Here is a 57,671-nt window from a genome sequence, read left to right on the forward strand (position 1 = left end):
TTTGTTCGTCAGAAAGCTGCAATTCAGTTTAATCCGATGGTAGATATCGGTAGACGAAAAATGAATGAAATTTGGCGTGATTATTCTTCTACATATGCACATACTAAAAAGAGCTGCTGAGATTATTCTCAACAGCTCTTTTCTCTACTCATCTGAGTTATTAAATTTCGCTAATGCGTAAATTCCTTCTTCATCATCTAATTCAAGTTGCAATCTCGCTGCGAATGGATTGACATTATATTCTCTGTCAAGCAATAAGCGTAAAGCTTCGATTAAGTTTGCTTGAATTAAAATTTGCTGGCGACCATTTACCTCTACTTCCGCAGAGAAACCGTAGTCATCATCATACATAAGTTCAACTAATACTTCTTCTGGACCCACTTGTCTTTTTTCAGCGATATATATACAAAGCGCATTTATAAGCTCTTGTTCAGAAATTTTTATTGTTTCCATGCTACTTCATCTGCCTTCTTCTTACGTTGGTCTTTGAAGTATTTAAATGCACGAACTGCTAACATTACGATACCAGCCATTACTAACATATTTACCATAAACGCTAATACAGAACCAAGAGCTCCCATATTTGCAAATAAGCTACCCATTAGTAAACCACCAAGACCACCTAGTAATAAACCTTTCATAAAGCTTCCTTTATTACTTTTTGGTGCTGTATTTGTTGCTTTCGTTTTTGAATCTGGAGTCGTTTTTTGAGAATTTACATTTGAGTCTTTTTTGTTTAAATCAACTTTTGACTTTTGACCTGAACTTGGTGTAAATGATTTTTTACCAGATTTGTAACTTTTCGCTGCCGCATGATCTACGAACATAAAGCTGCTAGCCCCAAAGATAACCATGAATGCTGTCATTACTGCTACAAGTTTTTTCAACATATTATATCCATTCTCCTTTTATATAGATATATGTGAAATCTATCTTTCTAGTAAATTCAGAATGATAGATTTGTTTTTAAGAACATTTTAAAGGTTCTTATGAACTTATTATATGAACTTTTGTCGAAATATGCAAGTATTATTTACTTCCGACAGTTTGGTGACAAAGGAAAAATTAAGCAAAACAGAATTGACTTTAAATGAAACAAAACATATTATAAGTTCATAAGAACTTTTTATTATTTTGGAGGTGAAAAGATGGAAACATTTCATCTCACACGAAACGAAATGGCTACCCTTCTTCTATCACTAAGAGGATGGAATACGAAAAAGCCTCTCGGTATTTTACAAGAAGCTTGGGCAAAGTCACATAAAAAAGATATTGAAAGCGGACAAAGCGTTACAGCTTTTATTACTACCGCACTTTCACCTATTTTTGAAAAGCTGATTAAAATTGACGATACTGATGTCGGTTTTTCTTTAAATGAAATAGTTGCGCTTGGCAATCAGATTGAAAACACAAGTTTCTCTGTAACTGCTATGCAAAACTGGGTGAAACGAGATATAAAAGAAATGATTGGCTCTCCTCAAAAGGGGAAAAAATATTCAATTGAACAAGCAGCCTTACTATTTATTGTCGAAGATTTAAAAACAGCACTTGATTTTGAATCCATTCGTAAGCTATTACGCCTTATTGTAAATGACCCAGCCGATCGAAGTGATGATTTAATCAATCCTGTTCATTTATATGTAGCATACTCTTCTCTATTTGAAGAACTCAATCAAGGGAATTGCTTACAATTAAATGCAACAGATACCGTTCATACAATTGAAAACATCGTAAAAGAAAAAGCTGATAAAATCGCAAGCAAGTTCGATCAAATTAATAACGAACAACGCGAAGCAATTCGTAACGCTATTATTATTGCGACCCTTTCTGTACATACCGCATATGTACAAATGTTAGCAAAACGTTACGTAACAGCAACTTTATTTTTACAGAACTTAGATGTGAAGCCTTAAAAAACAAGCATCCCCCCGTCATATACGTAGTACAGGGGGATGCTTGTTTTCAATCAATATAAAATACAAAAATCATTTTACATCTAAGTTTCATTCTACAATAGCTCTTGATTATGTAAAAATCATGACTAACCTAACATTCAACAATGTTCATTTCTTTTTATTAAATTCCCATCAGATTTTCTCAATAAACTTAATTACTTCATCTTTATAATTATATTTGTCATTAATTTCTTGTAATAATTCAATATCATGCGTATGAGTTTTTCCTGTCTCTAACAGCTCACGATATAAATCAATATAAGGAAGATTTTTATTTATGGCATTTTTATATTCCTTTTCTACATCGTAAAAAACCTTTTTAAACCTCACATCAGTAATCCCTGCCTCATCAATTTCAAGAATTGCATACTGAGCACGTAAGTCAGAGTTTAGCTTATTCCACTTGTAAAAAGGTTGTCCAACTGTTCCTGGGTTAATAATTAATTGATCATTGCTACTATAGCGCAATAATTGATGGTGGGTATGAGCGTAAATCGCAATATCATACTCACGATCAAATAACCGATCAAACTGTCCCTGATTATTAGTGGGCCACAAATCTCCCCCGTAATTTTTATTTTGTAGATTATGACTAATACTGATTGATAAATCATTAACCTGTTTTGTTATATGTAATGGTAAATTTTTAACATGCTTAATATAGTTTTCATCCAAGTTTTCACATTGATACTGAACTAATCTAGAAACATAAATATCAGTTGCGTTATCAATATCAATATTTTTATTAAGAACGTCAAGAAAACTATCTTCCCAGTTTCCTTGTACATAAGTATCAACGTTAATACTTTCTAATATTTCAAATAAATCATTCGATCCAGGACCAGGCATAATTAAATCTCCTAAAAACCAATAATCAGTCACACCTTCTTTCATAGAATCTTCGATAACTGCTTTTAAAGCAGTTGCATTTCCATGTACATCTGCCAGTACAGCAATTTTATGTTTCATGTATTTTATTCCCTCCTCTAAATTTACGTTTCCATCTCATTCATTTTTTATTTTCGAACCAAATCAAATTGAATAGGCATATTCTTTTTTAGGCAATTTTACTATCTCTTGAATGAAATTTGATTTCTCTAAAATGTCCTCTAACTGCCCCTCACTATAGACGTAAATACCACCTACATATGAACTGTACGCCTTTTTCTCAGTTATTACTGCTAAGGTGCTATTTTCCTTTTTAAAATCACCCTCTAGTCCTTTTTCAAAAGATAAACTTTTGGCTTCTGAAAAATAAAGGTGAATTAACGTCGCTAATTGTACGTCCTCTGATTTTGCAAAGTACTTTATTTCATTTAAAATCATTTCATCTTGTAACGGAAGAAAGTCTTCTACTTCTAACTTCTCTCCTTTATGAAAGAAGTTTTGAAGTTCAGGAGTATAGAACGAAAGATTTTTCTCCTCTATCATTTTTAAAATTGTTTGCAGCAATATGTCTTTTCCTATCACAAACGGGTGGCCAAATCCATTATTGTAAAGCTCTTCTTTCATTTTCATTAATTGTTCGATGAAGGGGATTCCTGATTCTTCAATAACAAGTTTATCGTCAATTAAACGCATGTTAGCAATCAATTCTTCTATCTGTAAACCTTCTAATTCAAGCGATGAGTAATATAAATCTCTATTCCAAAAATCTAATTGATCCATTCCTAATGAATTAAATAAGAGCTCATCTATAATTGGAAAAACTCCATCTTCTGTTAAAGCTTTCGTTACATCATCTAATAATCTATGTGTTTGATTTAAAATCGTACGTATTTCTTCGTCCTCTTGAATGATTCGTACCGTCCACTCACCATGATCTTCACCCGATATTTGCTGAAAACAATGTGAATATGGCCCATGTCCAACATCGTGTAGAAGGGCTACAGTAGATACTAGCTTTCGTTCATATTTCGATAAATGTATGTCACCAATCTCAGTAAGATGTTCTATCACTTTATTTACTAGCACATATACACCTATCGAATGTTCTTCCCTCGTATGCATTGCGTTCTCATGTAAAAAATAAGTATGTCCTTGTTGTTTAATATTCGCCAACCTTTGAAATGCTTTTGTATCTATCAATCGAAGGATATCTCTATCACGAATAGAGATTGGTCCATAAATCGGATCTGTAATATACATACGTTCTCCTCCTATTTTTGTAAATGAAAGACCTATACCATTATACTTAATTTTCAGTCTATTATCATTGATATATGAGAAATTTTTAATAATCTTTTCATTAACTCTTCATGAAAACGCGGCTTATATCTTTTACTATAATAATTATGAGAGACATAAAAGAATTGAAATAGCAATCCCCTATGTAAATAAGGTATAATCTACATATAGTGAACCTTTTACGTCATTAAATAAAAGGTTCTTATACTCAAAAATTCATAAACTAGAAGGTGCAACAATGTTAAGTAGTTTTATTCATTCAGTATTAACGTTTTTTGAAGGATTAGGTTATTGGGGCATTATGCTTGGACTTATGATTGAAATTATCCCAAGTGAAATTGTCCTTGCTTATGCAGGATACTTAGTATTCAATGGAAGTATCTCATTTATAGGCGCTGTTGTATTCGGTACAATTGGCGGTGTTATTGCTCAAATCTTTATTTATTGGCTTGGACGATACGGCGGACGCCCTATATTAGAACGTTACGGAAAATATATTTTCATACATAAAAAACAAATAGATGCTGCAGAAGATTGGTTTAATCGTTACGGAACTGGCGTCATTTTTACAGCACGCTTCATTCCAGTAGTGCGTCATGCGATTTCAATTCCTGCTGGTATTACAAAAATGCCATTACTACGTTTCACTACATTAACAGCACTTGCGATTATCCCTTGGTCTATTATTTTCATTTATTTAGGTGAAAAACTAGGTGAAAATTGGGAGAATATAAATGATATTGCTGGTCCGTATGTGAAATCATTCGCAATTGGTGGCGTCGTACTTATACTTTTATACTTCGTTATAAAAAAATGGACAAAAAAGCGTAAAAATCTCGCTTAAGAATATAATAAAAACCGCTATAAATTCATTCGGAATTATAGCGGTTTTTTATTTATATATGAATTAATCTTCAGGAATTATATAATACCTTTCCATCTACATTTACATGGATAAGCAACCATTTGATCATTTCTTTCGTATATTATCTCAAAAAGGAGTGATTCCCCTATGCATTGGCAGCAAAAAATACCGTACTTAATCGGACGCCCTATCGGCATTTCCTTCATAAATGGGCAAGGAACTTCTGGTGTATTATGTTCAGCGCATGATGGTCAATTATATGTGTATGAATACCTTTATCAAGCTCAGTTTGCAATGAAACATTATGATTATAGACAGATTCAAGATATACATGCATTCCCAAATTGTCCTCACCAAAATCCTCTATACTAAAAAAATCGGAACGGCTCATAGCCATTCCGATTTCTATACTTTATTTCTCAGAATAAAATTTCTGCACTGCTTCATCAAAATAAATCCAACCTTTCCAGCCCAAATGAATCGTATCTTTTAAGAAATACTTATCATATTCATGACCAGAGAAATCAATTACTGGATATCCTGCTTTCTCAACCTGTTCTCGAACTTTTTTATAATACACTTCACGGCGTTCTTTCGGGAAGCCAGTATAATCATACCAAGGCCCATTTACAGGTACAGAAATAAAGAGTGGTTTGACATTTTTCTCTTTAAATAACTCTAAAATAATTTGTAAATCATCGTATTCTGGTGATTCATCATATGTTTCATTTGCTCTAAAGTTTTTTAAACCTTTTAGTTTTTTCTTCAGATTATTCTTATGATAATACGGATTTTCAATTCCGAATGTATTTGTAGTAGACTCAGCTTTCCCTTCTTGTTCTGCGTGTTTACGTGCGTCTTCCCAAGAAATTGAACGAAGTCCGATATTTGTTTTCTCCTTCATCGGTTCGATTTTAAATAAAGAGTTAAATATATCTCTATGATCTAAAATATTTCGATGCATATAAGCAAGTGGTTTAACTAAACCTGCTTTTATGTTATGTTTCGTATCATTATATACAATACCTTCTAATGAATTTTTTAATATATCATCTTCTTGAACAACTTTATAATCTAATAGCCGTTTCGCGATTTGCTTTTTCATTTCTGGATTTATCTTATCATTAAAAATAAAATGATATGCTTGTTGTTTGGAGAAATTATTAGTGAAATCCCCTTGTGAGACACCAGTCTTTGTAAACCATTGTGGTGAAAGAACAAAGACTACTTTTTTACCTTCTAATTCATCCATAGTAGATGTCATATTTAAAATATGAGCTAAACTTTGTGTACCGCCAGTTCCAATTAAAAACGGTGTAAAACCAGCTGGATTTACTTTGAAATAATTAGACGGATGATATGCATCCATTCGTAAAAATTCTGATGAACCGTACATCGGTAAATACTGTGAATTCTCTAACATTTTTTGCTGTAAGAAAACACTTTGTAATTTCTCTTTTTGTAAAGAAGTTGCCGCATCTTCTACCTTCTTATCACTAATAAGCGATACTAAACTTTTCGATGGGATTAGAATGATAATGAAAAAAAGCACACATGCTAAAATTATAGGACCAAAAGCATGCTTCATTTTCATCTTCTGTCCCTCTTTCTATCGTTATTAAATTGTAACCCTTGTTTTTGACACGTCATCTTTTCTCTCCTTTGTCTCTATACATGTTCCATTCTATTTATCTATTATATACATGTATGTATTTCCTTCCTTGTTCTATTAAGCCCTATATAAATAGCGCAAGAAAATGTTTCCATAGAAACATGTTAATTATACAAGATTCTACATAAATTTCACACTGGAATTTTAGTAATAATTTTATTTTTTAACAATAAAAAAACATATGAAATGTCTAGAATTCTTCGGATGATGTATGAAGTTCAAAATATGATAATAAACGCCCGCTATGATTAACTTCATGAGTATATATAAACCCGAGCTTTCGTAAAAGTTTTTTCGAGCTCTCATTTGCTACTTTAACTCTAGCAATTATTCTTGTTACATTCAAAGTCTCTATTGCATATTTAATGGAAGCCTCTGCTGCTTCTAATGCATACCCATTCCTCCAATGTTCTGGGTCAAGGAGATACATAATTTCTATTTCACCTGTTTCCTCTACCGTTCTTAAACCACAATGTCCTAAAAGCTTTCCTGTTTCACTATTAAATAACAACCATACCCCGAAGTCATACTGTTCCCAATGTAAGATAAGTTGCCCAATATAATCATTTGTTTCTTCCTTCGACATTCCTCTTGATTTAGCCAACCATTTGCCAACAGTATCTTTTTTTAATATGTTATAAAACTGATTAATATCTTCTACAATTGGTTTCCTCATAAATAATCTTTTTGTATAAATTACTTTCTCTTCTTCAAACATAGACATCATTTCCCCTCCAAATACTGTTTACAGACTAATAAATTATACCATGAACTATTTTTCTAACTTTAAATAAGAAAAACAGACTATCACATACATGAAGTCTGTTTCTCCATTCTTTTATTTTTGTACATCTGCCCATTTTAAACTTGTAGCTGGACCAAATTGATGTACATATAAATCTTTCACATATGGTTTTTGTAAGTAAGATAATCCGCGCTGGAATACCGGTGCAATTACTGCATCATCAAGTAGCATTTTTTCAGCTTCTTGCATTGCTTTCCAGCGAGCCTTTTCATCATTACCTAATTCTGTTTTAATCTTCTTAATTAACGCATCATATTCTGGGTTTGCATATTCTGTATTATTGACGCTACTTCCAGAAAGGAATACTTCTAAGTAAGTCATTGGATCTGGATAATCTGGTAACCAGCGTGATAACGACATTTCATATTCTTTCTTCTTCTCAAGTGCTAATTTTTGCGTATGTGGTTGTAATTTCACATTCACTTTTAATCCTGGTAAGTTTTTCTCAAGCTGCTCTTTAATGTACTCTCCAACTTTTTTAAAGTTTTCCAAGTCATAATTTAATAGTTCTAACGTCACTTCATCTGTACCTGTTTCTTGCTTTGCCTTTTCCCAATATTCTTTCGCTTTTTTTACATCAGTTTTATTAAACTCACCTGCCGTACTTCTAAAATCTTTTTTATCTGGTCCCTTTAAAAATCCTTTTGGTACGTAATAGTTTGCTGCAACCGATCCATCATTTAAAAATGAATCTGCGAGTCCCTTCTTATCAAAAACTGTACTTAGCGCAAGACGTGCATTTTTATTTTTAAGAATCGGTACATTTTCATTAAATCGGAAGAAGTACATAACTGGATCTGTATATTGTTTTAGCTCTTTATTATTTTTATATTTATCTACGAATTCTGTAGAAATAACAGCTCTATCAACTTTATCTGTTTCATATAAATTTACCGCAGTTGAAATTTCTTTTACAATTTGATAGTTTACTTCATCTAACTTCACTTCTTTTTTATCCCAATACTTATCGTTTTTCTTCATTGTAAAGCTAGCTTCATGCTTCCACTCTGATAATGTAAACGGTCCATTATATACCGCTTTATTTGCTTCTAATCCATATTTATCACCTTGCTCTTTCGCATATTTTTCGTTAATTGGATAGAAGGATGGTAAAATTAATAATTTCGTAAAATACGGTACAGGATGTTCTAGCTCTACGACGAATGTTTTATCATCCTTCGCTTTTACTCCTAATTCATCTAGACCTAGTTGTTTTTTATTTATCTTCTCAGCATTTTTTACATCGTACGCAATGTATGCATATTGAGAAGCAGTATCTGGATTTATCAATTGCTTCCAAGCGTATACGTAATCATGAGCGGTTACTGGCTCTCCGTTAGACCATTTCGCATCACGTAATTGGAATGTATATGTTTTTCCATCTTTACTCACTTCATATTTTTGTGCGCCGGCTTCAATTACTTCATCATTTTTCGATAGACGGAATAGTCCTTCCATTACGTTATTCAAAACGTTAAACGAGACTGCATCTGTTACTTTCCCTGAATTTAACGACGGAATTTCACCTGTTTCTAGTAACTGTAATACTTTCTTCTCATCTTTCGGCTTTGTTGCAGTTTTTTCTTTTGCGCAACCAACTAAAAATGAAGAAACTAATAGAGTACTAACTAATGAGTAACGAATAACTTTTTTCATTTAAAAACCCCCTTCTATTTTTAAGGTAAGTAACGACGAGCACCAGCGTATTCTTCTATATATCCTGGTGTATTTAGCGGTATAATCTCTACCGACCTTTCAGCTCTTGGTGAGTGAATCATATTGCCATCACCAATATACATTGCAACGTGATGGACACTACCTTTCCCTTGATCATGTGCAAAGAAAATTAAATCTCCTTTTTGTAGATTTTCTTTATCAACTGCAACCCCTGCTCTTGATTGCGGTCCAGAATCTCGCGGAATTGTAATGCCGTGCGATTTATAGATCGTATGTGTGAAGCCAGAGCAATCAAATCCAAAACCACTTGTACCAGCCCATATATACGGTAAGCCTAAAAACATTTTCCCTGTGTTAATTAAATCATTGGCCGCTGGAGTTGGAATATCAGTTTGAGATCGGTAAACTGTTCCATCATTTTTTCGTAGCCATGCTTTCTGACCATTTGGCAACAATACACGGTATGAAATTGTGTCTTCACTTAATAGCGGCAGTCTTGTATTATAACTGACTTCAAGTGATTTATGTTTTTCAGAAGGATTTATATATAAAATCGCTGTTGGTTTAGTTATTAAGACAAAAGGTTCATTTGTTTTATCTGCAAATTCTTGATTATATGTTAATTGTTTTTCAGGCATCCAGCCCGGATAACCTTCTTCATTTCGTGGTGTTGGCTGTCCATGCACTAATACCTTCACCCATTCGCCTTTCTTATCAATAACAGTTACTTCTTGACCGAGTAAAGCTTGTGTTTCTAATTTATTTGCATTTGTTAACCATAGTTTCTCGTCAAGTGTCATTGATTTCGTCCATTTCCATAGATCCACTGGATTTGTTGCACTCGGTGTATCGATTGGTCTTAATGAATCAGGTGCTGTCCATAACGTTGCAGCAGATACATCTATAAATGCTTTATTATCCTTCTTTTCTTCAGCATTTGCCGATGTAAACGATGAAAATATAAATAAAGTTGTTAAAAATGCAGTTCCTACTTTTTTCATATATATCCCCCTTAAAAGATAGTTTACTTGTCTCTTCTCCTAAGATTTACTATTCACTGTCGATTGAAGGTTTACTTTTGATCCAGAATAAGTCATTCCTTCTGGCTCTTCCATTAACCAAAGCGGTGCATCAAGATCAAAATAATGAATATTAGGATGCGCTGCCGCTAAATGCGCAACAGCACTAACGGAAAGTGAAGACTCCATCATGCTGCCCACCATACACTTCACACCAGCTGTTTCTGCGATATCAGCAATACGCCATGCTTCACGTATGCCACCACATTTCATTAATTTAATATTAATAAAATCTGCATATCTTCCTTGAACGAGCTTTAATGCGTCACTTGCTGAAAATATACTTTCATCGGCCATAATTGGCGTTTGCACACGATCTTTGACGTACTTTAACCCATCCCAATCTTTCGCGTGTACTGGTTGTTCAATAAATTCTATATTTAAATTACGATTTTCCATCTCTTGAATGATAGAAACCGCTTCTTTTGGACTCCAACCTTGATTCGCATCTAAACGTAATGTCGTATTTCTTGGTACCACATTTCGAATTGCCTCAATACGTTCCAAATCTAAATGCGCCTCTTTACCCACTTTAATCTTTAATGTTTGAAATCCTTTTTCTATATGTTTCTTCGCTTCTTTTGCCATTAATACAGGCTCATCCACACTCACTGTAATATCGGTATGAATTTCTTTCTTCCCGCCTAACAATGCATATAACGGCACATTTTGATATTGGCAATATACATCATATAAAGCGATATCTACCGCTGCTTTCGCACTTGAATTTCCAATACAACTCATTTGAATGCGCTGTAGTAACTGCTGAAATTGAATGATATTTTGACCAATTAAACATGAACGCATCGGCCCTAAAATCGCTTCTTCCATTCCGCTGGTGAAATCCCCCGTAATAACTGGCGTTGCGGCTGCAGCCCCCTTACCAATCACTCCTTCGTCTGTATGAATATAAACATCTATACTTTCAATTTCGGTTACAGTACGAAGCGCGGTTTTAAACGGTGTATGCAGTTTTACACGTCTACGATTTACTTTTACATCTGTAATTTTCATTTTGTTCATCCTTTCGTTCTCCAATGAAGTGAAATTTTAATCCACCGGAGGTTTATACCCACGGATTATTGGGTAAACCTATTGGGCATTTACTCTTCTATCTCTCTACTTTGTTTTCGTTTACTTTTAATGTAGGACGATAATGTGAAATAAAAAAATCCAGCCATAAGAATGATTCTTACGGCTGGATTTTGTCTATGATTGAGTAGACAAAGCAGCAATCTGATTATATTTTTTCTGTGCATCTTTTAGCGCTACAAGTAACGCTTTTTGAGAAGAACCGAAATATCGGTTCTTTACTTCCATTACTAACGCCGGGTCATTTATATTTTTATGTAGAAATAAATATTTAACAAATTGAGATGTTAATGCAATTGTCGCTGAGCAGTCTGCATCTACAATTTCCCCTGTATCCTTAACAAGTATAAATGCTACGAAATAGCTTTTAAACTTTTCAGTAATGGGATTATTTTGAGGTGCTTTCGCATCCCCTACGATATAAATTGTATTTGAAGCGTACACAGCTATCTTCCTTTCTTATACAAGGATAACGGGTTTCTTAATAGTCGTATGAGCGAGGAACTCAACGTTGATTAAAAAATGTATCCGCTTACCTTGTATTATAATATAATTGACAGAATTTTAACAACATTTATTTTAGTGCATATTCCATATTTATGAAAATAGCTTAAACTCTTTATTTCTACAATATGTGATTGTTCCTTGTACCATGACATTCATACATAAAAAACTGCACCCCCAATTGTTAGACGGTGTCTAACAATTGGGGGTGCAGTTCAATGGCTAACTGTTTTTATTACTTTGGCATCACAAATATAGTTTCATTTGACTTAGAAAATTGATACTCTTTTCTCGCTAACTTCAAAATTTCTTCCTCATCGTCTGTTAAATTTTCTATGTTAGTCTTTAAAGAATCTTTATCTTTCTTTAAAGATACTAATTGCTTCTTTTGATCCGTAATCGTATCTTTCTTTTTATCAATTACTTCTTGTTGTTTCGTTAAAATATATTGAACGTACAGAGTAGTTGCCGCAATAAAAAGGACCATTAAAATAAGTCGCCTTAACTTCTTTTTATTTATCCTACGCTTGTCACTAGGTTGTGATAATTGCTCTGGTATATTAGGAACATTTACTCGTTTGAGTTTCCTCATTCAAATCCCCCTAACCCATATTTTTCACTACCATCGGCACGTTTTCTTACTAAATTAAATTCTATTCTTATAAAATAAACTCCTTCACAAAAATATCCCATAAATTAACCAATTAAAGATAGCATTCGACGACATTTCCATATTTACACCGTTTTTTTTTATACATGCTGCTATAAAATAGTAGTTTCTGTAATTCTTTTTCTACTATTGTAGAAGAGTTTTTTCACAAAAAAAATTCCTTGCCCACATATCCATGTTATAACATGCTTACAAGGAGGAGAAATATGCATTACCGCACATTAGGTAAAACTGGAATAACTGTTTCTGAAATAGGTTTTGGCGCATGGGCAATCGGTGGTGATGAATGGGGACCTGTTAACGATAAACAATCTATAACCGCTATAAAAAAAGCAATTGAGTGTGGTGTGAATTTTATTGATACTGCGGATGTGTATGGTTTAGGACATAGCGAAAAGTTGGTGGCTACCGCGATTAAAGGACATCGCAATGATATTATCCTATCAACGAAAGGTGGTTTAATCGGGCATCACTACGACCCTAATGGAGTTCCTGTATATGATACTCCCGAAAAAATCATCGCCGTATTCGAAACAAGTTTACAACGTCTTCAAACAGATTATATTGATCTTTATTTTTGTCATATTTGGTGGCATAATCGTAGGGAAACAGAAGCATTTCTACGTGCATTTGACATATTAAAACGTGATGGCAAAGTAAGAGCAGTCGGTGTTTCGACTCATGATTTACAATACATTCATCATTTCAATAACAACAACGAAATTGATATCGTACAGCTTGATTACAATATATTAAATCGAAAACCAGAAAAAGATATATTACCATTTTTACAAGAGAAAAATTTAGGAGCTGTTATTCGTGGTCCATTAAAAATGGGCATTTTAACTGGAAAATTCACAAATAAAACAATTTTTCCGGATGGAGATTTACGCAAAGATTGGCCAAATGAAACTTGGTTTCAAGAAGACTTACAAACTGTAGAGAAACTTCGGTTGCTCTCAAATAAAAATCAGACCTTAGGGCAACTTGCACTTCGCTATGTACTCTCTCATCCGGCAGTAAGTGTTGTAATTCCTGGTGCCAAAACAGGAATACAAGCACAAGAAAATGCAAATGCATCTGTTCGCCCTATGTTGAGTGATGAAGAGCTTAACTATATTCATTCAATATAAAAAGCCCAATTCGGGCTTTTTAATTTGGGAAACTAATATCATACTCCATTCGCTTCGCTGTGTCCTCCGCAACATGCACACCTAACAAGTTTTTCACAATATGAAATGCCATATTAATTCCAGCTGAAATTCCGGCAGATGTTATAATATGTCCTTCATCTACAAACTTTACATTTTCTATAACTTCAACATTTTGAAACTCATTTTTAAACTTTTCAATACTAGCCCAATGTGTTGTTGCTTTTAAACCTTCCAGTAAACCTGCTTTCGCCAGTAATAGCGCTCCTGTACAAACTGAAGTCATCAGCTTTACTTCTTTCATTTGTTGGCGAATCCATTTTATTACTATTTCATTTTTTATTTCATATTCTCTAGCACCTAGCCCGCCCGGAATTATTAAAATATCCACTGGTGGTAAATTTTCAATACTATAATCTGGCTGTACCTTCAATCCGTTCCTTGCTGTAATCATTTCCCCATTCTCGCTAACTGTATAAACAGTAAATGGTTTTTCCTCATTCACCTCAGTTACAGAAAAAACTTCAAATGGCCCTGCAAAGTCTAACACTTCTACTTCATTAAATAAAAATATACCAACACTCCATTTATTCATCATAAGTTCACTTCCTGTTTCAAATGATGTAATAGGTGATCATACCCTTTTTCTAATGCAATATCATACGCTGTTTTCCCATCATTTTTCTTTATCATCTTATTAGCTCCATTTTTAAGGAGTAACATAATTATTTCTTCATTTCCTAATAATGCCGCTTCGTGAAGTCCTGTCCAGCCACCACTTTGCATAATATTTACATCTAATCCTTTTTCAATTAAGAAAGCAACATGTTCACTTTGCTTGTTCGCAATTGCTGCTTGCAAAGGCGTATTTTCATTTTCGTTTTTCGCTCTACTATGTATATCTGCACCACTTTCTAAAAGAAAACTCGCTATTTCTTTCTGTCCAAAATAAGCTGCTAAATGAAGTGGTGTCCATCCATCTTCACTACATTCGTTAACAATACTTGGACTCGCCTTTATAAACTTCACTACTTTTTCCTTATTACCACTTATAACAGCTTGTGCTATTGATTGTAAATGCTCCATAATAATCTCCCATTCTTCAAAATATTTAAGCATCTCCTTCTACATGTTCTATTCATTATTATATTTTCCTTTTAAAACCTTAAGTTTACATAATAATATTATATATCACTTTTTTGTGCTTAATGCTGAATAGCAATAATGTTAAAAATACTGCCTTTAAACAATGAAGACCATGATTTCATTAGAGTGACTGAAAAAGCAAGCAAAAAACTATACACATAGTTTTCATCATATTTGTTCAGTTGCATGAACTAAAACAGGTAATGTTTATTCTGCTATTTATGCTTTCAACATATCAAATAATATTATTCCAATAAAAAACAATCCATTTTAAAAATGGATTGTTTTTTTATTTCTGTTTTATGCGGTTTATTTTATTTTTGTGTTTTCAATGATAGAATAATTATATTTACAAAAATGAAACGCTACTATCTTAGCCCCTCTTATAGTAAGTTTTTCGTTCGAAAACAAAAATACAATTTCACCTTACAATTGAAAAAACATATGTAAAAGTTTCTAAAACAGCTGCCTTATCATACTAATCTATAGCAATTCTGTCTTCTTCCCTTACCTGTTTCCTTTAACACATACGATTTTAAAACTAGCGCCGTTAATGAATCTGTTAATGTTTTATATGATAAATTTGATAATGCCAATAGATCGTTCGTATATAACATTCTATGCTTCTCTAATAATAATAGTACTAATCGTTCAGACGGTTTTAATGCCTCGTCACTTTCTAGTATAAAGTCTATATTTTTCATTTCTCTAATTACTACTCCTTATATAAAAAAATACTTTAGGTGCTAATTTAATATGAAAATAATACATAACAAAATTATAGATATATTAAAATAGTACCATCTAAAAACACTATTATACTATAACATAGAAGTAGTGTTTCCCCAAATAGGAAATGCTTTTTTATATCGCTGTAAGATTCTTGCAAATGTACATAATATTTTGTGCCATTACCCGCCAAGTTTTCTTCTAATTTCGCTGCTCATCCTGATGTATTTGTAATCAATGAAGTTCTTCTAAATTTATAAACAAATAAAAAACGGTTCGTCTATCATGCCCTAAACATGAATGACAACCGTTTTCTAGTTTCTTCTTAATTAACATGCTCTATCTTAAATATTTCTTGCAATATGCGGCTTACTGTAATGACTTGTTCCACCGCCACCTACAACTACTTTACCGCCTTTTTCGAAAATTAATAATTTACTTGAACCATCTGCAAGAAGCACTATTACTTCAGCATTATTACTTGTTGCTATATAAATTACATAACCACTCTTTGATATACAAGTTTCCCAATTCGCATCAAATTCTGATCTTACTACACGATTTGAATACACTTGATTTTCAATTCTATCTTGTTCTACGTTTTCCAAATTTATTCTCCCCTCTTCCCTGCATAGTTATATATATTAAAATAGCACCATCTAAAATAGTGACCGATTTTAACATAAATAGTATATGTAATTAGTAGGAGAATGCTTGGACAATAGAAACGAAATAGACTTCGGGAATTTTACAATTGAAACTTCTCTTTAATCATTTCCGCTACTTCTTTTGCACTCAAATACGTGTTATTAATTTTTATATACTCTTCTTTTTCAATTTCACCATGAAGAGAGTTTAATCTATGCATTTTCATCGTTTCTTTCAAATTATTTTCAGACCACTCAATATCTCTTTTTTTCGGTTTATGTTCTAATCTATTCGGGCTTTTATTTCGTTCTAATCTTTCATCTAATTCCGCTTCCAGCTCTACAAAATACACTGTCCCACCTTTTGATTCAAAAATATTTTCTACATGATGTATATAATCCCAATCCTCTTGGAGGTCAAATGCCCATATATACGTAAAAATCATTCCAGATAAATCACTTTTAGATACTTCTTCAAATATTTCATTACGAAATAAACTTACTAGTCTTTTTGCTTCTTTCGTACTGTAATCAAAAATTGGACTTACTAAATCAATTGTCATGTGGTTATGAAAAAGTTTTAAACCGGTTAATGTTGCTAATTCTTGCCCCACTGTCATTTTTCCAACTGCTTGTGGGCCAAATATTAATATAAGTTTCATTTATTTCCCCCAATCTTTCTCTATAAACCATTACATAAAATAAAAAATAAGACAGCCGATTTTAAAACGATTGCCTTATTTTTTATTCATAGTTTTAGTTCTATTCTTTTCGCACAGCTTCAAAAGTAATCGTTTGATTTGCATTTGACGGTTCTTTTTCATAAACATATTCAGCAGAGCAAGTAATGTTTGAGAAACCTATATTTTCTAAAAGAAGTTTAAACTCTTCTATTCCATACCAGCGCAGCGCAAAGCGTTGTAGTTCTGTTTGTACTAACTGTCCTTTACTCCACTTTTCATATTTCAAATATGATACAGTAACTTGGTCCAGCCAATCTATTTCAATTGATTTATTTTCTAATGTGATTCCGTCTCCACTCGGCAAAGAGAAAGTCGATGTATGAATTTCTCCAGTCTTCCAGTCATGCGGAAGCATAATATCTACGATTAATTGTCCATCTGGATTAAGATGTTCATAAAAACATTTCAATGCATTTATAGAATCCACACGATTTTCAATTAAACAAAAAGATCCAGTAGGAATGATAATTGCGTCATATTTATGCGGAAGTGAAAATTGTTGCAAGCTTCCTTCATACAAATTAGGATGTAAGCCTCTCTCTTTACAGCGCTTACGGCAAGAATCTAGCATTTCAGGTGAATAATCTATCCCATCCACTTTAAAACCAGCCTCTAGAAGCGGAATGATGACACGCCCTGAACCTACTGCAGCTTCGAGGATTCTTCCTCTACAACCTTTTAAACGTTCTTTGTAATACTCAATATCACCATTTAAAGAATAACCGACTGGTTTTGTGTAATCATACAGTTCCGTACAAAGTGTACTATAAAAGCTAAACATTTATTTTCTCCTCCGTTTTTACGTACGGAAGATTTCAATTCAACTAATCTTCCTGTACCTCTAATTTTAATGAGATTTCGAAAGAGCTGACTATCATAATATATCACTCACTTTCCATAGAATATAATGATATTGTATTACATACCCTTCCAATTTGAAATATAAAAATTAAAAATTCAGACTACAAATTAAAGAGCTTACTTTAGTAAGCTCTTTAGAAAAAATATTTATTTCACAATCGGCAATGTCACTTCACTTAATTTCACTGTAAGTTTCGTGCCAGCTTTCGGTCTAATTGTATAATCATAATCACTTGCAATTAAAACAACTCCGATTTGATGCCCCACTTTAAATACATAATCATCTGGCTGCATGTCCCATGTAAATGTATAATCTTTACCCGGTTGAATCGCTGTTGAATTTTCTATACTCTTTACGTTTTGTGGGTCCATCCAGCCTCTCGTTACGACTTCCGGCTTCGCTCCTCCATAGTCAACAAGTAATGCTGTTAAATTTGATACAGATCGATCAATATTTCCTGTAATTGAAATCTTTGGTGTACCACTTATACGCGTATCTTTTTGCAGTACAGGCATTGTATATACTAATCGATTTGCTACTTCTAATTCTGGATTTGCTACTAATTGGTTTGATTTTATTTGTGCATCATCTAAGAATGAGAAAACTTTATTAGCCGATCCCATACTTAGTGGCAAATTGACTGATTTATTGCTTAAATACATACGGATTTTTGAAGGTACAGCTGCTGGATCTGGCCAATTTTTTATCTTTTGCCACGTTTTATTTTCTCTTTGCACATCAACCATTGGTTCATCCATAATTCCATTTTCAATTCCGTACAACCAATAATCTAACCATTTATTTTGTGTTTGCTGCCAGTTATTACTTGATGTCCCACCATGACCACCTTGGTGTAGCCACATTTTACGCGGAACATTATTTTCTCCAAGTGCTTCCCACCATTGCGCGAACTGTTTCGTTTTAACATTCCAATCGTTTAAACCATGAACAACAAATACACTCGCTTTTACATTTTTAGCATCTTTTACATAGTTACGTTTATCCCAAAAATCATTATAATTACCAGTTTTTCGGTCTTGTCCAGCCGTTAACTCTTTTATAACTTGTCCGCAAACTTCAGGGTTTTCCCTTGTCAGTACTGCTTCTGCCATATTATCTGTATCTTCTCCTTGATATCCGCCTGGAGCAATGACTGCACCATTTGCACGATAATAATCATACCAACTACTAATTGCTGCGATTGGAATAATTGTTTTTAAACCTTCAACTCCAGTAGTCGCAACAGCATTTGGTAATGTACCATTATAAGAAACTCCAGTCATACCTACATTGCCTGTAGACCAATTTGCCTGAACTTCCTCACCCTGTTCTGTAAATGCTTTCGCGCGACCGTTTACCCAATCAATAACAGATTTTGTCCCAAGTATCTCTTGTTCATCTCCAGTTGTAGGGCATCCATCTGATTTTCCAGTACCGATACTTTCGCCTAAAATAACTGCATAACCTCTTGGCACGTAATAGTTCCCATACGAACCAAGATTAATCGCTCCATGCGGTTTTCCTTCATACGCATACAATTCTTCATCTACATTATATACAGGAACATCTTTTAATCCAGATCGATATGGACTCATTTCATAAATAACAGGAACTTTCACATTCGGATCTGTCTTTGGACGCATAACTTTTATCGATACTCTGTCTTTCTTACCGTCTCGATCACTATCAACTTCTGTCTCTACATATAAATTTTCGATAATAGCTTCATCGAGAGAATAAATCGGTTTTGTCATCCCATTTTCTAATTCAATTTTCGTATTTTTAGTCTCTTCCTTCTTCTCTGCATGCACATCCATAGTAAAGCTAGGTATAATTGTTGCAGATAGCATTGCTGACAGTGTAATTGCCATTTTCTTTTTAATCAAAATATTCCCTCCCCTTATTCGTTCTCTTTTACTATATAACAAAATAACTGAAAATTCAGTTTTATTTTTATATAAAAGTTGAGAAACTCAAAGATTTCTTATTAAGTAAAATTTAATGGAGGTGTGAAATTATTTTCCCACTTCCTCCTTCTTTATAACGTGAAACTTTAATCAGCCCTCACCAATTGGGCGTTTACGATCAGCAGGGCCACTTCTTTGCTTTCGCTGAATTTTGAGGTGGGGTCTTACTGCCCGGCAAATAGCGGGATAAATAGAGAAAAAGACAACCGATATTTCTATCGCTTGCCTTACATTCCATTTATTATTTTTCTAACTCTTTAAAGGTATCTTTCAAGTCTTTATCAGATACCTTTATATCTGCATTTTTAAGCAGTTCTCTAGTAACTTGTTGATGGAATTGAGGATCTTGTATACGTTGCTGTTCTAATTCTTTACGAATATTCTCTTTCTCTTCCTCATACGGTTTAAGCTCTTTTTTATCCGTTAGCTTAATAATATGATATCCGAAAGAAGATTTAACAGGTTCACTCAATTGACCAACTTCTAACTTATACGCAGCATCCTCAAATTCTTTCACCATCATACCAGGTCCAAATTCAGATAGTTCCCCACCTTTTTCTTTAGAACCTGGATCCTCTGAATATTGTTTAGCCAATGCCGCGAAATCTTCGCCACTATTTAATTTTTCTTTAATTTCTTTTGCTGTCTTTTCATCTTTTACTAAAATATGGCTAACCTGAAGCTTTGGCTTATAATGATCTTTAATATCTTTTTCCGTTACGGTTGCTTTAATAGCTTTTTCAAAAGCAAAAGTAAGCTTTAATTTCTCTTTCAACTGATCTTCATTTTTCACACCATTGGATTCCATATATGTATTAAAATTATCGCCCATCTTGTCTTTTAATTCTTTTAGTTGTTTCGTTACCTCTTCATCCGTAACTTTATATTTATCATGTAATACTTTTTCTACTACCATTTCAGATAAATTCTGTTTACCGTAGTTTTCTTTTAATTTTTTGTTAAAATCACTTTCTGAAATGCTTCCTGATTTTGTCGTTACAATATTATCTGATGAACCACATGCAGATAAAGATAACGTCATACCCATTAAAATGCTACCAATTACTAATTTCTTTCTTTTCAAATCTGAATACCTCACTTCATTAAATTCAAATATAACTATGTAAATATAACGTTTTCCTGTGAACTTCACGTGAATTTAATGAAAGTAGAACATTTGCTAATTCTCCATTTAATACATCAATTTCGAAAATTATGGTGATTCATCCTATATCGCTAATCTCTAAAGCTGCAAAAAGGACTAATATTTTCATTAGTCCTTTTTCACATTTATATAAAATTGAATTTCTCCATCTATAGAGGAAACTCCATATTCAAAACCATGCCTTTCTAAAATACTTTTCACTATCGCTAGTCCTAATCCTGTACCTGATTTTTCTTTACTACGAGAAGATTCTAGTACGTAAAAAGGCTCCCAGATTTTCTCGATATCCTTAATTTTATCCGTAGGAATGCCATTTTTTATTTGGAAATATATACTTTTATTTCTATCTTCTAATGTAATTATTATGTTTTGATTTGCTGTATATTTTATCGCATTAGAAATTAAATTTTGAAACACCATTCTCATTTTATTTAAATCTGCATAAACGATTGTATTGCCCGCATTACAATTTACTTGCAAGTTAATTTCTTTCGAATCCAGTTCAATCTGATGCTTATCTAATATACTCTGAACCAGTGGTTCAATGGGGAATTCTTCTTTTTGTAAAATATCTCTTTCTAGTTTAGAAAATCGTAATAGTTCTTCAATTAAGTTTGATATTTGATCTGTTTGTTTAATAATTGTATCTACATAAGTCCCATCATCTAATCCATCTTTAATCCCCATAGAGTATGCTTTTACTAATGCGATCGGTGTCTTTAATTCATGCGTTACATCACCCATAAATCGTTTTAAATGTTCATTACGATCAGTTAAGTCTTGATGTGCTTCATGTAGTTTTTCACTCATGATATTAATACTATTGGCCAACTCTCCTATTTCATCATTCGTTTTCACTTTCGTTCTTTTAAACTGCAAATGTGAAATATCCTGAGCCACATCACTTAACTCTTTCAGTGGTGTCGTTATTATTTTTGAAAGTATCCACACAAGTAAAATAATAAGAAGGAGCGAGAAACATAGGATATATAAGTAAAATGTATTTAACGTATTTATAATTTCATTTGAATTCGCAATGGAAGTCCCAATTAAAATTATCGTATCATCTTTCGCAATATATTTAGCAAAAAAACTCGCTTTTACCTTTCCTTGATCGTACAGTTTATTCGATTGCCCTTCCGTCTTCACTTTCATAACTTCGTCTTTCGTAATCCAAAGCTTATTTAACGTTACTTTCTTTTTCGTAAGTTGCATGCGTAACGCGTCGTTCATAGCATCTTCTGACTGATTAATTGGCGTATACACAATTGTAACGTTATTTTCACTTTCAATTGTATGAATAACATCTTCTAAATCATTGACTGGCGCATTTTGTATTTGAGTTGTAAATTCATTTAAGTTTTCACGTGTTTTATAAATATTATATTTCGGCAGGAGAAAGTTAATTAATAATAAAGAAATTGTAAATATAAGAATAACGGTTAAAGAAATGCTGAGAAATAGCTTTTTCCCAAGTTTATTCACTTTGTTCCTCCAAACTATAACCCAGCCCACGATGCGTCTTAATAATATTTTCTCCAATTTTTTTACGCAGCCTTCTTACATGTGTATCAACCGTTCTCTCTTCTCCAAAATAGTCAAATCCCCATACAATGTCTAACAATTTTTTACGAGTTAAAATAGTTCCTTTATGATTTAAAAAGCATTTTATTAATTCGAGCTCTGTTTTTGTAATTTCTAACTCTATATCATTTTTATATACTTTATTTTTGGCAAAATTTATCTTTACATCTTGTACTTGAATAATATCATCATGCTGAATAAGTTTTTTCGCTCGCGTAATTAGTACTCCTGGATGAAATGGTTTTTTTACGTACTCATCTGCCCCACTTTGAAGCGCTGCTAATTCATCTTCACTTTCACTTTTCGCCGTAAGCATTAATACTTTTACGCTTGAATTCTTTTTTATTTCCTGACAGACAGTAATACCACTATGTTTCGGCATCATCCAATCCAAAATAGCTAAATCAATTTTTTCATCATAAAATATTTGAAGTGCTTCCTCTCCGTCTTTCGCTAATAATACTTCAAAGCCTTCTTTTTCAAAATAAGCTTTTAAAATCCTTAACATATCTTGTTCGTCATCTGCAATTAAAACTTTCATATTTTTTCCTCCATTGCTTTTAAACAAAAACCAATTGTATCATACAACATCCTTGTTACATGAATGTGACAGAAAAATATTTAAAGCTTTTGAGGGGATAGTAATGGTGAGGTGTTGTACTATGATAAAAAAAATCGGGGTCATTTCTCTTCTTCTATTTCTATTATCAACAAATGCGTTCGCAAATACAAATCAACAAATTGAAGTATTTGATTGTCAAAAAGAAATGGTCATTCAAAAACAATCTTTAGATCCAGTAATCCAAAAAGAAGCAGTTCAATACGCTAAAGCAATAACTGGTCCATTTAAAAACTTAAATGTCGTTCCAAAAAATGGCTATATGATAAAAATCCCTTTATCTAAGCCGGTTTCTATTACTAATCAATGGTTACACACTACAATAGACGAAGTACTTATACTGCTCCCACTAAATGAAAAGCCTTATATTATGCTTTATGATGATGAAAATAATCCGCATTTTTATTATGTAAAAGGTAAACCAGGATTATTATTGAAACACATGAAGGTTAAGTTATAATGTAAGAAAGATCCCACAAATATGATTTGCGGGATCTTTCTTTATCAATTAACAATTTGATTTTCATTTAAAAAATGAATAACCTGTCTTTTATGATGGTTATCATGATCTACAAATTCTTTAATAATATATATAAGAGAATATGGCGTTCCGGTATGAGGACAATGTGATACTCCATTGGCCGTTAAAGGTTTCTTTAGATTTCCAGCAGATAGTAATCTAAGTTCTTTTACGAGTAACTCTCTTTTAGCTTTTGCTTCTTCAAGAAGTTTCATCTTAGATATACCGGATTTGGCATAACTAGATGCTAGTTTATTATATGTATCAAAATCAGGGAACTCCATTCCCTTCCCATCTCTCACTGATGATAATGTCTCACGTAATAGATAGTCATCCCAGTTCATAATATGAGATATTATTTCGCCAATAGTCCATTTCCCCTCTGATATTGGTGCCACCCACAATTCCTCTTTCATACCTTTCAATGTATTTATCCAAATTGAATATTCATTGAAATCATTAATAATTTTATTTTCTCCCATCATCCAATTCTCCATTCTAATATTAGATTCTTATAAATTATAACATCAATCCACATGAAACAGAACAAAAGTTCTACTGGAGAAGTAAACAATAATTCACTATATCCTTTTATATAAGTTCAAATAATGGCTCACTCCCATATATTTTGTCCCTTTCAGAAATCCACTCGAAGTATAAAATTTGTCACCCTGTACTGTATCTGTATTTAAAACAACAATATTAAAATGTTTTTTCGCATCGTTTATAATTCTCGCTAATAATAACCTCCCTAATCCTTTCCTTCGGTATTTTTTTGCAATATAAAATCTCCTTATCCTACCAATCTTATTGTTTATTGTATATGGATCCTCATTTAACCCTCCTATTCCAATTAACTTTTCCCCTTGAAAAATCCCATATAAGCATTCACCAGTTTTATTAAACGTGTTTATTTTATTTTCATATTCACTTATTAGTTTTATTAGGAAATAAAATCCTTCGTCTTTGCTTTCCTGAACAAGATAATCGTGTTCGTATATCATTAAATCTTCAATTTGTTGAATATGTATATCTTTCAAGTAAATCTCCCCTTACTATGAAAATACATAAAAATGCTCTAGAATTTTTGATTCTGAGCATTTTTATGATTGTTATCTTATTCAATTCGTAGTATGTGTATTCTTCACTTTAGATATAAATCGATAATATAGTTGTTTAATTCTTATTTAACTAAAGCATCTGTTTGTTTAAGTGTATACATTCACATTTATATTTTCTCTCAAATATACTATCAGTTTATATATTCCCCATTCTTCTCTAACAGGTTCAAGATAAATTGTAATTTGTTAATCAATATGTTTGTGTAACCACTGTTCAAATATTTTTAACTGTTCTTCAGTATGAAGGTAATGTTCACCCGTCTCCATAACTTCTAATTCACAACAATGTTTTTTTGTAAAATAGTTAATAGTTTCAAATTCGCACAGTTCATCCTTAGCTCCGTACATAATATATGTATCTGTATTCCATGTACTAATAGGATGCTCTTTTACATAGCATAAATAATCCCAATATAACTTTTGACCAATAGGTGTCTCTATAGTCATTTCTTTTTGTAAAAGCTCCGGTGTTACATTAAACCATTTCATCATATTTTCTATAATTCGTTCCATATTAACTACTGGTGATAAAAATAATGCCTTTTCTATCACATCATTTTGAAAAGCTAAAAGGCTAAAATATGCTCCCATACTACATGCAAACACGTTTATTTCTTTCCAATGTTCTTTTGCGTAGTTCATAATTATAGATAATTCATTAACACAAAACTGTACTTTACAAGGAGTGTTATCATTCTTTCTTTCTCCATGCTCAGGTAAATCAAAGCTTAATACTTGATAACCTTTTCGATCGGCTTCTTCAGCTAATATTTGAATAACTGCATCTTCCTTATTTGACATATTTCCATGTACTGCAATAAAAATTTTTTCACTCTTATCTCCCCACAAAACCGCAGGAATATTACTAATTTTAAAATTATTTTTAAGCATATTCCCCTCCATAAAATAAGACATATAGGACTCGAAAAAAATGCACACACTTTATTTATCTCTGTACAGCAGGCAGTATCCGCTTTAAATCTATTAAATCATCTATTACTATATCAGCCTGAGCAAGTTCATCTTCTTGCGCAAAATCAAAATTGCATCCAATTGCCAGTAAACCGTTGTCTTTCGCTGCATTTATATCAGATAGCCGGTCACCAACTACGGCTGCCTCTTTTATATCATATTTGTTCATAATACTTTTAACTAAGTCACCTTTATTTAGCGATTGTATTTGTTCGATACTAAACGTTTCAGTCACCCACTTGTCTAAAGCATAATAAGTTACGATTGCTCGTAAATATTCTTTCAAACCATTACTAGCAATGTAAATGGAACAATTATTTTCTTTTATATATGTAAATATTTCTTTTACATTTGGATATAAAGCGCCTTTTCCGCTTTTTATGTTTTCAATTAGTCTATCTAAAAAATATGCATCTGTTTGTTCTCTTATTTCAATAGAATGTTCCGGTAATAAAGCTTCCCAAACTTTCGGTAGCGGCACACCCATAATTTCACGGTATTTTTCAATCGGTGTTACCGTATCCCATAATTGAAGTGATCTTAAGTGATCAAAAGTATCATCTAACGATAATTCTAAAATTTTATCTGTTTGAAATAATGTTCCATCCATATCAAAAATTAATGCTTGTAACATTCTTATCTCTCCTTTTGGACTATAGTTTTACCAGATATATTTTTAAGAATCTCAATAATAATTTCTGAGCAATAATTTGCAGCAGTTTTCGCGAAATCATCATAAGAAACTTGAGCTTCATCATCTGCACTGTCAGAAATACATCGTATAACAAGAAACGGTATATCATTTATGTAGGCAACATGTCCAATTGCTGCACCTTCCATTTCTGTACAATGAGGTGCGTATTCGTCTATTAATTTTGCCTTTAACTTTGAATCTTCAACAAAACATTCACCACTTACAATTCTTCCTTCGTGAGCTTGAATATTTGAACTATTACTGTTACATGCTTTACGTGCTAACTCTATCAATTCCTTACTTGCAATAAACTCCTCTTGAAACGGGAATAATTTTTTCATTTGATTTTTACTTACATCATGATGGGTAACATTAGTTGAAATAACTACATCACCAACTTTTACATCTGGATGTAATCCACCAGCAACGCCCGTATTGATGATAGAGTCTACATTAAATTTATGAATTAATGTTTGCGCACATGCAGCTGCATTTACTTTCCCTACACCAGAACGTGCAATAATTACTTCTGTTCCCATGAATTCTCCAATATAAAATGGCATTCCCGCTATTGTCTGTTCTTCTTGTATTACTAGCTTTTCTAAAAGTAAATCTATTTCAATTTGCATTGCTCCGATAATGCCGATTCTGTTCATGTATGTAGTCCCCTTTATTAATTAATCCCTTTAATCCTCTCTGACATAACCGACAATAAAAATTTCGGAAGTACAAGTTGTCTCTTTAATCTTTTCGGCTGTGAGAGTAACCTATACAGCCATTCAGTTCCAGTATCCCTCATTATTTTCGGTGCTCTTTTTACAGTACCAGATATTATATCAATCATTCCTCCGATACCAATAGATAGCGGAACGTTTAATGTTTGTATGTTTTCATAAATGAACTCTTCTTGTTTTGGTGAACCTAGTCCTACAAGTAATAAATGCGGCTTGAATTGCTTAATTTTCATTTTTATTTCTTCTATTTCTTCACCATTTACAAATCCATGCTGTCCTTTAAATTGTGCTCCTGGGAACTGCTCATTTAATTTTTCTAATGCCTTTTTATTACTTTCTGGCGCAGCTCCAAAAAGAAAGACACGATATTCATTGTCGTTACAATATTTTATTAAATCGTGAGTTAAATCCGCCCCAGTAACACGTTCTTTCAAAGTTCTTTTTAATATTTTCGAGCCAATTATGACACCAATCCCATCCGCTGTTATTAAATCCGCAGATAGTAACATCTTTTTAAACTCCTTTGATTTTTCCGTATTTTCCTTTGCAGACATAACAATTTCAGGATTTGCAGTTACTACAAACCTTGGTTTCTCTTGTTGTTCATGTAGCCAACCTTTTAATAAACTTATAGCTTTTGCATATTCTAAAGTTAAAAAAGGTATACCTTTTATAAATTGCTGATCCACTGTACTCTCCCCTTACATAAGCTGCAAATATTCATCAATGTCTTTAGAAATTTGAATAAAAGCTTTATTCCAAAATTCATAATTTCTTATATCTATTTCAAAATGTTTTTTCATAAGCTCCTCTACTGGAGCCTTTCCTGTTTCTCGTAAGAACTCTTTATATTTCAAATGAAAAGTACTTTTACCTTCTTGAGCTATTTCTAACAAGCTAAAACTTACTAAATATCCAAACGTGTATGGATAATTGTAAAAAGGAACATCTGCTATATAAAATTGAATATATTTCATCCATACAAACGGCTGGTATTCACTTAAAGCATTTCCATAAGCTTCTTTTTGTGCAATTATAGATAATTTCTCAATTTCATCAGCACTTAAAGGACCCTCTTTACATTTTTCATAAAATGTTTTTTCAAACTGATACGATGCTCGTATTGCCATTACATAATTAAAACTATTTCTTATTTTCCAGCTAAGTAATGACTTTTTCATATCTTTACTATCCGTTGTTTCAATTAGATAATTTAAGAGTACCGTTTCAAAGAAAATAGATGCTGATTCAGCCGTACTCATTGGCAAATAATCATCTAAAAAAGATGTAGATTGTTCAAAACTCATATTATAAAAATGCCAAGCATGTCCTAATTCATGAGCGAGCACTCTTACACTATTTATACTCCCATCATAACGAATGGAAATTCGCGATTCTTTCTCACTGAAAAATGAAGCACAAAACCCGCCTGGTGGTTTATTCTCTCTCGGTTCAGCATCTACCCAACCACTTTCTATCGCATTACGTGCAAATTCTGCTAATTCTTCATCAATATTCTTCCATGCATCATAAACGTTTTGTATTGCTACTGAAAAAGGAATCATGACCTCATTACTTTCCTTTACCGTCATAAGTGCATGCCATGTAATTGAAGCTTTCCCTTTCTTATACACGTTTAAAGCACTTACTAATTTATCAAGGTTTTCTTCTGTCGCATTCCACATTTGGAATAATACAGTTTCTGAAATGCCATTCGCATGAAAAGATTGTGTTAAAATCTCTCTATCTTCTATTTCATTACTCTTTGCATTACGCAATCTCCCTACTTGATTTAATACAGTAGCAAAGATTTCTTTTTCCTTATGTAAAGCACATGTTAATGACTCGAATACTTCTAATCTTTCCTTTTCATTATCACTATTCATTGCAATAGTATTTGCTTGTCCAAAGGATAATAGTTTATTATTGTGCTCTATTTCTATCCTATCCCGTAATTGTATGTACATATTTTCCCACGCATTAAGTTCATCTTTTATTAACTTAGTATTATCTGAAGTTTCCACTTCGTTATGTTTTATTACTTGCTGTAATTCACTTTTTAGTTCCTTCACTTTCACGGTCAATTTAGTAAGGTCAGATGGAACACTTTCTTCAACCGATCGACAGTACAAATAGTATTCTGCTTTTTCAATAGCTTGTATAAGCTTTGAAAGAATCTCTACATCTTTTGTTACAAAATATTGCTCTTTCAACTCCAAAATCGGAAATAGAATATCCTCATTCAAATACAAGCGATTTAAATCCCATCTAGCACTTTCTTGCATTTTTATAGCCGCCTCCTATTTTTACAAATAGTTACAGATATTTCTCCCCACACAATTATATATGAAATGGCAAAATTTTGATATCTTCAAATATTTAAATTCCTATAAATATATTCTTATTTATACTCTTTTCTTCTACCATTAAGTATCATTACACATATAAAAAATACTCCCTCTACAAGATTGCATTTGATATAGGAAAACTTCAAAGATTTTATCTTCATCAATACCATATCGACCGATTATCACAGATTAAAAAATAAAAAAGGATTGATCAAAAGATCAATCCTTTACTCTACTTCATTTAAGAAAAATAACGTTATAACGCCAGGTCCTGTATGTGCACCGATTGCTGCACCAATTGTATTTACGATAAATACTTCACAGCCAAATCTTTCCGTAATTAATGATTTTAATGCTTCCGCTGTTTCTAAATCGTCACCGTGAGTCATACCGATTGTTTGACCTTTAAGGTCTTTACCACGTTCTTCCATAATATCAACAATACGGCTTAATACTTTCTTTTTCCCTCGTACCTTTTCAAGTGGTACAAGTTTTCCTTCTTCCACGTTTAAGATCGGTTTAATGTTTAGTAAACCACCGATAAATCCTGCGACTTTGCTTAAACGTCCACCTCTCACTAAGTACTGTAAGTCAGCTACAGTGAAGATATGTTCCATATGGCTCATTAGAAAATCAACACGCTTTAAAATATCTTCTTTTGATGCGCCGTCTTTTGCCATTTTAGCAGCTTCTAAAACGACAAGACCTTGACCAAGCGAAGCACATTTCGTATCAATAATTTCTAAATCTAAGTTAGCATATGTTTCTTTTACTTCCTCTTTAATGACAACTGATGATTGATATGTACCAGACAGTTCAGATGAAAAAGCTAAATATATACAAGGATTACCTTCTTTTGCATAAGAAACAAATTTTTCTTGGAACGTTTCAAGTGAAGGCAATGACGTTCTATAAACAGCGCCTTCTCTCATTTTTTGCAATAATGTAACTGACTCTAATGTTACTCCATCTAAATACTCTGTTTCTGCTTCATCATATACACGGAGTGGAATTAAATCAATATCATATGCTTGCAGCAATTCTACTGGTAAATCCGCCGCACTATCCGTAATGATTTTAACACCCATTTTTAAACCTCTATTCTGTTATAAATATAAAATAATAAAATAAAAATAGTACTTTTAAATTATATACGTAAAACTTAAATGAAGAAAGGAAAACACTTTATATTGTATGCACTATTCTTCAAAACTTGAACTATTAATGAAAATGATTCTATTTTAAACACCTTTTTCTTATTATTTTTCTAAAACACGAATAATTTTATAAGTATTTTGTATCATTATATTTTAATTCTTTATCTTAATATAATCTTTTCAAATTCATACTGTTTAAAATGTAAAAGCCAAATCCAATAAAGGAAATGGCTTTTACATTTTCATAAAATAACCAAACTTTATTTTCCATCAAATTGTTTGTTTACATTCATACTTTGGTGATGTTGAATATTAGTCCAGTTATGATAAATATTTATAGCCTGTACTATAATTAAAACAGTGAATATTCACCTGTAAGAATCACTAGATAAAAACAAGTTAAACATTTTATAAAATATTTAATTTTACTAGTAAAGCTAATAAAATTTGGAGAAGAATTTGAACATTTACTGCTATGTCTGTATCCGTAGTCGTAACTGTAACATTTCTAGAATTTCTAATAACAGTTTCTTGTTTATTAATTTGTTTAATAGATGATTTTTGAAACAATTCTTGTGCTACACGGTCAGCTTTTTCACTATCTGCTATAGAAATACTTATTATAACCACGATAGCTGCTTGTAATGCTGCTTGAATAGATAAAGCAGCTTTTGTATCTGTAGTAGTAACTTCTACATCTGCTGAATCTACAATTGTAATAGATTCTTCAGAAATTTGATACGTTTTACTTTCTTGCGCAGCTGCTTCTGAAACGCTAGCATTTTTAAAAGATGGATGAGGATTTGAGGAATCTAATGCACTCCACTTTTTATTTTCATCTGAATGACATGTTTTGTCCATGCGTTCACCCCCTTTCAATCTAAATAATTATTAACTTGTGATTGTATTTCAGAAACAATACTTTTAATTTGCTGCTTTTTTTCTGGTGATAAATTTTTTAGTTTTTCTTCATTTATCCCATGCCTATTAAAAATATCTGAGAGTAAAAGGTCTATAATTATATTCTTTTGATCCTTATCAAACTTAAAGGAAGAAAATTTATTTAAATCATCCATTTACAATATTCACTCCAATCAATTTTCTATAAAAATTTTAAATATCTACGAGCATTATATGTAATGAAATAAAAATTGCTTGGACAAGTAACTTAATCTTCTATTTTCACTTCTTTTTGCTAATAAAATCAAAAGCTGACTTCTAATAAGAAGACAGCTTTCCTTCACTTCACATAAATATAAGTTTCATTACTGTTAAATCATGTATTTTATCTTTATTTGTAGTTTTCCACACTTGCTTTACCATTAATCTTGAATATTAATTCAGTCATAATAAAAAGTCCAAGCTTGTACCACGTATTACAACAAAAAACATTTACTTAGAGTGAAAACTTATAGCTAAATATCAATAGGATAGACACTTTATAAAATGTTTAGTTTAACTAATAAAGCTAATAAAATTTGAAGAAGAATTTGAATATTCACTGCAATATCTGTATCAGTAGTTGTTACGGTTACGTTTCTAGAATTTTTAATAAATGTTTTTTGTCTATTAATTTGTTTAATAGCTGATTTTTGAAATAATTCTTGTGTTATTTTATCTGCCTTTTCACTATCTGCTATAGAAATACTTACTACAACTACGATAGCTGCTTGTAATGCCGCTTGGATAGATAGCGCAGCTTTTGTATCTGTAGTAGTAACTTGTACATCTGCTGAATCAACTATTTCAATATATTCCTCAGAAATTTGATCGATTTCATCTGTTTGTATAGCTTCCTCTAAAAAATTTGCATTTTTACTAAACGAATAATCATTTAATGATTCGCAATCTTCTTTTTTTGGCTCACAATCCTCTTTTTTTGGCTCAGGAACTCGTTTTTTCGGCTCAAACTCCCGGTTTAATGGATCCCGATTTTTCTTTCGTCTACAAACTTCACATTCACACATAAAATCACCCCTTTTAGTCTTAAAAATTAGCAATATTAAAATATTGACTAACTAATAGCATTTTATGTATTTTTTTAAAATTTGTTTGGACAAGTAACTTAATCTTCTACTTCTTTTTCTAATAAAAAAAGCTGCCTTCTAATAAGAAGACAACTTTCTTTGTGACTACTCTAGAATAGATTTCATACAATATAATTGTTCCTTCCTTATAACCTGAGTTCGTCACTTTAGTTATAAAAATGTGGGTATATCCTATACCTTTTTTAGGGACCATCCATAATTTATTTCATAAAAAGTGCTTTGTTTTACTGAAAGGTGGTTGCGGAAACAACCGCCTTTTTATTCGGAACAAAATAAAACTTTTATATAAAAGACCCATACTTAAATACACTAAACTTCATATAATATATTGCATCCTTTCTTTTTAGAATAAGTAGTCGTTTACTGAAGGGCACTTTTCGAAGTGCTCTTATCTTTAATCCCCCTCTTTTTCAGGAAGAGTTTTTTTACTAAATCCTAATATGATTTGTATCACTAAGGCTAGGGATTACGACATTTCCTTAATAACTTCAATGAATATAGTAGCTACTAATTAAAATACCCCTATGATCTTCTCTACACTTAAACCATCGTGCGTTACCGAACGCATGAATTAATTTTTATTTTGACTATGTAACACTAAATTCACAAGATTATTATCCTATGTTTGGTGAAGCCATCAATTCAATGCCAGCAACCCCACACTTTTAACTAATAACTTAAACAAATAGGCTACCTCAAGGTTCCTTTGATATAGTATCTTATGTTCTATATAATGAAGAGAGCGCTAGTATTCCGAAGGAGGATATATATGAGTATTCAATTGGCCACATCTAACGATTTAAAATGGATTAATAGTCAATATGACTCAATAGGATTTGTACGAAGTGATTTAAAGAGAGATAAAGTTGCAATTATTACATATAACAACGAGTATGCAGGTGTTGGCCGATTAGTCCAAATAGATGAAGATACTTTAGAAATGGGTGGGATTTTTATTCTGCCTCAATTTAGAGGGCTTCAATTAGCTGGTGAGCTTGTTTCATTTTTAGTAGAAACTGCGAAAAAATCACAAATACAAAATGTATATTGTCTTCCTTTTGAGGAATTAGAAAACTTTTATAAGAAATATGGATATACTGAAGTCGATACTACGACAGAAGCAGTCCATCCAATTATTCTAAAAAAATATAATTGGTGTTTGGAGAACTACGATAAACACGTTCTACTATTTAAATTGTAAATGTAATAAAGTGAAACTTTAATCAGTGGGAGTTTTAATCAAAGCCCTCACCAATCGGGCTTTGATTAAAACTCTATGTTCCGTCAATACTATAGATAAGATGATTGTACTTCTCCATTTCCCCTTGGAGAGGAGCAGTTGGCTTTTGCTAGCTGCTCTTTTATTTTTTCAAAAAGTCACATAAATATCTTTAATTCCAAACATTCAAAAGATAAAATATGATATGATTGTTATGAAGATATTTACCAACTAATAAATGCGCCCTAGACTTACGTACTAGGGCGCATTTATTTTTTAGTATGTAACCCTTCACTCATCTATTATCCACAAAATAAGTATCATATGCCTTATCAAATTCATATCCTAACTTTTCTGCTAGTTTAGCAGATGTAGTATTCGCTGCGTCCCAGTTTGGATACTTTCCATTTTCTAAGCAATCCAATATAAGAGCTGCACTTACTACAGTTGCCAAGCCCTCTCTTCTATGATTGTGATCAGTCGCAACTTCAATTTCAATCCCATCATTATAAATACTATACGAGGATGCACCGCATACAACTTCTCCGTTATATAAAATGCTATAACCTATACCACGGTTTATATAATCTTCTACCGAATGAAATTGACTTGTGAAATCTTCAGATATCTTATGTAATGTAGGGCTATTTGCGATATGCTCGTCTATTCTTCTTAACTCATATTCTTTTGGAAGTGCTGATATAAAAGATTTTAATTTTGAACGATTAAAAACTTCTGGATTTCGTTTGAATTTATAACGTAAAAACTTATCTATTTTTCTTTCATGGAATGTTTCTAAGCGTTGTTTCCACTCTTCACTATTTACGATAACTAAAATTCTTTCTGGAATATTACGTAATAACTCTTCTGTTTCTTTCGTATTTGGGTCTCCAGCGTAAAATGTAAAAATCCCTACCGTAACTTGTGCTACTTTTGGATTTTCAAGATCATTTACCCAAGCAGTACCCATATGCCCTTGTAAATAAGAAAGTAAAACAACGTTATTGAAATCCTCAAACATAGAAACTAGTTTTTTTCTTGTATGTATATTCGCTTCATATATCATTTACATTCCCGCCTTCTTTAGAATCAACTACTCTTAACATTTTCATGAGCGCTCCATAATTCGTATTCATATACATACCCACCTGTTCATCATAAAAGCAATTGACTATTAAATTAAAACTTCGAATATTTATAAAATATCAGTAAACATAAAATGATTATAACATCTACTAACTATGAAATGATCAACATATAAAATAAGTCAACAATAAATATATTTCTTACCCGTTAACAAACGGTTTGAAGGACCAACATAATTAATTATGTAACAACCCTCAACAATAGTTTGAGGGTGCATTTAAATACATATGTTATAACTCATTTTTATAAATAAAAGATTCCGTCTCACCGTTCTTATATACTTTAGTCAATTTAACAACTGATTTGTACGTGTTAACGTCATCCTCTATCATTTTTTTCATCTCTTCTATTTCGGCATCACCAGTTCCGCCCTCTATTTTTAAACAGTTCGAAATGGAAAGGTATCCGCTTGATGCCAATATAAAAATAAAAATCGTATCAGGAAAATTAATAAATAATAATCCGTAGTTTAAAGGGTCTCCAGCTGGATGTGATAAAAGTAATCGAAAACCTACCAGTTCAGGTACTTGAACAAAATCTCTAGAAACTCTCGCCTCACCTACTATAGTAATTTGCTTTACTACATTCCCGAGATCATCTGTAAATTCAGTACATCTAGGTGGATTAATTGTTGTTGCTTGGAAAGACACATTTAATTCAGGATTGTTAAAATCGAAAAAGATTGTACTCCCCTCCGTTAAACAATGCGGGCAAACATTTCCTAGCAAGCTAAAGTCCTCTTCAATATATTTAACTTTTGTTTTGCAACTACATACTTTCCCTATTCGAATTGCATCAATCTTTGAACAATCGACAAATATAACCTCATTGTCTTCTTGTACGAATGATACGATACCTGTTTTCTTATTAAATGAAAGAAAATAAGATACAGCAATTTCGTTTCCTGCTATTATGATACTTTCAACTTTTGTATACGGTTCTAGACTCTGTAAAAACTCACATATACTATTTTGGCAACACCCACAATCACGTTTCGGTTCACACCCCACTTACACTCCATCCCTTCTCTATATAGAATTGCTACTATATATATATGAGAAGAAAATAAGAAAAGCTTGGACAATATAACGTTAACGTAGTAATATCGTTACCTACTCGTACATTTATATGGAAATCACACCATTTTTGAGTAAGGACACATAATTTTTACTATAAATACATATAACAATTTCATCTTTCATAAAAAAAACGTTATAATAAGGTGTAGCCTCTACGATTACGTTATAAAGGAGATTAAAACAATGGCTAAAATTAAAGTATACCAAGCAAAAGAGGAAAATATGGAAGCAGTAAAAAACATCATTGATGTTGAGGAACAAAACCCAACTGCTGAAAACTTACAAAATCTATACGCATGTGTATTAGATACTGAAGATATGGCATTGCCTGAATCATACATTGAAGAAGATATCTTAATTGATTCTATTGAAGTTATGGTTAACGCTTCTCAAAGCAAAGTAAGAGACTTAGGTGCTTACGATGTAATCGAAGTTCAAAACAAAGGTAAGAAAACACAAATTTTACTATTAGCAGACGAAGAATACGAAATTATCGAAGGCTAATCTAAATCTGTACATACGAAAAAGCTCCTTTCCAATTAGAAAGGAGCTTTTTCATTACGCTTTTGATGTTTCACTCTTTTTATTCGTTTGTTGTTTCTTAATTACCATGCGCTCATTTCCCATAAAGAAAATGAATATGAATGCTAATCCAGCTGGTACCAATGCCCACATGAATGTTTGAACAATTGAACTAGAAAGAGCGTCAATAATCTTATCTAATATTTGCGGAGGGATTTGAGATCTTGCCGATTCTGATAGAATAGCTCTTGAATCCCCTAAAGCGTTTGTATTCATTCCCCCGCTCATCCCTTTAAATGCTTCTTCTAATTGATCTTGGAAACCTGTTCTTTGGATCATTCCGAAGATTGTAATGCCTAGTGTCATTCCTAACGAACGAATGAAGTTACTCGTTGAAGTCGCAGACCCGCGCTGTTCCATACCGAAGTTGTGAATAGCTGCCATACTTAGTACAGAGAATGAGAAACCGACTCCAAATCCGATAATAATCATATAAACTGTTAATAATACACGACTTGTTTCTGGTGTTAACGTGCTTAATAAGAATAGTCCAATTAGCATAATAACCGCAGAAATAATCATAATGTTTCGGTAGCTAAGTTTAGTTGTTAAAAATCCGCCTAACTGCGCTGTTACGACTGATCCTAACATCATCGGTAAAAGTAATAATCCTGAGTTTGTTGCGGTACCACCGTATACACCTTGAATAAATAACGGAATGTACACAGTTGCTGACATAAATGCAGCACCGTAACATAAAGCAATAATTGTACTCATTCCGAATAAGCGCTGCTTAAACATCTCAAATGAAATAATTGGTTCTTCTACTTTTCGTTCAATAAAAATGAATGCGATGATTAAAATGGCGAATCCACCAAATAAGCTTAAAATAAAGCTAGAATCCCAATCATATTTTTGTCCACCTAGTTCTAAAGCAAACATTAAACAAATTACTGCACCAACTAAAGTAATTGCACCAAACCAATCAATCTTTTGCTTTCTATGAACGCGTGATTCTTTATAAAAGAATGTAATAAAAATAAGTGCTAAAATGCCAAGTGGTAAGTTAATATAAAATACCCAGTGCCAGCTAATGTAATCGGTAATATATGCGCCAAGTAATGGCCCGAAAATACTAGATAATCCAAATACCGCTCCGAATAAGCCACCCATTTTCCCGCGTTTTTCAGGTGGGAAAATATCAAAAACGATAGTAAACGCAATTGGCACTAATGCCCCGCCGCCAATACCTTGAATGGCACGATAAATACCTAACTGTGTAATATTTTCAGCAGTACCACAAAGTGCCGAACCAATCATAAAGACAATTAAACCGAAAATAAAGAATCTCTTTCTACCATACATATCTGATAGCTTACCGAAAATCGGCATGCCTGCCATTTCTGCGACCATATAGGCAGAAACGACCCATACAAAGTTTTCGAGGCCTCCTAAGTCACCAACGATTGTTCCCATCGCCGTTACGACAATGGTATTATCCATCGATGCCATTAAAATACCTAGCAATAAGCCCGCCACAACAAAGCCGAGCTTATTATTCTTCTCAACCATATCTCTTGCTCTCCCTCATACTACTTATATTTGTTTATGTTCTTTTACGACTGCATTACCTTTTTGATTAAAACTAGTATGATATTCTACAACACTAATTTCACATCCAGGACCAATTGTGACGTTGTTGCCTCTTACAACTTCAGCAATCGTATGTTCTAAATAGATATCATCTCCTTCAACAATTGAAGTTTGGAGGTTTCCAGCATGACTAGTAAAAGGAATAAATCTCGTTTTTTTTACGAACAGTAATCTTTTTGCCACCAATTTCTCTTACCTTACTGCCTTCATAACGAAGTGAGATTTGAATATTTTCAGCATTAAGTAATCCAGCACTTTCAAGACCACCAGTTAATGATAAATCTTCTATTTCAATATCTCCCTTCACATTTAAAGCACCTTTTACATCTACGAAATCACCTGAAAACTTTCCTGCAATATCTATCATACCTCTAACTTTTGTTTTTTCAATATGAGCATCACCATGAATTTGTGTATTACCATATACTTTTACATATTCCGCATCTACATTTCCTTGTACTTCGTTATCTCCATACACGACATAATTTTTCACTTTCACATTACCACGTACATCACTCGTTCCGTACGTTTTAAACTCATTGCAACTCATATCATTCGTAATTGTTCCTTCACCGCGAATCTTCACTTTATTATAATCTCCGCCTGCTGAATTACCAGAACCATTTACTGTGAGACTATGTGGATGTTCCATATTGATTTCTCCCTTCCGTTAAACTTGCTTAATTTCTTTTACATTTGCATTTTTATCAACAGTAAGAACACCGGTATATTCAATCAGTTCAATCTCACAGTTTGCTCCTACTGTAACATTGTTTCCTCTTACCGTTCTTATGTGAGCATAATCAATATCGATATTGTCACCTTCTAATAGTTCAGCTTCTAACTGCAAGCCAAATACTGTTTTAAATAGCCTACTAAATGTACCTGATCTATGTCTTACTTTAATCGTTTGACCACCAATTTCTTTCGCTCGACATGTACCGTGAATATTTATATTAATTTCATCTGCGCTTAATAAACCACCGATTGTAAATTGTCCTTCTGAAGAAAAAGTATCCACTTCACAATTACCGTCAATTGTAGCTTGACCATTGACTTTAAATTCTTCACCAGTAACATTTCCACCTATCGTACCTTTTCCTGCAATTTTCAAACTGTTTGCTTTTACATTTTGCGTAATTGTTGCTTTTCCATCAATTCGCATCGTTTCAGCATGAACTGTGCCATCAACTTTACCAGATCCGCTAATTCGTGTACTGCTACTTTTCAAATCGCCAGTAACTGCACCGTAACCGTTACATTCAAATTGTTCACATTCAACATTTCCATTCACAGTTCCTTTTCCGTTTAATTGCACTTTATGAAACTCGCCACCATTCGATGAACCGTAACCATTTATAATCAAATTATCTGTACGCATACTTTCTCCTCCACTACAACAATTTAGTTTTTAATGCTTCGGTATATTTCATAATCGCTTCGCGTAAAACGATTTTGGTGCCTTTTTCAAAAATTAAATCGTCCACGTTTGAAACTAATAAACATGTAGAAATACCTAACTTTCGGACAATGATTAAGTCACAAGTTTTATGTTTCATTGCTTCATAATTTTCACGTAAAACTTGCAAGACCATTTTTCCTTCTTCTAAACTAATCTCTCCTGATTGTAGTAATTCTTCTAACATGTACACATAAAGAATGTCTACAAATTGAAACTCTGCTGTTTTATTCGTTTGTTCTATGAAAAATTGTAAAACTGGTTCTGATGCAATCCCCTTGCGTAAAATCTCTTCCTTTGTTAAAAGAATTTCTCTCACACTCGGTGAAAACATGTTCGCTAGTTCATCAAGTGATAAATCCTCTTTCATCGTTTGGATTTTATCGATACGCTCTAATATCTTTTCTTTGGGAAAAAATGTCTCTTGACCTGTAAACGTTGATTTTCGTACAAACCAATCTTCCGGAATTAAATTTTTTCTTTTCCACCTATATAACTGTCCGTATGAAATACCAGTTAGTTCTAATAAATCTTTTTTTGAAATTAAATCTGTACTCAACTGTATAACACTCCTTCCTGATAACAATGTAACATAACACTGTTACGATGTAAATAGACTTTTATCACAAGTAGCGTAACAATGTGTAAAACAAACCTATTCTCACATACAAAAAGGCTCTTACACATCTTATGAAAATGTGCAAAAGCCCTTATATATCAAGATTTAAACCAAATATTATAAAAATCAATCCAACCTTGTGAATTAATCATTATATTTTGAACTTTTTCATGTGTACTTACCTCTTGTTTATTACGATATAAAGGAATAATATGAATTTGACGTAACAAAGTATCCTCGATATCGCGTAACAGTGTAACTCTTTTCTCTAATTCTTCTTGTCTAAAATAAGGAGACAACTTTTCATGAAAGTCCATGCTGCTTTGTCCATGAATAAAACTATTTTTTGTAAGAAACATATATAATAAACTATCTTCTATTCGTTCACTTATTGTGGCACTATCATGCATCATATCGGCCTTTTGTATCGTACTTACTTCCAATAGCTCTTCTATCTCAAGAAAATTATTTTCTACACGAATCCCGTACTTCGCACACTCTTTTTGTATCCATTGTGCATCTTCAACATGATCTCGTCCTGTAAATGTGTAGAGTTGTAGCACTTCACTATGATAAGTACTCCTTTTAATTAAACTTTCGATATCTTCGTCAATATCTACTATGCTTTCATTTGCTAATATTAGTTTCTTTGCCACTTCTCCACGTTCTCCACCGAGTTCTTGAACGATTGTATAACCATGAATGATTTGATATAACGCTTTCCGAAATAACGCATCTTGCATTGGTCCTTCTTTCGTAAGATTACATGTTATATATGTCACGTTCGACTCAAGCCGAGACAATTCTTTATTATATTTTTCTTTATCTTTATACTGCGCCTTTACTAAAACATCGTATGTACTTACACCTTGTTCTACATTCCACAACTCAATACGATCTAAAAAAGGTCTTTCACGAAAATATAAAGGATGTCCTTCTAAAATGAACAGATTTTCATTACTTTTATATAATTGAAAAGGCCCTGTTCCAATTAACCCTCCTGCTTCATCTTCATTCACGATAGAACACTGTTCTGCACTTAGCATATGTAAAAACATTCGATTTTCCGTATGTAATTGAATTTCGAAAACGTAGTCATCCACTGAACGGATATTTTCAACGTGTTGTAACATCCATGCGTGTGCATTATTTTCCAGCTTCATAAATCGATTCAACGAGTATATAACATCATGTGCAGTAAGTTGTTTTCCATTATGAAAGTGAACTCCTTTTCGTAAGTAAAACGTCCATATTTTTTCAGCATCATTATATTCCCAGTGAAATGCAAGTCTTGGCTCTATAATGTTTGTATTACCGTCTACATACACGAGTGTGTCGAATATATGTTTTACCATATGGCATTCTGAACGCATTGTAGCGTATACAGGATCTAATGTGATATCTAAATTCATTTGTACTTGCAACCGGAGTACATCTCTTCTCCCTTCAGATGTCATTTCAACCTTATGACCAAATATTGAATCCACCCAGGAGTGATATTCTCCCTTTACCGATGGAAAATGTGAGCTATAGCGTTCCACAAATATGCTTCCGCTTTTCACATCCCCTTTTTTCGTTATTTCTTTTCCTCTATCTAAAATTAAAGACATCGGGTGCTTTTGAAATATTAACTTAGAACGATTTCCTCTGCCGCGACCTGGAAACCACTTAATCCAATTTAACTCATCTAATTTTTTTATAATTAATTTACTATTACGCTCTGTACAAAATAGTGTTCTAGATATATTTTGCACTGTTACTTCCAATCGTTCTCCCTCTTTTTTCCCTTTTCCATAAGCAATCCATAGTTCAATGTATTGATCTAAAATAAACATCATACTCCCCCTAAAAGGTGAAAAATACCCCCTATTGTTTCTACCCTTTTTCCAACTCTCCTTTCATCTTATCATTTCAATATAGAAAGGAGGAATTAATATTGAATTATCTCTTACTTCGTTACAATAAACCTATTTTTATTAGACTGTGCGGTGAATTATTAACCCGAACGACTGAATCTATGTTAGCTCTCATTATGATTATTTACGTCAATAAAATGTTAAACGGCAATGTAATAATAACTATGCTAATTTTCGGACTGCAGCCACTTTCAGACATTTTATTTACACTTATTGCTGGAGGAATTACTGATAAATATGGCCGAAAAAAGATTATGTTACTCGGATTATTACTACAAGGTGTTGCAATCGGTAGTTTCGTTTTCGCTCAATCCGTTTTTATATTTGCACTGTTATATGTCATTAATGGTATTGGCCGTTCCTTATACATTCCAGCTCAGCGTGCACAAATTGCTGATTTAACAAAACAAGAGCAGCAAGCAGAGATTTTTGCTCTCCTACAAACGATGGGAGCAATCGGATCCGTAGTCGGCCCTTTAATCGGTGCAAGTTTTTATAATACTCACCCAGAATATTTATTTATCGTGCAAAGTGTAACTCTTACGATATATGCTGTTGTTGTTTGGACCCAGCTCCCAGAAACTGTTCCACCTATAAGTAAGTCGAAACAAACAGTTGAGGCAAGTTCACCAAAGCAATTTGTTTTTAAACATTACGCCATATTCGGTCTTATGGTTTCTACACTTCCTATTAGCTTTTTTTATGCACAAACTGAGACGAATTATCGTATTTTTGCAGAACATGTATTTCCTAATCTCGTATTCATACTCGCATTTATTTCAACATGCAAAGCCATTTTGGAAATCATTCTACAAATCTTCCTCGTAAAATGGTCTGAACGATTTTCTATGGCGAAAATCATCCTTATTTCTTACGCCTGCTATACAATAGCTGCAGTTGGCTTTAGTTATTCAACTACGATATTGTCGTTATTCTTCACCTTACTCTTTTTAGTCATTGGAGAAAGTATTGCTCTAAACCATTTATTACGATTCGTTTCAGAAATTGCACCTCATGATAAACGTGGTTTATATTTTTCAATTTACGGTATACACTGGGATATATCTCGAACGTGTGGACCAGTTATTGGTGCAGTTATATTAAGTAAGTTAAATGGAAGTATGCTGTTTTATATTTGTGCTAGCTTCTTATTAGTTGGAGGTATTGTTCAAGCGCTATTTGTTCAAAGTTTGGAACGTAAAAAAATCGTGAACCATCCTACACATAATTTATAGGTTACTACTTTTTCAGTAGATCAACATTTCTTATTGGATAAATGCTAAAAAATAAAAGTGAAGTATTTCGCATATGAAAGTATGTTTTATATGACAGGAGACGTTCCTTGTTTACAACTAAAAACACCTCACTTCAAGAAAGTGAGGTGTTTTTGAAATCACTTAATTTCTTATCCTGCCATTTTATTAATACTATCCTCTGGCGAAAATACGGAAATATGATCGACCTTACCAGTCGATTTTGGAATGACAAATTTCAATTCATACTGGTTATTTACTTTGTATACATATATTTTATCTTCACCATTCTCTTTAACTGAAGATGGTTTTCCTAATGCTTTTTCAATTTCTTGTAATGTAATCAATTTTAGTTCTGCATGATATGAGCGTACATCAAAAACTTGTGACCCTTTATTAAATCCGAAAACAACATTTTTATTTGTAAAAGTTGCGTACATTCCATTCCCTGCATATTCGGTTTTATTTGCTTTCCCCCACGCTTTTTCAATTTCTTCAATATCCCCTGTATGGGCTCCAAATGGCACATTAGGTACCTTTCCTTCTTTTGCTAGTTCAAACAAATCTTTAACGTGGTTAATTGATTTTTGATTAAGTGTTCTATCTTTCGAATCTTGCTCAGCTGATGGTTTTGTTGTTTTTTCATTACTTGGTTTTGCTTCAAGATTTTTCTTTTCTTCTGAAGAATTGCTTTGTTCATTTTTATGATTTTCCGAGGCTAGATTTGCTTCCTTTTTTTCGTCTGTCCCTTTACATGCTGCTAATGCAAATGTGCATGTAAAAGCAAGAAATAACATAACTATTTTGAAATATACTTTCATCATTTTTACCCCCTATTGTATTTTATTCATTTCGATAATCAACCGGATGCGAAGTATAGTATTAATTAAGGACTTCTAATTCTAAATCGTCACTTTCCCATAATTTTAAAAAACTTGGAATTATATTGTTAATCATCGTATTCATCTCCTTCTTTAAACCTTCTCTTCTCGATGATAATATCCTCTATCTATAACTTAAAACATGCTGTCACAACAGCTCCTTGAAACAAAAAAACCAGTAGGAAGTGATTACTCTTTTCCTACTGGTTGAAATGAAATTAAACGGTAAATCTTAGCTTCTTAAAAAATGTAGCGATAGTGTTTTTTACTGTTTCAAAATTATAAGCAAACGTGTTATCTCCACTTAATGATGAAATACATGTTAAACCTGCAGCTTTAATAAAAGCTTTTACATCTACAAGCATAGAATTAGCCTCCAAGAATTTAATTACAATCATTATAACAGGTGTTTTACGACGCTAACATGAAAGTAATAAATAAATTTCTATTATTAATTTATCCCGCTATTTGCCGGGCAGTAAGATCCCACCTCAAAATTCAGCGGAAACAAAGAAGTTAGGTGGGGGCCCTGCTGCCCGTAAAAGCTAAATTAGTGAGGGCTGATAATCAGTGGGAATGAACAAAACCCCCACTGATTAAAATTTCACCTTATTTAGCTTACAGTACACCATTTCAATGTCATATAAAAAAGCTGCCCAAAAAGAGCAGCTTCAAATATGTATATTACACTTCAATTGATTTACCATCTTCAACAATATGATAAAGTAAATGCGCTAAATGATGAATTGGACCGTATTCTTCCTCTTCCTCATCTGTTTCGCCTTGGAATTCAAGATCGTTTAAGTATAGTGCTAAAAATTGATAGTATAGTTTTAAATCAAATCCGTAGCATGCAGTTGGTTCCTCATGATCCCCTTCATATTGTAACATTAAGTATTGATCATTTCCTTCTGCATCTTCTGCATCAAAGAATACGAAGAAGCCAACGTTTGTATCTAAATCAAATAAATGACGAGTACCTTTTTCAGTTGCTTTATTGAAGTCCTCTTCACTTAATTTATGTACTGTTGTCGCTTTTGCATTATCTTCTTGATGGAAATTTACTGTAAATGATTTCAATGCTGACACCTCCTGATTGTATAATACTAGCATAACATATAAAAAGGACTGCTTACAAATGTAAACAGTCCTTACATTCATTTTCGCATTGCTCGTAATAAGAAGCTTACGATGAAAATTAAAATGATCGCACCGATTAAAGCTGGAATAATTGCATATCCGCCAATGACTGGACCAAAACTACCAAGTAATTTCGAACCAACCCAAGAACCGATAATACCAGCAATAATATTACCAATTACACCACCAGGTACGTCCTTTCCAGTAATTAAGCTCGCAAGCCATCCTAATATACCACCGACGATTAAAGACCAAATCATATAATAACCTCCTTTACATTTCACCAATCAAAATATAATTAGAAACAATTGCTTACCATTAGTTATGTGACATTTTTCATAAGTTATTCATGTTGTTCAACTTTAAGATTTTTGAGAATAATACACACAGATTAAACCTTTTTTTGAACTAACGATTTATCCGACTTGTTATTACACACATTAAGAACAATCTGGCTTCAATATTGTTCGCATAAACTCTTCTTTAAAAGCTGCATAGTTAAAACCAACAGCAATTCTTTGAATCGGCCGATCATCAAACCTTGTTGGCTCAGCTATTTTTCTAAAGTCTGCTACACTTTGGCCCCTAGTCACATCATTTGTCGTACTAATCCACACTGCCGATTTTTTATATTCGAAAATACTGTCATTTATAAACGAGATAAACGGTAGTAAATCGTGTATAGGACTTCCACCAATACCCGGATATTCTTTTTTATAGAAATTCTCATAATAAAAATCAATCATTGGTTTAATGAGTTTCGCCTGTCCAGTTCCTTGTTTATCTATTATATTGGCCATTTCAGGCGTAATAAGCGCGCCCTGTGTTACATTTAACGGGTATATGCTAGCGTTTTTCGCATATTTCATAACAATATTTGCTGCAATTGGATCACCATAAAAATTCGCTTCAGATACTGGTGTAACATTACCTGGAAATAGGAAAGCGCCGCCCATTATATAATACGAACAAATACGATCCATTATATTTGGATACAATAAAAATAACGTAGCAAGCGTCGTTAGTCTCCCTGTCGCCACAATTATAATATCTTCTGGACAAGGTTCGATTAATTTGATTAATTCACAAAAATTTTCTCGTTTACAAATTCTCATCTCAGGTGGAATAATAGGACCTAAACCGTGATCCCCGTGGATTTCAGGGAAAAACAAAGGCTCTTCAGCTGTCATCGGTCTACTCGCACCTTCAATAATTTTCACTTGTGTAGCATAGTACCTTTCTAAAAAATAAACATTTTCCGTAACGATATCTCGTGATACATTCCCGTACTCAGCAACAATACCTAGAATATCTAATTTACATGTTTTATTTGCATAAATTAACGCTACGGCGTCATCAATACCAAAGTCTCCAAAAAAGATAATTTTCTTATTAACTATTCTCACCCCTCTTCAGCATAATCTACTATTATTATTATGTGAAAAAGACAAGGCGGTGAAACAGCGCAAACTAAAAAAGTCGCCTATTTATTGGCGACTTCAATCTTTTTATAAGACAAATATGCAAGTACATTTTTACTTGAATCGTATTTCGGGTTATTTCCTTTTCTCGGCTCTCTCATATGTGTCTTTTCAAATCCAGGAATGTCTGGCATTTTCCCCATAAATTCAAGCATTTCTTCCTCAGAACCTTCAATGCGTACACGAATCATTATAACTATTCCTCAATTCTCAGTTTCTCTGTACTAAGTATATCGTACTTCAGAAAGACTGCAACACATTTATCTTTTTAACGTTGTACTTTTTTTACATATAAACATAGCCATTTCAGTATAGAACGATTCTACTTTATTATTTTTAAATTGAATATTAAAATATCCCTTCATTTCGTTTGGTGCTTTCATCATACATTCTGTTAATTTTTCACGCTTTTGTAAAGGGACATCCATCATATTACACCACCAGTCAAAATCAAATTTCTTATCAAAAGTAAGACATGACTGCATTTGCAAACCGTTTTTTTCTAATAAAGTAAGCCATTCTGTCTTTTTTAGAGCTCGTTCATGACTTGGGTCTCGCTTTTTTTCTATAAAATTATAAAATGTATCATATTCATTATTTTCTGGCGAAACATTATCTATTAAGATGAATAATCCATTATCCTTCAATGTACGATTTACTTCATAAATAAATTGAGCCGGATTCGTAAAATGATGGGCTGCAATCCGGCATGTGATTGTATCAAAAAAATGGTCTGCAAATGGTAAATCCTCTGCGTTTCCTGCTACAAAAGATACATTTTCATGCCCATTCTGCTTTATAAAAACTTTTGCTTTTTCTAACATCTGTTCTGTTAAATCAAGTGCAACTACTTCTTCAAACATGGGTGCTAACATATTTGCCACATGTCCGCCACCAGTAGCAACATCAAGAAGACGATTATTATGACGAGACTCAACTTGTTGAACTACATATTGTAAATCCAGTCCTTTAGCATGTATTTTACTATTTACATATTTATCTGCATTACTGCCAAACTGTTTTGTCACAAGCTCTTCTTTACTCATATTATCATCTTCTTTCTATTGTTATTTACATATACGACTCATATAATTATTACAATTCTCTTCATGTATTTTCAAATCCTCTTTTCATCTCACTTCTCATCACGTTCCCTTATAATCAAAATAATATGATTATACGTTCTTCCATTAAACAAAAAAGGCTACGGGAACTTGCCCCCTAACCTGACTAAATATTTACTACATTTTTATTTCTTCATATATATCTATATAATATAAATCCTCTTTCAACTTCATAATAACATCTACTTCGTTATAAGTAGCCTCACGAGCATGTAAACCAAATTGATCCATACCAATCCATATCCACCCAGGTGTAAGATATAAAACATCTATATTAAAATAATCTAACTTAGTAAGCTCCGATGTAATAAATTTATCTTTATTAGCGATTTGTTTATCTATTAAACCATATTCTTTTCCATTTTCAAATAGCGATATAAATTTCCCTACAATCGGATGTTCACGAACAATAAAATGATATTCTTTTTCCTCTATATTTACCACAATCAAACGAGAAACAGATAAATCAGGCCCTGAATTCGACATATTTGTTTATTCACCTCCTTATATAAGCTTCTTAAATATGATAACAAATGAATATTCAAATTAAGTTAATATAATGTAAAAAATAAAAAAGCTGAATCCCCTTTAGAAATCAGCCTTTATAATTCGATCAACTTTATTCTTTTACAAATTATTATAATGTTTCTTTTTCCTCATCATTTCCGGAAACTAAATTTCCTATAGCATCCGCTGTTACTTCTACTACAAATTCACAAATACCTGCTACAACTTCTCCAATTACTTCATCCATCTTTTTACCCCCTTATTTTATGTAACTTATTTGTAGTATAGAAGAAATTAGCGAATGTAAACTATCGAAAAAGGTGACATAAACCTTACAGAATTGTAAGCTCTTTCATCCCTCTGCTTATCCCCTTTGAAACTCCAAGTATTTTTAGCAGACATATAGGCCATCATAAATATGAAGCAAGTAATAATCTAGTGTCAGGAGGCGTTTAATATGTATTACGTAAAATTAATTAAAGGTCAATCTTTCTACGCTTTTGATCATCGTTTCTTGGTGTCTGAAGAAGAAGAGGTTTCAGAGAAAATTTATAATTACTTACGACGTAATGAATTTTTTGAAGTACGTAAAGAAGAATATTCTGCTTAATTACAAAAAGCATTAAGAAAAATATCATCTTATTTTGATATATTCTTGATGCTTTTATGTGAATTTCTTCTTTTCAATAATTGTTGTTGACTCTATTAAATAATCTAGTATTTGTCCAAGCTAATTCTTCACTATTTTCATATTCTAGTATATGAAAATAGTGAAGAATATGACTCATATCATTGATTACCAAGCTACTCAACCTATTAGTAAAACTGGTGAAACAACTTTTGCAATCCCCTCTTCTCCAAATAAAGCAATTCTAGCAAATTTGAAATTGAGAATTTCAAGTAGAGATTCACGTAATAATCGAGTAGAATTAATCGCTACAATTGGTGTAGAAGGAATAACTGGGACTTCACAAGTTTTATTCCGAATTTTCCGTGATAATATTGAAGTTTTTAATGCACAAGTAGGTATTGAATCTACAGATTCTGAACAATTTTACGTACAAACATTTCAAGCTATAGATCAAAACGTTAGCAGTGGAACACACGAATATTCATTAACTGTAGAAAACCTTACTAGTGGTGCTAGTGCAGAAGTTGTTGGTCCTCTATCTTTTAGCGCTTTAGCTATTGGAAAAGAGCAAAAATGTTGCTAAGTGAATCTAATATTTAATTTTGTACTTGAGAAAAGCGAGGCGTAGTTATACGTTCTTGCTTTTATATATATTCTTACTTTCTATTAGCTTTAATCATAAAATTTTTACGTTTTGATTCACTTATTTCAGCACTTAACACATCAAATTTTTGACAAATCAAAAAGATTGAAATCCACTTATGAAACACGTAATATAGACTCTGACTCTAAAAAAGTTCGTATAAAAACACTACATAAATAAGGAGGTTTTATATACGCGTTTTTCATTTTAAAAGACGGAGAGGTTTTATGTTATGTGGCGTAATAAAAACGTTTGGATTGTTTTAATTGGGGAGTTTATTGCAGGTCTAGGATTATGGCTTGGTATTCTTGGCAACCTTGAATTTATGCAAAAATATGTCCCTTCTGATTTCATGAAATCAGTTATATTATTTATCGGACTATTAGCCGGTGTTCTAGTTGGACCTATGGCTGGCCGTGTCATCGATCAGTATGAAAAGAAAAAAGTTCTTCTTTACGCTGGGTTTGGTCGAGTTTTAAGTGTTATTTTCATGTTTTTTGCTATTCAATTTGAAAGTATCGCATTTATGATTGCATTTATGATTGCTCTTCAAATTTCAGCAGCATTTTATTTCCCTGCATTACAATCTGTAATTCCACTCATCGTACGTGAGCATGAGTTATTACAAATGAACGGTGTACATATGAATGTTGGTACAATTGCTCGTATTGCAGGTACTTCACTAGGTGGAATTCTTTTAGTTGTGATGAGTTTACAGTACATGTATGCCTTCTCAATGGCAGCATACGCCTTATTATTCCTCTCGACTTTCTTCCTACAATTCGAAGACAAGAAATCAACAACACCAAGTAAACAAGCTGCAAAAGATACTAGCTTTATGGAAGTATTTCATATTTTAAAAGGAATTCCTATTGCTTTTACAGCACTTATATTAAGTATCATCCCTCTATTATTTATAGCTGGGTTTAATTTAATGGTTATTAACATTAGCGAAATGCAACATGATCCTACGATTAAAGGGTTCATATATACAATTGAAGGTGTCGCATTTATGATAGGTGCCTTCGTAATTAAACGTCTATCTGATCATTTCAAACCTGAAAAATTACTATATTTCTTTGCAGTTTGTACTGCTTTTGCACATCTGTCATTGTTCTTTAGCGATATAAAATGGATGGCTCTTACATCATTTGGGTTGTTTGGGTTTAGTGTTGGCTGCTTCTTCCCTATTATGTCGACGATTTTCCAAACGAAAGTGGAAAAAAGTTATCATGGTCGCCTCTTCTCATTCCGTAATATGTTTGAGAGGGTTATGTTCCAAATCGTCTTACTTGGCACAGGCTTCTTCTTAGATACAATTGGGTTACAATATATGGTTCTCATCTTCGGAGTCGTTTCATTATTGATTATTTCTATTTCCCTCTCTAAGCAGAAACATTATGAAAAACAGCATTCGCAATCTGCGAATTTATAAAATAAACAAAGAAGTATGGATCTAATATTGAATCCATACTTCTTTGTTTTATAATACGCCTATTTATTACGTTTATTGAAATTACCTAAAGGAGTATCCTCCTTTAATTTCGAATAGATTATAAAAAGTACTCTTTATAAAAGGAGTGGTAAAATGTCTGATGGCATCGAAGTATTTATTGTTCTGCTCTTTGCAATTGCTCTGTTTAGCATCCTAAACTTTTTAGCCATTTCCTTATCTGGACATAGTTTTAAAAAAAGAATCGTGGCAGGTTTCATATTTTTACTACTGACTCCCATTATCTTTTTGACTATCGCAACATTTGCTTCTATATTCGATAAAGCAGGATTTGGCGCAGGTACGTTAGCCTTTATGATCGCAAGCGTATATATATTAAATGGAATAGTGATTCTGCTTTCCTCTTTATTTATGCTCAAAAAAGACATAACATAGGCTATGGTACTAGCATGAATCTGACTTTACACTAGATTCATGCTTATTTAATTTCTCCTAAATTTTTATATGAAATTAAATAATTCTTTAAAAAAATTTAAACTTTATTTATTATAATATCCCTATCGTATTCGCACGTTTATTCAAATTTAAAAGAAAGGAGCACAAAATGAAAAAGGTTCTACTTACAATTCCTATACTAATCATCCTACTTAGTGGATGCAGCAATAACGATATATACGGTTCTTGGGAAGTCGTTGACAATAAAAATGGTGAATGCCCTGTATATTATAAATTTGAAACAGTTGTCAAAAAAGAAAATAAAGAGGAAATTGTGCAAAATTTAGTAGAAATGCAAACAACAAAGAATAAAGACGATTTATATAAAGGCTCATTTGTCAAAAATTCTAATGTATATCACATTGATTATGGTAATTCATTTACATCGGACCAAACTTTAAAAGTTGCCGACGGTACACTAAATGTATACTTTTTGACAGCCGAAAAATTATGCACATATAAAAAGAAATGATTACATTTCAGAGGAGACGCAGAAAATATTTTCTGCGTTATTTCACTTTAGAAATCGGCCACAAAAATAGCCCTTGTTTTCGTATTCTTTTTCATTCAAAACATGAGAAATATACTTAATAAAAACTAGAGAATACCTTAAGTTATATAAAATGAATCCTATAATAGACATTTCAATTAACACATCTACGCTATTTACATCGATACTTTTCAAAATAGGCTAATCCTTCCTCTAAATTTGTCAATCATTTTAATTTTCATAAAAAAATGATAAAATATAAACATGTGTTTTCAGAATAATTAAAAACGCAGAATGAAAGCACTGTTTTAGGAGGGGTTTTGATGACTTACACGTTAGCAACTAGAATGAAAGCATTCCAATCTTCTATATTTAGTGAATTAGGAGCCTATAAAAAAGAAAAAATTGCAGCAGGTCATAACATGATTGATTTGAGCATCGGAAATCCTGATATGCCGCCCGCTGATTTTGTAAGAGAAACAATGGTACATACAGCGAGTGAGAAAGAGAGCTACGGGTATACATTATCAGGTATTCAAGAATTTCACGAAGCTGTAACTGAATATTACAACAATACTCATAACGTTTTATTAAATGCGGATAAAGAAGTTTTATTATTAATGGGTTCACAAGACGGGCTCGTTCATTTACCTATGGTTTATGCAAATCCAGGTGATATTATATTAGTTCCTGATCCAGGATATACAGCTTATGAAACAGGTATTCAAATGGCTGGTGCAATATCTTACTACATGCCTTTAAAGAAAGAGAATGATTTCTTACCAGACTTAGAAGTCATCCCTGAAGAAATTGCCGATCAAGCGAAGATGATGATTTTAAACTTCCCAGGGAATCCCGTTCCAGCAATGGCTCATGAAGATTTCTTTAAAGAAGTAATCGCATTCGCGAAAAAGCATAATATTATCGTTGTCCATGATTTTGCTTATGCCGAATTTTATTTTGATGGTAATAAGCCAATTAGCTTCCTCTCTGTACCTGGTGCTAAAGAAGTTGGCGTAGAAATCAATTCTTTGTCAAAAAGTTATAGTTTAGCAGGTAGCCGTATTGGATATATGATTGGAAACGAAGAAATTGTTCGTGCACTTACTCAATTTAAATCTAATACCGATTACGGTGTATTTTTACCAATTCAAAAAGCGGCATGTGCTGCACTAAGAAACGGTGCTACGTTTTGTGAGAAAAACCGTGAAATTTATCAAGAACGTAGAGATACACTAATCGATGGATTCCGAACATTTGGCTGGAATGTCGATAAGCCAGCTGGTAGTATGTTTGTCTGGGCAGAAATTCCACAAGGATGGACTTCTCTAGACTTCGCTTATGCATTAATGGATCGTGCGAATGTCGTTGTTACACCTGGTCATGCATTTGGACCTCACGGAGAAGGCTTCGTACGTATTGCACTCGTTCAAGATAAAGAAGTGTTGCAACAAGTTGTTGAAAACATTAGAAATAGCGGCATTTTCGTCCTTGAAAAAGTAAATGAATTAGTTAAAAATTAATTCCGGCTCCCCTGCTTAACTTTAGCAGGGGTATTATTAATTGGAGGTACTTTCATATGCATATTAAAGACACACTTCCCCATCGTTATCCATTTTTAATGATTGATAAAGTAACAAATGTAAAACAAGATGAATTCGTTACAGGATATAAACTCATTACAAATAACGAATGGTTTATAAATGATAGTCACAAACATATGCCTCATATGTTAATTGTAGAATCACTTGCTCAGCTTAGTGCATTTGTACATACAAGTGATTCTGAAGGACTAGGATTCCTCTCCTCTTTAGATGGAGTTGAATTCCACGGAAAAGCATATCCCGGTGATAAACTTGATTTACATTATGAGCTAACGCGCAATCGCCGAGGTTTTGTTCTTGGTAAAGGTATTGCAACTGTAAACGACCAGCCTATTGTAACTATAGAAAAACTATTAATATATCAAGCAGATTAAAGTGTTCCTTATATCAGTTGGAAATATCTATTCTCAACCGATTGAGTAAATAGGAAAACATATTACGTAGTTAGGAGCAGGAAAATGGAACGTACTATCGGTATCGATGCTGGAGGCACATTAACGAAAATAGCTTATTTTAACAAAAAAAAGCTATTAACTTTTGAAAAATTTTATTCACATGAACAACATAAAATAATAGATTGGATTAAAAACAACAATGGCATAAAACAAATATGTATTACGGGTGGTAAATCTAAACTATTACAGCATCTGCTTACAGGTTCATATAAAATAATAGAGCTAAACGAATTTGAAGCTACTCTTGCAGGTGTCCAATACATATTAAAAGAAGAAAAACATGCTATACGCAATTTTATTTTAACCAATATCGGTACAGGTACTTCTATCCATTACGTTTATAATGAACAATATATTCGCGCTGGTGGAACCGGAGTTGGCGGTGGGACTATTATGGGACTCTCAAAATTGTTAACAAATATAGATCATTTTGAAGATATAATACCTCTAACAAAAGTAGGATCTAGAAAAGAGCTAGATATTACGGTTGGAGATATTTATGGTGTTATTCTTTCCCCTATCGATAATAACTTAACTGCTAGTAACTTCGGAAAAGCAGCCATTACAGAATCAAATAATAGTAACTCCGATATACTAGCTACTGTACAAGGACTTGTCGGTGAAGTCGTTACTGCATTAAGCCTTCAATTCGCTGAAACAAAAAACATTGAACATATTATTTATATTGGTTCGACTTTATGTAATAACGTACAACTTCAACATATTATTAGTAGCTACACCGAATATCAAAATAAAACACCAATCTTTTTACAAGATGGTGGTAATAGCGGTGCAATTGGTGCATTACTTCATGCTACGAAATAAAAAGCTGACTTTTGTCAGCTTTTTAGAAATGGCACTTCAAATTCAATAATTGATTCCCCGTTCTCTCCAATTCGCTCCACGCTTATTCTATCAATCACACAATTTAACTTCCCATGAAAACTAGGAATCTCCTTCACTACTTCAGCAGCTAATTCGGCACTTTCTTTTCTTCCGACTGTTACATGCGGGATGTACGGAATGTCTTCTTTCAAAAATTGTAATAAAGGTCCTGTATATAGAATATTATGTAGTTCCTCTATTTGTTCTTTCCCCTTTTCAACTCGTAAAAACAAATATTCTCTTTCACTTGTAATTTGATTCGTAAATTCAATTTCTATATTCTGTATCGGTTTTGATACATTTATAATATGTAATTTCAGCTCATCATTTGAAATCGAACTTTCAAATGGGAATACAATTGTAATATGCGGTGAAATTAATCCAAATAAAGGATCATGTTTTTGCCTAATGTCCTCGATTTCGCTAATGAACATGTTGTTTAGAAAAAGTAAAATTGTACGCATTTTTATCCCCTCAATTTTTCCTCATTATAATATGTATCATATTCTATGACAGCCTGCCCTTCAACAACTTGTTTTGCTTACCTGTAAAAATAAAAAAACTTCTCAAATGAGAAGTTTTCATATAGCATGATTATTATTTTCCCGCCAAACTTTTCTAAACTTTATATAACAGGCAATTCTCCAAGGAAAAATATACGATACTGCAACAACATAAAATAATAAACCTATTGTTTGCTGATCTAAGTCAACAATATATTTTCTTGAACCGTATCTCAAAACGACAAGTGCAATAAAAGTAATTAAAAAAGCTGCACTTTTTTTCGTATAAATATTCCCATCATCTCTTCGTTCATAATTTGTTAATACTATAAGCGGCACAGCAAAAAGTACACCAATGAATACCGCTATACTTACTTGCAATATAGCTGGATGTACGGGACTTAAAAACCATACAATACCTGGTGTTAAAAATAGTAATGGCCATAAAATACGTTTTCCCGATCCCTTTATTGACTTATGCATGGAGCGATAACGACGCCAAAATATTAGTAGTGCAATGCATAAAAAGACGGTTATTAGTGAGGACGTGTCTCCCATATATTTTCCTTCTCCCTAAAAAAATAATCTATCACTATTTTAAACTGTTCGTTCAAATGATACTTTACGAATAAATATACTACTAGTTATGATATAAAGAATTGTTAATCCAATTGAAATAACAATAAAATAAGGGATATCTATTAAAGATACATCATTTGTAAATAACAATCCTTTTATCCCTACTTCTCCATACAGCACACTATTTGTTGAAAGGAAAAGCGACCCACCAATCATGAGACCAATCCATTGAAATCTTTGCTTAAAAATTACTACTACTTGAAAGAAACATGCTATCGTAACATAAAATAAAAATTGTAAAATAAACTGTTGTATTAATTGCTCTCCAAAGTTAACATTTACTAAGTTATATTTTATATCTTGTAAAAACAGTATTTGAAGGAATGAAAACAATGCGGATTGCAACACAATATAACAAATCGCTCCGATAAAATATTGTATTCTCGTTATACCAAATGAAACTGCTAAACGAAATAAATCATCTTGAACAATGAAAACACTCCCTACTATAAAAATCATAATTGCAATTGAAGGATTATTGATAATTTCGGGTAAATAACCAACTTTCGCTTCATTTAAATGAGCAGCATATAAAGCTCCTTTTATTAATAAAGCTACAATCCAAAATATTAAAATTGCTTTATAATGAAAATTTATATGTAACCTCAATTGTTTCATTAACATCGTCATTCCACTTCACCACCAGTCATGTGAATAAATAGTTTTTGTAATGTAATTCTATCAATTACTAAACCTTCTTTTTCAAGAGAGTAACAATCTTCATTAGAAAGCTCTTCCCATATAACAGCAATACCTTTATTCCCATAAATTTCTTTATTTATAACTTTTTTATTAATCAAGAACTCCTCCACTTTACCTTTTTGCCCTGAAATAATATGACCTTGTTGCAATAAATCTTCCACTGTTGATTGAACAACAAGTGCACCTTCTTTTATGATAATTACTTCTTCAATAACATGGGTTACTTCTTCTACCAGATGTGTTGATAATATAATTGTTCTGGGATACTCCCCGTAATCTTCTAGTAGTAAACTATAAAATAACTCACGATGTGCTGCGTCTAATCCTGTAGTTGGTTCATCAAAAATAGTAATTGTCGCTCTGCTTGCTAACCCTTTAATAATTCCTACAACTGTTTGCATGCCATGAGATAGTTTATGGTATTTCTCTGTTATATTAAGCTGAAATTTACCCGCCAGT

The 57,671-nt window shown here is 32.6% G+C and carries 67 protein-coding genes and 1 pseudogene (2 of these 68 running past the window's edge); 17 read left to right on the forward strand and 51 right to left on the reverse strand.

The features are described 5' to 3' along the window. Positions 1–120 carry the 3' end of an NAD(P)/FAD-dependent oxidoreductase gene (locus ACTFN4_RS22065; RefSeq protein WP_439962788.1) on the forward strand. It extends 1,116 nt beyond the left edge of the window, so only the last 120 of its 1,236 coding nucleotides appear in the window; its start codon lies off the left edge, out of view; its stop codon occupies positions 118–120. Between the two features lie 24 nt (positions 121–144). Here the strand turns inward: ACTFN4_RS22065 and ACTFN4_RS22070 are convergent, their stop codons facing one another. Then, positions 145–453: a YxcD family protein gene (locus tag ACTFN4_RS22070; protein ID WP_000447747.1), complete on the reverse strand. Its 309-nt coding sequence runs from the start codon at positions 451–453 to the stop codon at positions 145–147. Further along, a complete protein-coding gene (locus tag ACTFN4_RS22075) occupies positions 441–890 on the reverse strand; it encodes a hypothetical protein (protein ID WP_000914478.1) in 450 nt (149 codons plus the stop codon). Before ACTFN4_RS22075 ends, ACTFN4_RS22070 begins: the two co-directional genes overlap by 13 nt. Positions 891–1,148: 258 nt before the next feature. Here ACTFN4_RS22075 and ACTFN4_RS22080 point away from each other — a divergent pair, with 258 nt between their 5' ends. Beyond that, complete coding sequence (locus ACTFN4_RS22080) at positions 1,149–1,913, forward strand: DUF1836 domain-containing protein (RefSeq protein WP_000447231.1); 765 nt, start codon at positions 1,149–1,151, stop codon at positions 1,911–1,913. Positions 1,914–2,087: 174 nt separating this feature from the next. Here ACTFN4_RS22080 and ACTFN4_RS22085 read toward each other — a convergent pair whose 3' ends face one another. Together ACTFN4_RS22085 and ACTFN4_RS22090 are read right to left on the reverse strand one after the other, a co-directional pair. After that, positions 2,088–2,924 (reverse strand): metallophosphoesterase family protein, encoded by an 837-nt coding sequence (locus ACTFN4_RS22085; RefSeq protein ID WP_439962789.1) that lies wholly within the window; start codon positions 2,922–2,924, stop codon positions 2,088–2,090. A 63-nt stretch (positions 2,925–2,987) separates the two neighbouring features. Then, entirely contained in the window at positions 2,988–4,103 is a 1,116-nt protein-coding gene (locus ACTFN4_RS22090) for an HD domain-containing protein (RefSeq protein ID WP_000275992.1), read from the reverse strand. 277 nt (positions 4,104–4,380) lie between these two features. On the opposite strand from ACTFN4_RS22090, the gene ACTFN4_RS22095 reads away from it, so the two are divergent. Together ACTFN4_RS22095 and ACTFN4_RS22100 are read left to right on the forward strand one after the other, a co-directional pair. Continuing rightward, on the forward strand, positions 4,381–4,986 hold the full coding sequence (locus tag ACTFN4_RS22095; protein WP_000952913.1) for a DedA family protein: 606 nt from the start codon (positions 4,381–4,383) through the stop codon (positions 4,984–4,986). Positions 4,987–5,154: 168 nt separating this feature from the next. Continuing rightward, positions 5,155–5,379, forward strand: a complete 225-nt coding sequence (locus ACTFN4_RS22100) for a hypothetical protein (RefSeq protein ID WP_000558689.1) — start codon at positions 5,155–5,157, stop codon at positions 5,377–5,379. A 40-nt stretch (positions 5,380–5,419) separates the two neighbouring features. Here ACTFN4_RS22100 and dltD read toward each other — a convergent pair whose 3' ends face one another. From dltD to ACTFN4_RS22135, 7 genes are all read right to left on the reverse strand, one after another. Further along, a complete protein-coding gene (gene dltD / locus ACTFN4_RS22105; RefSeq protein ID WP_000782309.1) occupies positions 5,420–6,601 on the reverse strand; it encodes a D-alanyl-lipoteichoic acid biosynthesis protein DltD in 1,182 nt (393 codons plus the stop codon). A gap of 268 nt (positions 6,602–6,869) precedes the next feature. Further along, on the reverse strand, positions 6,870–7,403 hold the full coding sequence (locus ACTFN4_RS22110) for a GNAT family N-acetyltransferase (protein WP_025688399.1): 534 nt from the start codon (positions 7,401–7,403) through the stop codon (positions 6,870–6,872). Between the two features lie 114 nt (positions 7,404–7,517). After that, positions 7,518–9,140 carry a peptide ABC transporter substrate-binding protein gene (locus ACTFN4_RS22115; protein WP_000755971.1) on the reverse strand — a complete coding sequence of 541 codons (1,623 nt, stop codon included), beginning with the start codon at positions 9,138–9,140 and terminating at the stop codon, positions 7,518–7,520. Positions 9,141–9,160: 20 nt separating this feature from the next. Further along, positions 9,161–10,162 carry a C40 family peptidase gene (locus tag ACTFN4_RS22120; protein ID WP_000755417.1) on the reverse strand — a complete coding sequence of 334 codons (1,002 nt, stop codon included), beginning with the start codon at positions 10,160–10,162 and terminating at the stop codon, positions 9,161–9,163. 39 nt (positions 10,163–10,201) lie between these two features. Then, positions 10,202–11,263 carry a dipeptide epimerase gene (locus tag ACTFN4_RS22125; protein WP_001038463.1) on the reverse strand — a complete coding sequence of 354 codons (1,062 nt, stop codon included), beginning with the start codon at positions 11,261–11,263 and terminating at the stop codon, positions 10,202–10,204. Between the two features lie 186 nt (positions 11,264–11,449). Further along, the gene (locus tag ACTFN4_RS22130; RefSeq protein ID WP_000271312.1) at positions 11,450–11,776 is read right to left on the reverse strand and encodes a DUF3870 domain-containing protein; all 327 of its coding nucleotides are present in this window, start codon (positions 11,774–11,776) and stop codon (positions 11,450–11,452) included. A 295-nt stretch (positions 11,777–12,071) separates the two neighbouring features. Then, positions 12,072–12,428 carry an FtsB family cell division protein gene (locus ACTFN4_RS22135; protein WP_001228727.1) on the reverse strand — a complete coding sequence of 119 codons (357 nt, stop codon included), beginning with the start codon at positions 12,426–12,428 and terminating at the stop codon, positions 12,072–12,074. 284 nt (positions 12,429–12,712) lie between these two features. Between ACTFN4_RS22135 and ACTFN4_RS22140 the strand changes: the two genes are divergently transcribed. Continuing rightward, complete coding sequence (locus ACTFN4_RS22140; protein WP_000559357.1) at positions 12,713–13,639, forward strand: aldo/keto reductase; 927 nt, start codon at positions 12,713–12,715, stop codon at positions 13,637–13,639. A 19-nt stretch (positions 13,640–13,658) separates the two neighbouring features. On the opposite strand, the gene ACTFN4_RS22145 is transcribed toward ACTFN4_RS22140, so the two are convergent. From ACTFN4_RS22145 to ACTFN4_RS22190, 10 genes are all read right to left on the reverse strand, one after another. Beyond that, a complete protein-coding gene (locus ACTFN4_RS22145) occupies positions 13,659–14,255 on the reverse strand; it encodes a DJ-1/PfpI family protein (protein ID WP_000981423.1) in 597 nt (198 codons plus the stop codon). Beyond that, entirely contained in the window at positions 14,252–14,743 is a 492-nt protein-coding gene (locus tag ACTFN4_RS22150; RefSeq protein WP_000400679.1) for an ankyrin repeat domain-containing protein, read from the reverse strand. The genes ACTFN4_RS22145 and ACTFN4_RS22150 overlap by 4 nt, the downstream gene beginning before the upstream one ends. 533 nt (positions 14,744–15,276) lie before the next feature. Continuing rightward, positions 15,277–15,507 carry a hypothetical protein gene (locus ACTFN4_RS22155; protein WP_000789031.1) on the reverse strand — a complete coding sequence of 77 codons (231 nt, stop codon included), beginning with the start codon at positions 15,505–15,507 and terminating at the stop codon, positions 15,277–15,279. A 369-nt stretch (positions 15,508–15,876) separates the two neighbouring features. Beyond that, positions 15,877–16,140, reverse strand: a complete 264-nt coding sequence (locus ACTFN4_RS22160; protein ID WP_000432421.1) for a hypothetical protein — start codon at positions 16,138–16,140, stop codon at positions 15,877–15,879. Between the two features lie 140 nt (positions 16,141–16,280). Further along, complete coding sequence (locus ACTFN4_RS22165; protein ID WP_000767065.1) at positions 16,281–16,841, reverse strand: AAA family ATPase; 561 nt, start codon at positions 16,839–16,841, stop codon at positions 16,281–16,283. Between the two features lie 100 nt (positions 16,842–16,941). After that, positions 16,942–17,703: a class I SAM-dependent methyltransferase gene (locus tag ACTFN4_RS22170; protein WP_439962790.1), complete on the reverse strand. Its 762-nt coding sequence runs from the start codon at positions 17,701–17,703 to the stop codon at positions 16,942–16,944. A 227-nt stretch (positions 17,704–17,930) separates the two neighbouring features. Further along, a complete protein-coding gene (locus ACTFN4_RS22175; RefSeq protein ID WP_074555755.1) occupies positions 17,931–19,670 on the reverse strand; it encodes a Xaa-Pro dipeptidyl-peptidase in 1,740 nt (579 codons plus the stop codon). Between the two features lie 322 nt (positions 19,671–19,992). Next, positions 19,993–20,835 (reverse strand): peptidylprolyl isomerase PrsA, encoded by an 843-nt coding sequence (locus ACTFN4_RS22180; protein ID WP_002204764.1) that lies wholly within the window; start codon positions 20,833–20,835, stop codon positions 19,993–19,995. Between the two features lie 189 nt (positions 20,836–21,024). After that, entirely contained in the window at positions 21,025–22,401 is a 1,377-nt protein-coding gene (locus ACTFN4_RS22185; protein ID WP_001037260.1) for a sensor histidine kinase, read from the reverse strand. Then, complete coding sequence (locus ACTFN4_RS22190; protein ID WP_000865979.1) at positions 22,394–23,041, reverse strand: response regulator transcription factor; 648 nt, start codon at positions 23,039–23,041, stop codon at positions 22,394–22,396. The genes ACTFN4_RS22185 and ACTFN4_RS22190 overlap by 8 nt, the downstream gene beginning before the upstream one ends. 121 nt (positions 23,042–23,162) lie before the next feature. Between ACTFN4_RS22190 and ACTFN4_RS22195 the strand changes: the two genes are divergently transcribed. Beyond that, positions 23,163–23,579 (forward strand): hypothetical protein, encoded by a 417-nt coding sequence (locus ACTFN4_RS22195; RefSeq protein ID WP_439962791.1) that lies wholly within the window; start codon positions 23,163–23,165, stop codon positions 23,577–23,579. Between the two features lie 44 nt (positions 23,580–23,623). Here ACTFN4_RS22195 and ACTFN4_RS22200 read toward each other — a convergent pair whose 3' ends face one another. The 11 genes from ACTFN4_RS22200 to ACTFN4_RS22250 all read right to left on the reverse strand — a co-directional run bounded on the left by ACTFN4_RS22200 (position 23,624) and on the right by ACTFN4_RS22250 (position 32,632). Then, positions 23,624–24,121 carry a DinB family protein gene (locus ACTFN4_RS22200; protein WP_000504410.1) on the reverse strand — a complete coding sequence of 166 codons (498 nt, stop codon included), beginning with the start codon at positions 24,119–24,121 and terminating at the stop codon, positions 23,624–23,626. A gap of 99 nt (positions 24,122–24,220) precedes the next feature. Next, complete coding sequence (locus tag ACTFN4_RS22205) at positions 24,221–24,679, reverse strand: GNAT family N-acetyltransferase (protein ID WP_000651656.1); 459 nt, start codon at positions 24,677–24,679, stop codon at positions 24,221–24,223. Positions 24,680–24,946: 267 nt separating this feature from the next. Beyond that, the gene (locus ACTFN4_RS22210; protein ID WP_048656226.1) at positions 24,947–25,651 is read right to left on the reverse strand and encodes an alpha/beta hydrolase; all 705 of its coding nucleotides are present in this window, start codon (positions 25,649–25,651) and stop codon (positions 24,947–24,949) included. Positions 25,652–25,706: 55 nt separating this feature from the next. Further along, positions 25,707–26,366 carry an HAD hydrolase-like protein gene (locus tag ACTFN4_RS22215; RefSeq protein ID WP_000938422.1) on the reverse strand — a complete coding sequence of 220 codons (660 nt, stop codon included), beginning with the start codon at positions 26,364–26,366 and terminating at the stop codon, positions 25,707–25,709. 2 nt (positions 26,367–26,368) lie between these two features. Continuing rightward, positions 26,369–27,082 carry a 5'-methylthioadenosine/adenosylhomocysteine nucleosidase gene (locus ACTFN4_RS22220; protein ID WP_001079719.1) on the reverse strand — a complete coding sequence of 238 codons (714 nt, stop codon included), beginning with the start codon at positions 27,080–27,082 and terminating at the stop codon, positions 26,369–26,371. A 17-nt stretch (positions 27,083–27,099) separates the two neighbouring features. Next, positions 27,100–27,849, reverse strand: coding sequence for a WecB/TagA/CpsF family glycosyltransferase (locus ACTFN4_RS22225; protein ID WP_439962792.1), 750 nt, complete (start codon positions 27,847–27,849; stop codon positions 27,100–27,102). A gap of 12 nt (positions 27,850–27,861) precedes the next feature. Further along, a complete protein-coding gene (locus ACTFN4_RS22230; RefSeq protein WP_439962793.1) occupies positions 27,862–29,445 on the reverse strand; it encodes a M3 family metallopeptidase in 1,584 nt (527 codons plus the stop codon). A gap of 290 nt (positions 29,446–29,735) precedes the next feature. Beyond that, complete coding sequence (locus ACTFN4_RS22235; protein WP_000538278.1) at positions 29,736–30,596, reverse strand: DegV family protein; 861 nt, start codon at positions 30,594–30,596, stop codon at positions 29,736–29,738. Positions 30,597–31,073: 477 nt separating this feature from the next. Further along, positions 31,074–31,526 (reverse strand): spore coat protein, encoded by a 453-nt coding sequence (locus tag ACTFN4_RS22240; RefSeq protein ID WP_000361676.1) that lies wholly within the window; start codon positions 31,524–31,526, stop codon positions 31,074–31,076. A 14-nt stretch (positions 31,527–31,540) separates the two neighbouring features. Then, positions 31,541–31,741, reverse strand: a complete 201-nt coding sequence (locus ACTFN4_RS22245; protein WP_000342253.1) for a spore coat protein W — start codon at positions 31,739–31,741, stop codon at positions 31,541–31,543. 363 nt (positions 31,742–32,104) lie between these two features. Continuing rightward, positions 32,105–32,632, reverse strand: coding sequence for a spore coat protein (locus ACTFN4_RS22250; protein ID WP_127064007.1), 528 nt, complete (start codon positions 32,630–32,632; stop codon positions 32,105–32,107). 850 nt (positions 32,633–33,482) lie between these two features. Here ACTFN4_RS22250 and ACTFN4_RS22255 point away from each other — a divergent pair. Further along, entirely contained in the window at positions 33,483–33,914 is a 432-nt protein-coding gene (locus ACTFN4_RS22255) for a GNAT family N-acetyltransferase (RefSeq protein WP_000027166.1), read from the forward strand. Between the two features lie 313 nt (positions 33,915–34,227). Here ACTFN4_RS22255 and ACTFN4_RS22260 read toward each other — a convergent pair whose 3' ends face one another. Both ACTFN4_RS22260 and ACTFN4_RS22265 read right to left on the reverse strand, forming a co-directional pair. After that, a complete protein-coding gene (locus ACTFN4_RS22260) occupies positions 34,228–34,998 on the reverse strand; it encodes a GNAT family N-acetyltransferase (protein ID WP_000638727.1) in 771 nt (256 codons plus the stop codon). Between the two features lie 310 nt (positions 34,999–35,308). Then, positions 35,309–36,088, reverse strand: a complete 780-nt coding sequence (locus ACTFN4_RS22265) for a BC_2878 family exosporium-associated protein (RefSeq protein ID WP_000501710.1) — start codon at positions 36,086–36,088, stop codon at positions 35,309–35,311. 252 nt (positions 36,089–36,340) lie between these two features. Here ACTFN4_RS22265 and ACTFN4_RS22270 point away from each other — a divergent pair, with 252 nt between their 5' ends. Beyond that, positions 36,341–36,661, forward strand: coding sequence for a hypothetical protein (locus ACTFN4_RS22270; RefSeq protein ID WP_001062733.1), 321 nt, complete (start codon positions 36,341–36,343; stop codon positions 36,659–36,661). A 54-nt stretch (positions 36,662–36,715) separates the two neighbouring features. On the opposite strand, the gene ACTFN4_RS22275 is transcribed toward ACTFN4_RS22270, so the two are convergent. From ACTFN4_RS22275 to ACTFN4_RS22295, 5 genes and pseudogenes are all read right to left on the reverse strand, one after another. Continuing rightward, complete coding sequence (locus ACTFN4_RS22275) at positions 36,716–38,251, reverse strand: MDR family MFS transporter (protein ID WP_078385869.1); 1,536 nt, start codon at positions 38,249–38,251, stop codon at positions 36,716–36,718. 24 nt (positions 38,252–38,275) lie between these two features. Beyond that, positions 38,276–38,984, reverse strand: a pseudogene (locus tag ACTFN4_RS22280) (cytoplasmic protein). A gap of 18 nt (positions 38,985–39,002) precedes the next feature. Then, positions 39,003–39,713 carry a bactofilin family protein gene (locus ACTFN4_RS22285; protein ID WP_098584672.1) on the reverse strand — a complete coding sequence of 237 codons (711 nt, stop codon included), beginning with the start codon at positions 39,711–39,713 and terminating at the stop codon, positions 39,003–39,005. Positions 39,714–39,726: 13 nt separating this feature from the next. Further along, complete coding sequence (locus ACTFN4_RS22290; RefSeq protein ID WP_000102257.1) at positions 39,727–40,350, reverse strand: YhbD family protein; 624 nt, start codon at positions 40,348–40,350, stop codon at positions 39,727–39,729. Positions 40,351–40,508: 158 nt separating this feature from the next. Beyond that, on the reverse strand, positions 40,509–42,245 hold the full coding sequence (locus tag ACTFN4_RS22295) for an SgrR family transcriptional regulator (RefSeq protein ID WP_000470211.1): 1,737 nt from the start codon (positions 42,243–42,245) through the stop codon (positions 40,509–40,511). Positions 42,246–42,346: 101 nt separating this feature from the next. Between ACTFN4_RS22295 and ACTFN4_RS22300 the strand changes: the two genes are divergently transcribed. After that, positions 42,347–43,561, forward strand: a complete 1,215-nt coding sequence (locus tag ACTFN4_RS22300) for an MDR family MFS transporter (protein WP_001108464.1) — start codon at positions 42,347–42,349, stop codon at positions 43,559–43,561. A gap of 170 nt (positions 43,562–43,731) precedes the next feature. Here the strand turns inward: ACTFN4_RS22300 and ACTFN4_RS22305 are convergent, their stop codons facing one another. The 8 genes from ACTFN4_RS22305 to ACTFN4_RS22340 all read right to left on the reverse strand — a co-directional run bounded on the left by ACTFN4_RS22305 (position 43,732) and on the right by ACTFN4_RS22340 (position 48,691). Further along, on the reverse strand, positions 43,732–44,403 hold the full coding sequence (locus ACTFN4_RS22305) for a YjgB family protein (RefSeq protein WP_439962794.1): 672 nt from the start codon (positions 44,401–44,403) through the stop codon (positions 43,732–43,734). A 275-nt stretch (positions 44,404–44,678) separates the two neighbouring features. Continuing rightward, positions 44,679–44,825, reverse strand: coding sequence for a hypothetical protein (locus ACTFN4_RS22310; RefSeq protein WP_000959548.1), 147 nt, complete (start codon positions 44,823–44,825; stop codon positions 44,679–44,681). Between the two features lie 319 nt (positions 44,826–45,144). Further along, positions 45,145–45,540 carry a hypothetical protein gene (locus ACTFN4_RS22315; protein ID WP_000834883.1) on the reverse strand — a complete coding sequence of 132 codons (396 nt, stop codon included), beginning with the start codon at positions 45,538–45,540 and terminating at the stop codon, positions 45,145–45,147. A gap of 77 nt (positions 45,541–45,617) precedes the next feature. Further along, positions 45,618–45,860, reverse strand: a complete 243-nt coding sequence (locus ACTFN4_RS22320; RefSeq protein WP_000638306.1) for a GlsB/YeaQ/YmgE family stress response membrane protein — start codon at positions 45,858–45,860, stop codon at positions 45,618–45,620. A 180-nt stretch (positions 45,861–46,040) separates the two neighbouring features. After that, on the reverse strand, positions 46,041–47,006 hold the full coding sequence (locus tag ACTFN4_RS22325; RefSeq protein ID WP_001223682.1) for a nucleoside hydrolase: 966 nt from the start codon (positions 47,004–47,006) through the stop codon (positions 46,041–46,043). Between the two features lie 77 nt (positions 47,007–47,083). After that, positions 47,084–47,272, reverse strand: coding sequence for a DUF3970 family protein (locus tag ACTFN4_RS22330; protein ID WP_000621873.1), 189 nt, complete (start codon positions 47,270–47,272; stop codon positions 47,084–47,086). 69 nt (positions 47,273–47,341) lie between these two features. Beyond that, positions 47,342–48,127, reverse strand: a complete 786-nt coding sequence (locus tag ACTFN4_RS22335) for a class I SAM-dependent methyltransferase (RefSeq protein ID WP_439962795.1) — start codon at positions 48,125–48,127, stop codon at positions 47,342–47,344. A 195-nt stretch (positions 48,128–48,322) separates the two neighbouring features. After that, positions 48,323–48,691 (reverse strand): hypothetical protein, encoded by a 369-nt coding sequence (locus ACTFN4_RS22340; protein ID WP_000071478.1) that lies wholly within the window; start codon positions 48,689–48,691, stop codon positions 48,323–48,325. 478 nt (positions 48,692–49,169) lie between these two features. On the opposite strand from ACTFN4_RS22340, the gene ACTFN4_RS22345 reads away from it, so the two are divergent. From ACTFN4_RS22345 to coaW, 8 genes are all read left to right on the forward strand, one after another. Continuing rightward, the gene (locus ACTFN4_RS22345) at positions 49,170–49,322 is read left to right on the forward strand and encodes a YqbF domain-containing protein (protein WP_000291905.1); all 153 of its coding nucleotides are present in this window, start codon (positions 49,170–49,172) and stop codon (positions 49,320–49,322) included. A gap of 169 nt (positions 49,323–49,491) precedes the next feature. Continuing rightward, complete coding sequence (gene exsC, locus ACTFN4_RS22350) at positions 49,492–49,926, forward strand: exosporium protein ExsC (protein ID WP_000148808.1); 435 nt, start codon at positions 49,492–49,494, stop codon at positions 49,924–49,926. A 292-nt stretch (positions 49,927–50,218) separates the two neighbouring features. Continuing rightward, the gene (locus ACTFN4_RS22355; RefSeq protein ID WP_410989478.1) at positions 50,219–51,421 is read left to right on the forward strand and encodes an MFS transporter; all 1,203 of its coding nucleotides are present in this window, start codon (positions 50,219–50,221) and stop codon (positions 51,419–51,421) included. Between the two features lie 153 nt (positions 51,422–51,574). Continuing rightward, positions 51,575–51,874, forward strand: coding sequence for a hypothetical protein (locus tag ACTFN4_RS22360; protein ID WP_001279463.1), 300 nt, complete (start codon positions 51,575–51,577; stop codon positions 51,872–51,874). A gap of 169 nt (positions 51,875–52,043) precedes the next feature. Then, the gene (locus ACTFN4_RS22365) at positions 52,044–52,406 is read left to right on the forward strand and encodes a hypothetical protein (RefSeq protein ID WP_000757022.1); all 363 of its coding nucleotides are present in this window, start codon (positions 52,044–52,046) and stop codon (positions 52,404–52,406) included. 341 nt (positions 52,407–52,747) lie between these two features. Beyond that, positions 52,748–53,947, forward strand: coding sequence for an LL-diaminopimelate aminotransferase (locus ACTFN4_RS22370; protein WP_000222693.1), 1,200 nt, complete (start codon positions 52,748–52,750; stop codon positions 53,945–53,947). 56 nt (positions 53,948–54,003) lie between these two features. Next, the gene (locus tag ACTFN4_RS22375) at positions 54,004–54,402 is read left to right on the forward strand and encodes a 3-hydroxyacyl-ACP dehydratase FabZ family protein (protein WP_439962796.1); all 399 of its coding nucleotides are present in this window, start codon (positions 54,004–54,006) and stop codon (positions 54,400–54,402) included. Between the two features lie 84 nt (positions 54,403–54,486). Next, positions 54,487–55,308 carry a type II pantothenate kinase gene (coaW, locus tag ACTFN4_RS22380; RefSeq protein ID WP_075677174.1) on the forward strand — a complete coding sequence of 274 codons (822 nt, stop codon included), beginning with the start codon at positions 54,487–54,489 and terminating at the stop codon, positions 55,306–55,308. A 14-nt stretch (positions 55,309–55,322) separates the two neighbouring features. Here coaW and ACTFN4_RS22385 read toward each other — a convergent pair whose 3' ends face one another. The 4 genes from ACTFN4_RS22385 to ACTFN4_RS22400 form a co-directional block, all read right to left on the reverse strand. Then, a complete protein-coding gene (locus tag ACTFN4_RS22385; protein WP_001259199.1) occupies positions 55,323–55,832 on the reverse strand; it encodes a 2'-5' RNA ligase family protein in 510 nt (169 codons plus the stop codon). Positions 55,833–55,949: 117 nt separating this feature from the next. Next, a complete protein-coding gene (locus tag ACTFN4_RS22390; RefSeq protein ID WP_075677176.1) occupies positions 55,950–56,429 on the reverse strand; it encodes a CcdC family protein in 480 nt (159 codons plus the stop codon). A 39-nt stretch (positions 56,430–56,468) separates the two neighbouring features. Beyond that, a complete protein-coding gene (locus tag ACTFN4_RS22395) occupies positions 56,469–57,140 on the reverse strand; it encodes a DUF4052 domain-containing protein (RefSeq protein ID WP_000178200.1) in 672 nt (223 codons plus the stop codon). Next, positions 57,137–57,671, reverse strand: partial view of an ABC transporter ATP-binding protein gene (locus ACTFN4_RS22400; protein ID WP_000560921.1) — the 3' portion only. 338 nt of this gene lie beyond the right edge of the window; only the last 535 of its 873 coding nucleotides appear in the window; its start codon lies beyond the right edge, outside the window; its stop codon occupies positions 57,137–57,139. Before ACTFN4_RS22400 ends, ACTFN4_RS22395 begins: the two co-directional genes overlap by 4 nt.

It is taken from the genome of Bacillus cereus group sp. MYBK95-2 (assembly GCF_051915225.1).
In the GTDB taxonomy this organism is placed as follows: Bacteria; Bacillota; Bacilli; order Bacillales; family Bacillaceae_G; genus Bacillus_A; species Bacillus_A cereus.

Bases quoted from the DNA above. Each gene is read 5' to 3' on its own strand.
- ACTFN4_RS22240 (WP_000361676.1), bottom strand. From the start codon at position 31,526: ATGGACAAAACATGTCATTCAGATGAAAATAAAAAGTGGAGTGCATTA.
- ACTFN4_RS22295 (WP_000470211.1), bottom strand. From the start codon at position 42,245: ATGTTTATTTTAGATCAATACATTGAACTATGGATTGCTTATGGAAAA.
- ACTFN4_RS22165 (WP_000767065.1), bottom strand. From the start codon at position 16,841: ATGAAACTTATATTAATATTTGGCCCACAAGCAGTTGGAAAAATGACA.
- ACTFN4_RS22320 (WP_000638306.1), bottom strand. From the start codon at position 45,860: ATGATTTGGTCTTTAATCGTCGGTGGTATATTAGGATGGCTTGCGAGC.
- ACTFN4_RS22275 (WP_078385869.1), bottom strand. From the start codon at position 38,251: ATGGTTGAGAAGAATAATAAGCTCGGCTTTGTTGTGGCGGGCTTATTG.
- ACTFN4_RS22145 (WP_000981423.1), bottom strand. From the start codon at position 14,255: ATGATGAATAAATGGAGTGTTGGTATATTTTTATTTAATGAAGTAGAA.
- ACTFN4_RS22255 (WP_000027166.1), top strand. From the start codon at position 33,483: ATGAGTATTCAATTGGCCACATCTAACGATTTAAAATGGATTAATAGT.
- ACTFN4_RS22170 (WP_439962790.1), bottom strand. From the start codon at position 17,703: ATGTTTAGCTTTTATAGTACACTTTGTACGGAACTGTATGATTACACA.
- ACTFN4_RS22360 (WP_001279463.1), top strand. From the start codon at position 51,575: ATGTCTGATGGCATCGAAGTATTTATTGTTCTGCTCTTTGCAATTGCT.
- ACTFN4_RS22075 (WP_000914478.1), bottom strand. From the start codon at position 890: ATGTTGAAAAAACTTGTAGCAGTAATGACAGCATTCATGGTTATCTTT.
- ACTFN4_RS22370 (WP_000222693.1), top strand. From the start codon at position 52,748: ATGACTTACACGTTAGCAACTAGAATGAAAGCATTCCAATCTTCTATA.
- ACTFN4_RS22285 (WP_098584672.1), bottom strand. From the start codon at position 39,713: ATGCGTACAGATAATTTGATTATAAATGGTTACGGTTCATCGAATGGT.
- ACTFN4_RS22330 (WP_000621873.1), bottom strand. From the start codon at position 47,272: ATGATTCGTGTACGCATTGAAGGTTCTGAGGAAGAAATGCTTGAATTT.
- ACTFN4_RS22150 (WP_000400679.1), bottom strand. From the start codon at position 14,743: ATGGAGCATTTACAATCAATAGCACAAGCTGTTATAAGTGGTAATAAG.
- ACTFN4_RS22270 (WP_001062733.1), top strand. From the start codon at position 36,341: ATGGCTAAAATTAAAGTATACCAAGCAAAAGAGGAAAATATGGAAGCA.
- ACTFN4_RS22395 (WP_000178200.1), bottom strand. From the start codon at position 57,140: ATGACGATGTTAATGAAACAATTGAGGTTACATATAAATTTTCATTAT.
- ACTFN4_RS22305 (WP_439962794.1), bottom strand. From the start codon at position 44,403: ATGATGAAAGTATATTTCAAAATAGTTATGTTATTTCTTGCTTTTACA.
- ACTFN4_RS22140 (WP_000559357.1), top strand. From the start codon at position 12,713: ATGCATTACCGCACATTAGGTAAAACTGGAATAACTGTTTCTGAAATA.
- ACTFN4_RS22110 (WP_025688399.1), bottom strand. From the start codon at position 7,403: ATGTCTATGTTTGAAGAAGAGAAAGTAATTTATACAAAAAGATTATTT.
- ACTFN4_RS22190 (WP_000865979.1), bottom strand. From the start codon at position 23,041: ATGAAAGTTTTAATTGCAGATGACGAACAAGATATGTTAAGGATTTTA.
- ACTFN4_RS22310 (WP_000959548.1), bottom strand. From the start codon at position 44,825: ATGCTTGTAGATGTAAAAGCTTTTATTAAAGCTGCAGGTTTAACATGT.
- ACTFN4_RS22250 (WP_127064007.1), bottom strand. From the start codon at position 32,632: ATGTGTGAATGTGAAGTTTGTAGACGAAAGAAAAATCGGGATCCATTA.
- ACTFN4_RS22090 (WP_000275992.1), bottom strand. From the start codon at position 4,103: ATGTATATTACAGATCCGATTTATGGACCAATCTCTATTCGTGATAGA.
- ACTFN4_RS22345 (WP_000291905.1), top strand. From the start codon at position 49,170: ATGTATTACGTAAAATTAATTAAAGGTCAATCTTTCTACGCTTTTGAT.
- ACTFN4_RS22135 (WP_001228727.1), bottom strand. From the start codon at position 12,428: ATGAGGAAACTCAAACGAGTAAATGTTCCTAATATACCAGAGCAATTA.
- ACTFN4_RS22340 (WP_000071478.1), bottom strand. From the start codon at position 48,691: ATGTCGAATTCAGGGCCTGATTTATCTGTTTCTCGTTTGATTGTGGTA.
- ACTFN4_RS22095 (WP_000952913.1), top strand. From the start codon at position 4,381: ATGTTAAGTAGTTTTATTCATTCAGTATTAACGTTTTTTGAAGGATTA.
- exsC (WP_000148808.1), top strand. From the start codon at position 49,492: ATGACTCATATCATTGATTACCAAGCTACTCAACCTATTAGTAAAACT.
- ACTFN4_RS22235 (WP_000538278.1), bottom strand. From the start codon at position 30,596: ATGGGTGTTAAAATCATTACGGATAGTGCGGCGGATTTACCAGTAGAA.
- ACTFN4_RS22385 (WP_001259199.1), bottom strand. From the start codon at position 55,832: ATGCGTACAATTTTACTTTTTCTAAACAACATGTTCATTAGCGAAATC.
- ACTFN4_RS22230 (WP_439962793.1), bottom strand. From the start codon at position 29,445: ATGCAAGAAAGTGCTAGATGGGATTTAAATCGCTTGTATTTGAATGAG.
- ACTFN4_RS22210 (WP_048656226.1), bottom strand. From the start codon at position 25,651: ATGCTTAAAAATAATTTTAAAATTAGTAATATTCCTGCGGTTTTGTGG.
- ACTFN4_RS22390 (WP_075677176.1), bottom strand. From the start codon at position 56,429: ATGGGAGACACGTCCTCACTAATAACCGTCTTTTTATGCATTGCACTA.
- ACTFN4_RS22120 (WP_000755417.1), bottom strand. From the start codon at position 10,162: ATGAAAAAAGTAGGAACTGCATTTTTAACAACTTTATTTATATTTTCA.
- ACTFN4_RS22375 (WP_439962796.1), top strand. From the start codon at position 54,004: ATGCATATTAAAGACACACTTCCCCATCGTTATCCATTTTTAATGATT.
- ACTFN4_RS22085 (WP_439962789.1), bottom strand. From the start codon at position 2,924: ATGAAACATAAAATTGCTGTACTGGCAGATGTACATGGAAATGCAACT.
- ACTFN4_RS22080 (WP_000447231.1), top strand. From the start codon at position 1,149: ATGGAAACATTTCATCTCACACGAAACGAAATGGCTACCCTTCTTCTA.
- ACTFN4_RS22260 (WP_000638727.1), bottom strand. From the start codon at position 34,998: ATGATATATGAAGCGAATATACATACAAGAAAAAAACTAGTTTCTATG.
- ACTFN4_RS22365 (WP_000757022.1), top strand. From the start codon at position 52,044: ATGAAAAAGGTTCTACTTACAATTCCTATACTAATCATCCTACTTAGT.
- coaW (WP_075677174.1), top strand. From the start codon at position 54,487: ATGGAACGTACTATCGGTATCGATGCTGGAGGCACATTAACGAAAATA.
- ACTFN4_RS22215 (WP_000938422.1), bottom strand. From the start codon at position 26,366: ATGTTACAAGCATTAATTTTTGATATGGATGGAACATTATTTCAAACA.
- ACTFN4_RS22125 (WP_001038463.1), bottom strand. From the start codon at position 11,263: ATGAACAAAATGAAAATTACAGATGTAAAAGTAAATCGTAGACGTGTA.
- ACTFN4_RS22115 (WP_000755971.1), bottom strand. From the start codon at position 9,140: ATGAAAAAAGTTATTCGTTACTCATTAGTTAGTACTCTATTAGTTTCT.
- ACTFN4_RS22355 (WP_410989478.1), top strand. From the start codon at position 50,219: ATGTGGCGTAATAAAAACGTTTGGATTGTTTTAATTGGGGAGTTTATT.
- ACTFN4_RS22070 (WP_000447747.1), bottom strand. From the start codon at position 453: ATGGAAACAATAAAAATTTCTGAACAAGAGCTTATAAATGCGCTTTGT.
- ACTFN4_RS22195 (WP_439962791.1), top strand. From the start codon at position 23,163: ATGATAAAAAAAATCGGGGTCATTTCTCTTCTTCTATTTCTATTATCA.
- ACTFN4_RS22245 (WP_000342253.1), bottom strand. From the start codon at position 31,741: ATGGATGATTTAAATAAATTTTCTTCCTTTAAGTTTGATAAGGATCAA.
- ACTFN4_RS22155 (WP_000789031.1), bottom strand. From the start codon at position 15,507: ATGAAAAATATAGACTTTATACTAGAAAGTGACGAGGCATTAAAACCG.
- dltD (WP_000782309.1), bottom strand. From the start codon at position 6,601: ATGAAAATGAAGCATGCTTTTGGTCCTATAATTTTAGCATGTGTGCTT.
- ACTFN4_RS22335 (WP_439962795.1), bottom strand. From the start codon at position 48,127: ATGAGTAAAGAAGAGCTTGTGACAAAACAGTTTGGCAGTAATGCAGAT.
- ACTFN4_RS22220 (WP_001079719.1), bottom strand. From the start codon at position 27,082: ATGAACAGAATCGGCATTATCGGAGCAATGCAAATTGAAATAGATTTA.
- ACTFN4_RS22100 (WP_000558689.1), top strand. From the start codon at position 5,155: ATGCATTGGCAGCAAAAAATACCGTACTTAATCGGACGCCCTATCGGC.
- ACTFN4_RS22200 (WP_000504410.1), bottom strand. From the start codon at position 24,121: ATGGGAGAAAATAAAATTATTAATGATTTCAATGAATATTCAATTTGG.